Below are 57,671 nucleotides of genomic sequence, written 5' to 3' on the forward strand. Positions count from 1 at the left end.
TCGACCGAAGTCTAAGCTCCCTGCACATTTGGTTCGTTCATTCTTTGTTCAGTTTTCAAAGGTCAATCGCGCATCACGTATTACGTGATTGCTTATTTATAATACCACTTAACCAGCCCGGTGTCAACGCCTTTTCGAAATATTTTTTCGAGATACTTCAGACGTTTTTGAACTGCAGTAGCAACTCTTATATATTATCAAATCCAGGACCATCTGTCAACAAATATTTTCCATCAGGACAAAGGATTAATTTGACAACTTAAACAGTCTACCACCTGACGAACACTCTGTCAATACTAAATGGAATGTTTTTCAAAAAAATTTCCCCATCCTACGAACAAAAAGATTCAACAGACTAGTTGCGGATACTATAATCAGTTTGTTCGTAAAGGAGGAATTGTTTTGATCATCATCGTTTACATATCCATCTTTTATTTCGGAGCCATTTTCGGATCCTTCTTCACTGTACTCGGAACGCGTATCCCGATCAAAGAAAACTTCACCACCACACGCTCCCACTGCGTCCATTGCCAGCATACACTGCAGACAACAGATCTTTTTCCGATTGTTTCTTATGTATGTCACCGAGGCAAATGTGCTTACTGTGCAACAAAAATAGATCCGATGTACTTCGCTTCGGAAATCATTTCCGGTTTTGTGACATGCCTTCTCTATTATTTCTACGCAACAGACTTGTTGCAGTTACTCGCTCTCGCCTTTATGTTCTCGTTGCTGCTGGTCATATCGATTACCGATTATCTCTATCTGTTGATTCCTGATCGCTTTCAGCTCTTGTTGTTTTTCGGTGTCGTATTTCATCAAATGACTCTTCCTACTACGGATTGGCCAGCAGCCTTCATTAGTTTTTTTGTGATCTTTTCATTGCTGTTCTTCACCGGACTCGCTCTTCCTGATGGAATCGGGGGCGGCGACGTCAAACTGCTTTCGATCTTGAGCCTCGCTTTCGGGCTGGAACCAACCTTGTTCATCATCCTGTTGGCCAGCCTCTTCGCAGGCTTTTGTTTTTTGCACACCTACCTGACAAACGGTAGCTCCTTGCAGCGCAGATTACCGTTCGGGCCCTTTCTCGCCGCGTCTGCCGTTGTGGTGCACTTTGCGCAAATGGTTTTGGTGCTTTGACGCCTCTCTAATTCTGTTCGAGGATTTTATTTATGCACAGAAATAACCTGTCAAAACCATTTTGACGGGGAAAATCAGTTCAAATCACAGTCAGAAAAACCGCCGAAACCACCTTGGCGGGGAAAAATATCCGCGGACAGCATGATATTCCCCGCCAAACCCATTTTCGCAGGGAATCACGCCAACAAACCCATTTTCAAATCCCAATCCTAGGAAAAAAAACATACAAACGACAAAAAAACGCCCCGGAAAAGCAAATTGCTTTTCCGGAACGTTTGTTGTTTTTATCCTCTGTAATCAGATAGGTCAGAACCCATTTCGGCTGTATCAGTGATGCTATAGACGCTCTCACTTTCGGCTTCGACGGCTTTTGGCTCCATCTTACGGTAGCGGGCCATACCTGTACCAGCAGGGATGATCTTACCGATGATAACATTCTCTTTAAGACCCAACAAGGAGTCTTTCTTGCCGCGGATTGCAGCATCCGTCAGGACACGAGTCGTTTCTTGGAAGGAAGCAGCAGACAAGAAGCTGTTTGTTTCCAATGACGCTTTTGTGATTCCCAAAAGAACTGGACGGGCTGTTGCTGGAACTTCCCCAGCGTTGATGACAGCACGGTTGCGGTCTTCGAAATCTGAGATATCCATCAATGTACCTGGCAGGATATCTGTTGAACCCGGATCCATAACGCGAACTTTACGCAACATTTGACGAACCATAACTTCGATATGCTTGTCGCCGATTTCTACCCCTTGCATACGGTATACTTTCTGAACTTCGCGCAGCAAGTACGTCTCAACAGACAATACATCGCGGACGCGCAACAAGCTCTTAGGCTCGATGGACCCTTCAGTCAACGGATCCCCACGGTGAACGATGTCGCCTTCAGCCACTTTCGTACGTGCAGTGTAAGGAATGGTATACGTTCTTGTATCCGTGATCCCTTTGACTGTTACTTCTTTAGAACGATCGGACGCACTCTCATCAATGGAGACAACTTCCCCGGTAACTTCTGTGATGACAGCTTGCCCTTTCGGATTACGCGCTTCAAAGATTTCTTGGATACGCGGCAAACCTTGTGTGATATCGTCTCCGGCAACCCCACCCGTATGGAATGTACGCATGGTCAATTGAGTACCCGGTTCACCGATGGATTGGGCAGCGATCGTACCGACTGCTTCACCGACCTCAACATTTGAACCAGTAGCCAAGTTACGGCCGTAGCAACGTTTGCAGACGCCGTGTCTTGTGTTACATGTGAACACGGAACGGATCGTCACTTCTTCGATACCAGCATCAATGATTTCCTTGGCCATATCTTCTGTGATCAATTGGTTATGAACTGCAAGAACTTTGCCGTTTTCAGGATGAACCACTGTTTTTTGAGCATAACGGCCAATCAGACGCTCTTCCAAGGCCTCAATGACTTCATTGCCTTCTTGGATCGAACGGACGATCAGACCACGATCGGTGCCGCAATCGTCTTCACGGATAATAACATCTTGCGCAACGTCAACCAAACGACGAGTCAGGTAACCTGAATCGGCTGTCTTCAAGGCTGTATCGGTCATCCCTTTACGAGCTCCATGGGTAGAGATAAACATTTCCAAAACGCTTAGTCCTTCACGGAAGTTCGAAGTGATCGGCAGTTCCATGATCTTACCATTTGGAGCGGCCATCAGACCACGCATACCGGCAAGTTGCGTAAAGTTGGAGATGTTACCACGGGCTCCGGAATCACTCATCATGAAGATCGGATTTTCTTGTCCCAATGTCTTCATCAGTTCGATCTGGATTTCATCTTTCGCCATGTTCCAAGTTGTGATGACGCTGTTGTATCTTTCATCATCGGTGATCAGACCACGACGGAATTGTTTTGTGATGTTATCGACTTTTTTGTGCGCTCTTTCCAGAATCTCTGCTTTGGATTCCAATACCAAGATATCGGCGATCCCTACAGTGATACCTGCACGAGTCGAGATTTTGTAACCCAGGTCCTTCATTTTGTCCAACATCTTCGAAGTTTCCGTTACTTGGAACTTCTTGAAGACGGCAGCAATGATATTTCCAAGGTATTTCTTCTTGAACGGTCCGACAATTTCTTGTTTCTTGATGAACGCCTGAACGTCTTCGCCGGCTTCAACAAAGTATTTATCCGGAGTCGCTACATCCAAGTTGAATTGCGTTGGTTCGTTCAAATACGGGAATTCATCCGGCATGATTTCGTTAAAGAAGATCTTACCGACTGTCGTCACCAACAGACGGCCTCTTTGCCATTCTGTCCATGGTTTCTTAGGCAACGAATTCGTGCTGATCGCTACTCTGGTATGCAGATGGACAAATCCACCTTCATAAGCCAGACCCGCTTCTTCAGCGTTGGAGAAGATCATTCCTTCGCCGACTTTATTGATTTCTTCCAGCGTCAGGTAATAGTTACCCAAGACCATATCCTGGGATGGGGTTACGACTGGTTTACCATCTTTTGGATTCAAGATGTTCTGTGCAGCCAGCATCAATAGACGCGCTTCTGCTTGTGCTTCTTCGCCCAGCGGTACGTGGACGGCCATTTGGTCACCATCGAAATCGGCGTTATAGGCTTCACATACCAACGGATGCAGACGGATTGCTTTACCTTCGACAAGTACCGGTTCAAATGCTTGGATACCCAAACGGTGAAGCGTCGGTGCGCGGTTCAGCAATACCGGATGTTCTCTGATGACATCTTCCAATACATCCCAGACATCATCGTCCATACGGTCGATTTTGCGTTTTGCATTTTTGATGTTGCTTGCGATATCACGGGCAACCAATTCTTTCATCAAGAACGGTTTGAACAACTCGATCGCCATTTCTTTCGGCAAGCCACATTGGTACATTTTCAGGAAAGGTCCAACTACGATTACGGAACGTCCGGAGTAGTCAACACGTTTACCCAGCAAGTTTTGACGGAAACGCCCTTGTTTCCCTTTCAACATGTGCGAAAGTGATTTCAATGGACGGTTACCTGGTCCTGTTACAGGACGGCCGCGACGACCGTTATCGATCAAAGCATCGACAGCTTCCTGCAGCATGCGTTTTTCATTCTGAACGATGATGTTCGGTGCGTTCAGATCCAACAAGCGTTTCAGACGGTTGTTACGGTTGATGACACGACGGTAAAGGTCGTTCAAGTCACTTGTTGCGAAACGGCCGCCTTCCAATTGAACCATCGGACGCAAATCTGGAGGGATAACCGGGATTACATCCATGATCATCCAGCTAGGTTTGTTCCCTGAAGAACGGAAAGCATCCAAGATATCCAAACGACGGATTGCACGCGTACGTTTTTGTCCAGTCGCGGATTTCAAGTCTTCTTTTAATTGTTCACATTCAGTATCGACATCGACGCGATCAAGCAATTGCTTGATTGCTTCCGCACCCATGGCCGCATGGAAACCATTTCCGAATTGCGCCCGTTTGTCACGGTATTCTCTTTCTGTCAGCAACTGTTTCGATTCCAAGACAGTATCACCTGGTTCGATGACAACGTAGGAAGCGAAGTAAATGATTTCTTCCAATGCACGCGGGCTCATATCCAATACAAGTCCCATACGGCTAGGAATCCCTTTGAAGTACCATACATGGGTTACAGGAGCAGCCAATTCGATATGGCCCATTCTTTCACGACGGACCTTAGCGCGGGTTACTTCAACGCCACAGCGATCGCAAACGATGCCTTTGTAACGGATACCATTGTATTTACCACATGAACATTTCCAGTCCTTTTGCGGTCCAAAAATTCGCTCACAGAACAAACCTTCTTTTTCAGGTTTCAGTGTTCTGTAGTTGATTGTTTCTGGTTTTTTAACTTCCCCGTAAGACCAGCTACGGATCTTATCAGGAGAAGCCAAAGAGATTTGCATACTTTCAAATTTATTAACGTCTATCAAGGGGCCAACCTCCCTTTATTCTTTGAGCTGCCCAAAATGCTCTATCTGCGTTTCTCGTGAGGCAATGCGCTTTGATCAAACATGCGCCCGAACGCTTCAGCAGCGTCCGGGAACACGGATTAGTCTCTCTTCATTGCTTCAGATTGTTTATTTAATCTTTCCATATTCACAACATCGTCTTCTTCATCCATGTCGCGCAATTCGATTTCTTCTTCTGCTTCATCAAGCACTTTCATATCCAATCCGAGTGCTTGCAATTCTTTCACCAATACGCGGAATGATTCAGGTACACCTGGACGAGGAATTGTTTCGCCTTTGACGATCGCTTCGTATGTTTTCACACGACCGACAACATCATCTGATTTGTATGTCAAGATTTCTTGCAATGTATAGGCAGCACCATAAGCTTCCAGTGCCCAAACTTCCATCTCTCCGAAACGTTGTCCACCGAACTGAGCTTTACCACCCAATGGTTGTTGCGTAACTAAAGAGTATGGTCCAGTTGAACGAGCATGCAATTTATCATCAACCATGTGGGAAAGTTTCAGATAGTACATGACGCCGACGGATACACGGTTATCGAACGGTTGACCTGTACGGCCATCATAAAGGATGGTTTTGGCATCGTTCGCCATACCGGCTTCAGCCACAGTACCCCAAACGTCATCTTCATCCGCACCATCGAATACTGGAGATGCGACGTAGATGCCTAATGAACGGGCAGCCATACCTAAGTGAAGTTCCAATACTTGTCCGATGTTCATACGCGATGGTACCCCTAGAGGGTTCAACATGATGTCAACAGGCGTGCCGTCTGGCATGTATGGCATATCTTCTTCAGGCATGATACGGGATACAACCCCTTTGTTACCATGACGTCCAGCCATCTTATCCCCTTCGTTGATTTTACGTTTTTGAACGATGTAGACACGCACCAACAAATTCACGCCAGGTGACAATTCATCCCCTGCTTCACGGGTAAAGATCTTCACATCGTGGACGATACCGCCGCCGCCGTGAGGAACACGTAGCGATGTATCGCGCACTTCGCGGGCTTTTTCACCGAAGATGGCATGCAATAGACGTTCTTCCGCGGACAGTTCCGTCATCCCTTTAGGAGTGACTTTACCGACTAGGATATCCCCATCTTTGACTTCCGCACCGATGCGGATGATGCCGCGCTCGTCAAGATCTTTCAAAGCATCTTCGCCGACGTTAGGCAATTCGCGGGTGATTTCTTCAGGTCCAAGCTTCGTATCACGTGCTTCTGATTCGTATTCTTCGATATGGATAGAAGTGTACACATCATCACGGACAAGACGTTCGTTCATGATAACAGCATCCTCGTAGTTGTAACCTTCCCAAGTCATGAAGGCAACCAAAACGTTCTGTCCAAGAGCCATTTCGCCTTTTTCCATAGATGGGCCATCCGCTAATGTCTCGCCGACATCGACACGGTCACCCAAAGCTACGATTGGACGTTGGTTATAGCAAGTTCCTGAGTTGGAACGTTGGAACTTGATGATTTCGTATTTATCCAAAGCGCCATTGTCGCGACGGACACGGATTTCTTTGGCATCCACGTATTCAACCACACCATCATTTTGGCACAACAGGGCTGCGCCTGAGTCATGGGCGGCTTTGTATTCCATCCCGGTACCGACGAACGGTGCTTGCGGGTTGATCAGCGGAACAGCTTGACGTTGCATGTTGGCACCCATCAAAGCACGGTTGGAGTCATCGTTTTCCAAGAACGGGATGCAGGCTGTCGCGACAGCAACTACTTGTTTTGGAGAAACGTCCATGTAATCGACGCGTTCGATCGGAACTTCCAAGTTGTCATGGATATAACGGGCCATGACGATATTGTTGGCGAAGCTTCCGTCTTCCAATAGGACCGAGTTGGCTTGCGCTACGGTGAAGTTATCTTCTTCGTCAGCAGTCAAGTAGTCGATGATATTGGTAACCTTATGCGTGTTCCAGTCAACACGGCGGTAAGGTGTTTCAATGAAGCCATATTTGTTGATTTTCGCATAACTGGACAAGCTGTTGATCAGTCCGATATTCGGGCCCTCAGGCGTTTCGATCGGACACATACGGCCATAGTGGGAATAGTGAACGTCTCGGACTTCATATCCGGCACGGTCCCGCGTCAAACCACCGGGTCCTAAGGCAGAAAGACGACGTTTGTGCGTCAATTCGCCCAACGGATTCGTTTGGTCCATGAACTGCGACAATTGGGATGAACCAAAGAATTCTTTGATTGCAGCCACTACCGGGCGGATGTTGATCAATTGTTGCGGTGTTACGGTAGAAACATCCTGGATGGACATTCTTTCGCGCACGACACGCTCCATCCGTGACAAACCGATACGGAATTGGTTCTGCAACAACTCTCCGACCGAACGGATACGTCTGTTACCCAAGTGGTCGATGTCATCCGTTGTTCCCAGTCCTTCAGAAAGATTGAAGAAGTAGTTCATGGAAGCAAAGATATCGGCAGTCGTCAGATGTTTGATATCGTCAGCAATTTCGGAATTTCCGATGATGTTGATGACTTTCTCAGGGTCTTTCTTAGAGTAGACTTTCACTACCTGCATAACGACCGGATCAGTCACAACACCATCATCAGTAGGGTACAACGTCACTTGGTTCAAGCCGTTATCCAAATAAGGCGCTAAGCGTTCCATTACGCCGCGATCCAATTCGGTTCCTTTTTCCGCGATGATTTCACCTGTCTCAGGATCGACCAATGTTTCAGCCAATGTCTGGTTGTACAAGCGTGTTTTGACATTCAATTTTTTATTTACTTTATAGCGTCCAACCGGAGCCATATCATATCTTCTTGGGTCGAAGAAACGGGCATTCAGCAAGTTACGCGAGCTGTCGGCCGTTTTCGGTTCGCCTGGACGAAGTCTCTCGTAGACGTCTTTCAACGCTTCTTCTGTTCTGGAGTCTGATGCATTCTTATGTACATCTTTTTCCATAGTCAGGCGTAAGCTTTCGTTGTCGCCGAAGATCTCAAGAATCTGATCATCCGAACCGAAGCCCAATGCGCGGACCAAAACGGTCAACGGGATTTTTCTGGTGCGGTCGATACGGACGTAAGAGATATCTTTCGCATCCGTTTCATACTCCAACCATGCGCCACGGTTAGGAATCAACGTGTTGCCGAAGCTTTCTTTCCCGTTTTTGTCCATCTTGTTATGGAAATAAACGCCTGGAGAACGAACCAATTGTGAGACGATAACACGTTCCGCTCCGTTGATGATGAAGGTACCCATATCTGTCATTAATGGGAAATCACCAAAGAAAACTTCCTGGTCTTTGATTTCGCCTGTTTCTTTATTGATCAAGCGTAGTTTTACATAAATCGGCGCCGAGTAGTTGGCATCATGTGCACGTGCTTCTGAAACAGTATATTTTGGAGCATGGAATTCATAATCGACAAATTCCAATGCTAAGTTCCCTGTGTGATCTTCAATCGGCGTGATGTCCTTGAACATCTCTTTGATCCCGGTTTCCAGGAACCATTTGTAAGAATCCGTTTGAATCTCAATCAGGTTAGGAAGCTCTAACACTTCACTGATACGCGAATAACTTCTGCGGGTACGTTGTTTCCCGAATTTTTCATTATGCCCTAACAACTTCTTCACCCCTACTTAAATTTAGACCTTTAGCGACAACACACTCTTATGTTGCATTTTCGCAACAAGTGTTACGTTTTTGTTACATATACAATCCGCAACGTTTTTTTGGCAAAAAAAAACCAAAAGAAGGTTGCAATTTCTGAGAAAATTACTCTTTCTTTTGTTTTCTGCCTTGAAAAGCGCGTCTGGACAATATTTCAGTCGCGTTTTCTGAATTATCTTATGCGTCTATATTACCTTACTATTCTACACACATGATTTTCATTTGTCAACAGTCTTTCGCTCGCATCCGATCCGGGACACGTGCTAGGCTTTGACCGATTGGATGATCCAATAGCCTTTGTCGCGGGCAATGACTGCGACATTCCCGAAGACATCCAACATCTTTTGCTCAGCACTCGGCGCGCCTTGCTTCTTTTGGATGACTACAGTCAGCGTGCCGCCCGGCAAGAGATGCACGTGCGCTTCCGACAGGATGCGATGAACGACCTGTTTACCGGCGCGGATCGGCGGATTACTGACGATAGCCGCGAATTGCCTTTCTTCTGGCACTTGGTCGTAGGTATTCGACTCGTAGACTTTCACATTGCGGATGTTGTTGGCTTCCGCATTTCTGCGCGCTAAAGACATAGCCCGCTCGTTTACGTCCACCATCTCCACCAATCTTGCAGGATAGGCATAGGCTAGCGCCAGCCCCATCGGACCGTAGCCGCAGCCGACATCCAAGATATCCCCGGCAACCTCCTCATTCAAGCGGAACGTTTCGATCAGCAAGCGCGAACCGAAGTCGACCGTTTTTTTGGAGAAGACACCGCTGTCCGAGATGAAACGAAACTCACGGCCCCTCAAAGGGAAAGTCCAGGAAGCTTCCTTGCTTTCGGTCTCAGGATTCTTTGTGTAGTAATGATTTGACATATTTCCAACTCCTTCTGACGGAAGTCCGACACTGCAGGGAAAATACAAGAAAAGCCAGGATAATTGCTTATCCTGGCCAGTCTATTTACACAATCTAGAATTGTGTTTCTGTAGAAATAATCTTTTGAAAAAAGATTATTTAACTGTTACAGAAGCGCCAACTTCTTCTAATTGAGCTTTCAATGCTTCAGCATCTTCTTTAGATACAGCTTCTTTGATAACGCCAGGAGCGCCGTCAACTAGAGCTTTAGCTTCTTTCAAGCCTAGGCCTGTAGCTTCACGTACAACTTTGATTACTTTGATTTTAGAATCTCCAGCTGAAGTTAATTCAACGTTGAATTCAGTTTGCTCTTCTTCTGCTGCTGCTACTGCGCCTGCTGCTGCTACTGGAGCTGCAGCTGTTACGCCGAATTCTTCTTCGATAGCTTTTACTAAGTCGTTTAATTCTAGAACTGTTGCTACTTTGATGTCAGCAATGATTGCTTCGATGTTTAATGACATTTTGTGTTCCTCCGTTTTTGGTTTAAGTTTTTTTGTGCCTCCATTAAAGAGGCTTGTGTTTTGGTTCATCTAGCAGAACTGCAAATTATGCAGCTTCGCCGTCTTTCTCGGATACAGCTTTAATAGCCAACGCAAAGTTGCGGACTGGAGCTTGTAGTACTGAAAGTAACATAGAAAGCATACCTTCGCGGTTTGGTAGTTTTGCCAAAGCTTCGATTTCTTCTTTAGAAGAAACGTTACCCTCAACGATACCACCTTTGATTTCTAGTTTATCAGCAGTTTTTGCAAATTCGGCCATGATTTTGGCTGGAGCTACAACATCTTCAGAACTGAATGCAACAGCAGTAGGTCCTTTGAAGATGCTTTCCATGCCTTCCAAACCTGCAGCGACAGCAGCACGTACCATTAGAGAGTTTTTGATAACTTTCATTTCTACGCCAGCTTCACGCAATTGTTTTCTTAATTCAGTCACCTGTTCAACAGTAAGACCTAAATAATCAACAACGACTACAGATGCGGATTCTTGGATTTTTGTTGTCAGTTCTTCAACCAACAGTTGTTTTTGTGCAATAGCAGCTTCACTCATCTTATATTTCACCCCCTGGATTTTATGATAGAATTTCTTGTAAAAACAAAAAACTCTATGTCACCTAGACATAGAGGATCCATAAATATCTCATTGGATTCTTCCTCGGCAGGTATATTAAGGCTCGCACCCCCTGCTGTCTTCGGTAAGCATATATTAACCTCAACGACTATACCAAAGATAGTCGCTGAGGTCAAGGTTTTTTTATAAAGAGCTTGCGTCCACTTTAACGCCAGGTCCAAATGTAGTTGTTACACTTACATTTTTAACGTATTGGCCTTTAGCAGTTGCTGGTTTAGCTTTCAAGATTACATCGTGGATTGTACGGAAGTTTTCCATCAATTTAGCATCGTCGAATGATACTTTACCGATAGGAACGTGGATGTTACCAGCTTTGTCAGCACGGTATGTAACTTTACCAGCTTTGATTTCGTCAATAGCTTTTGTTACGTCCATTGTTACAGTACCTGTTTTAGGGTTTGGCATCAAGCCTTTAGGTCCCAATACACGACCCAAACGTCCAACTTCACCCATCATGTCAGGAGTTGCAACGACAACATCAAATTCAAACCATCCGCCTTGGATTTTTTGAACCATATCTGCGTCGCCTACGTAGTCTGCCCCAGCAGCTTCCGCTTCTTTAGCTTTTTCGCCTTTAGCGAACACTAAAACGCGTTGTGTTTTACCAGTTCCGTTTGGAAGCACGACTGCTCCACGGATTTGTTGGTCATTTTTACGAGTGTCGATTCCTAAACGGTAAGCGACCTCAACAGTTGCGTCGAATTTTGCAAAATCGACTTCTTTCGCTAATGCTACTGCTTCTTCTACTGAATATGCTTTAGTAGAATCTACTTTTTTCGCAGCATCTTGGAATTTTTTACTTTTCTTAGCCATTGAATTTTCCTCCTAGATTGTGGTTTTAACGGTTTTACCTCCCACTTGTGGCCCAGAACGTCTTGCGAGCTTTCGGAAGACCACATGAGAAGCTGCCTTTTGAATTAGTCTTGAACTGTAATACCCATTGAACGGGCAGTACCTTCGACCATACGCATAGCAGCTTCTACGTCTGCTGCATTCAAGTCTACCATTTTTGTTTCAGCGATTTCTTTAACTTGGTCACGTGTTACGGTACCAACTTTTTTCTTGTTTGGTTCGCCTGAACCTGATTCGATACCTGCAGCTTTTTTCAGCAATACTGGAGCTGGAGGAGTTTTTGTAATGAAGGTGAATGAACGATCTTCATATACAGAAATGACGACGGGAATGATCATACCTGCTTGGTCAGCAGTACGTGCATTGAATTCTTTACAGAATCCCATGATGTTTACTTGCGCTTGACCCAAAGCTGGACCTACCGGTGGAGCAGGAGATGCTTTACCTGCAGGAATTTGTAACTTAACTAATTTAACAACTTTTTTAGCCACGAGACATACCTCCTTGATTGTTCGTGATGTGGTTTAATGGGGTTAAGATTTCCCCTCCCACTCAATCCATACGCCTGAACGTACCGATATATTGTATCAGTACATCCAGATTAATGCAATAGTTTTTTTAGCTTTTCTTAGCCTTTGTCTACTTGGTCGTAATCGAGCTCGGCAATTGTTTCGCGGCCGAACATTTCGATCATGACTTTCAGCTTGCCTTTTTCGCTGTCCACTTCTTCAACGAACCCTGACAAGCCGTTGAATGCGCCATCGGTGATGGTGACAGGCTCGCCTTTTTCGAAGTTCACATCATGCGTACGCGTGCTCATGCCCATACGCTTCAGGATTACTTCGATTTCTTCATTCAATAACGCGGACGGCTTGCTTCCCGCTCCGTGCGATCCGACGAAACCGGTAACGCCCGGTGTATTACGGACTACGAACCACGCTTCATCAGACATGATCATTTCAACCAACACATAACCAGGGAACGTTTTTTGAGTAGTCGCCTTCTCTTTGCCGTCCTTCACTTCCACTTGCTCTTCTTCAGGGATGACAACGCGGAAGATATGGTCTTCCATATTCATGCTTTGCGCACGCGATTCGATATTCAGTTTTACTTTGTTCTCATAACCTGAATAAGTGTGCAACACATACCATTGTTTTTCGTTTTCGATCGTTTCCATTTCTGCATCTTCTTTCTTGGTGGATTTTTATTTGACTTCATTTCTTTGTAAACAAAAAAACCTTCCTGTGTTGAAAGGTTCCTTCTGTACGGCGTTAACATTATAGCATCACGAAGACCGTATGGCTACAAATCTTCTTTTTAATTTAAGATTAAATCCATTGCCTCTGTGATCCCAAAATCTACTACGGCAAAAAATAATGCGAATAGAATTGTGGTAACGACTACCGTATTTGTATATTTTGCTAATTCCTTACCAGTCGGCCAAGTCACTTGCTTCATTTCATCCGCTACGCTCTTCAGAAATTTCATGCTTATCCTCCTACTATATGTTGCCAGTTTCGTCTTTATTTCGTTTCTTTATGCAAGGTATGCTTCCCGCAGTACCGGCAAAATTTCTTGACTTCCAAACGTTCTGTACGACCTTTTTCAGTAGGTGTGATGGTATAGTTCCTTGATCCACATACGGTACAGGCTAATGCGGCTTTTCTGATAGCCATGTCGCTCACCTATTTTCTCTCTATTTGTGTACACAATACAAGCTAATATTAGAGCGCCTGTCCCAAATAGTCAACCCTTTTATTTTTGCAGATGCGCCCAAAAATACAAAAAGGCTTCCGGATCTGAGACCGGAAACCTTTTTGTTGCGCTATTCATTTCTGCATTACCTTATCCGTGTTGAATCTTACTTCTTATTGAACTGTAACGATTGCATCGCCAAGATCTACAGTGCCTTCTGCAACAACTTCAATGTTTTTGTAATTGAAAGTGTTTGTGATTACCATAGGAGTAGTTGTCTTGTAACCGGAAGCTTTGATGAAGTCGATATCGAAATCAACCAATTTGTCTCCGATTTCAACAAAATCCCCAGCCTTAACGTAGGTAGTGAAACCTTCACCCTTCAGATTGACAGTATCCAATCCGATGTGGATCAAAATTTCAACACCTTCGTCTGATTCAAGACCGATAGCATGCTTCGTGTCGAAAACCATTACGACTTTACCGTTGATCGGCGAAACAACCTCACCGACTGCAGGTTCGATTGCGACCCCTTTACCCAACGCTTCACTAGCGAAGGCAGCATCATCCACTTGAGTCAGTGGAATGGCGATACCAGCGATCGGAGAACGCAAAGTAGTGGCAACTGTCGCTTTTTCTTCAACAGCAGGTGCTGCTGTCTTTTCTACAGCTTTTTCTTCTGTTTTCTCAACAGCCTTCAGACCATAGTAGTCTTCTTTAGAAGGCAATTTCGCGGCACTGCCGCTTTCGATGAATTCTTCCAGGTTTGATTTGATGACAGAAACTTTCGGTCCGTAAACAACTTGAACGCCGTTTCCTTTATGGATGACGCCGGATGCTCCCGTGCCCTTCAATAATTCCGCATCAACCAAATCTCCGTTTGCAACGGTTGTACGCAGACGAGTCGCACAGCTGTCGACGTCCACGATGTTTGCCGCGCCACCCAGACCATAAATGATGGAAGCTGACATTTCATCCGTTTCGTTTTTCACGACTGACGCAACGTCTGCAGCGCCTTCTTGGGCTTTCGCATTCATGTCAGCACGTGTATACAATTTCACTTCAGTCGAATCATCTTCACGACCTGGAGTCTTGTAGTTGAACTTCTTGATCAAGAACGAGAACAGGAAGTAGTAGACTACGAAGTAAGCAAGACCGACGAACACGATCCAGATCCAGTTTGTTTTGGCATTCCCTTGCAGGATACCGTACAAGAACATATCGATGAATCCGCCTGAGAAAGTCATACCGACGCCTACGTTGAACATATGCATCAACATGTAAGCAGCACCGGCCAAAACAGAGTGGATGACATACAACGGTGTAGCAACAAACAAGAATGTGAATTCCAATGGCTCAGTGATACCAGTAAGCATGGAAGTCAAGGCAGCAGACAACAATAGTCCGCCGGCTTCTTTTCTTTTTTCTGGTTTAGCTGTGCGGTACATCGCTAAAGCAGCACCAGGCAAACCGAAGATCATCAACGGGAATTTACCTGACATGAAGCGGGTAGCTGCAACGCTGAAGACAGTTGTGTCAGGATCAGCCAATTGCGCGAAGAAGATGTTTTGTGCACCTTCGACCATTTTTCCGCCGACTTCCATCGTTCCGCCCACTGCTGTTTGCCAGAAAGGCAAGTAGAATACGTGGTGCAGACCGAAAGGAATCAACGCACGCTCCATGAAACCATAGAGCCATGTTCCAGCGTAACCGGAACCTTGTACCAAAGCACCGATTGCATTGATGCCTTCTTGCACTGGCGGCCAGATGTAAACCATCAGGATACCTACGAACAAGTAGACGATCGATGAGATGATCGGAACAAAACGAGTGCCTTCAAAGAATGAAAGAGCAGCTGGTAATTGAATTTTATAAAAGCGATTATGAAGTGCAGCAACACCCAAACCGACGATCATACCTCCAAAAACACCCATTTGCAATGACTCGATACCCAATACGTTTGAGATTGAACCTTCGATGAACTGATCTGCGCCGCCACGGGCTACGATCATAGCGCCGATTGATGAATGCATGATCAGGAAAGCGATGACAGCAGCCAAAGATGCAGTCGCTTTTTCAGCTTTCGCCATACCGATGGCACAGCCGACAGCGAAGATCAACGGCAAGTTGCCAAAGACAACAGATCCAGCCTGGTTCATTACGTTCAGAACATCATAAATGAATGTCCCTTGACCCATCAATTCTGTTAAACCATATGTTTCTAGTGTAGTAGCATTAGTAAATGACCCACCGATACCCAAAAAGAGTCCGGCTACTGGCAAAATGGCGATTGGCAACATAAATGAACGTCCAACACGCTGCAAAATACCAAAAAGTTTGTCCTTCATTTTTAATCCTCCAAATAGGGACAAGGAAAGTTCTTTCGCGGAACAGGCGAACCCGTTTCGATTGCAACTGACCTCGTTCTCTTTATTTAAGCGGACGGAAAATGCAGGGGATGAATATAGCGCTTTCTTGCTCAATAAATGAAGATTCCGAAAGATAAGACACTTCGAATCCATAGCCATTATAACGCAAACACGCTTTCATTAAAAGTAAGAAGTAACATTTTGGACACAATTTTAGAAACCATTCGGAATTCCGTTTTTATGAAAACGGTTTACCCTATCTTCATTTTTAACTCCAGCAACATCGTGCAAGAATTTCGCTGTTTTTTCACGATTCGGAAGCCGTAGCGCTCATAGAGGCGGCGCACCGGGTTGGGGCGGGCCACGCTCAAGGAGACAGCCTCCAAATCGGTCGCACGCAGATGACTCAGCATCCGATCCAGCAACGCAGTCCCGATGCCATGCCCACGCAAAGCCGGCAGCACCGCAAGCATGAGTTCCGGCACGTCTGCACGGACGAAGCCGTAGCCTTTCGGGGCAGCCGTCGCAAAACGGATCCACACCGCCCCGACTGCTTCGCCGTCGGAAAGCGCCACGAATGCTAAATCGCCTGCTCTGCCGAAGTCCGCATAGTAACGCCGGATTGCGGGTTCTTCCAAGATCTTCCGCGGCAAAAAGCCCCCGCCTTTGGGCGAATAGATCGCCTGATAAGTCATTTCCTTCAGGAAAAACTCATCCGCAGGGGCTCCATCTCTGATGGTGATCATTTCAGGATAAGCGACACAATCAACAGGATGATCTCCAAGCCGTGATAAAGGATCAGATTTTTGATCGCCAGATTGAAGGTAGTCGCTTTGTCCTGTTTGGCTTTGAAGCGTTGGATGTTGCGTTGGATGATCGGGAAGATCGCCCAGATGAACAGCATCCAGACCGGATAGATCCCGAACAGCACCGATGCTGTCGTCGCAGCGAAAGCCCCGTAGTACAACCAGGCATACAGGCGCACGGCAACCGGCTTGCCGATATAGAAAGTCAGCGTGTAGCGGTGATTGGAGATGTCCGTTTCATGATCGCAGATGTTGTTCGCCAGCATGATGTTGGCGATGCTGAACACAAGCGGAGCCGACTGGAGCAGGATGACCAACAGATTCGCGATGTTTCCCGACAATGTAAAGTTCGGCCATTGCAACAAGAGCGCCGCCAGCGTCCCGGCCGGCACATTCACGAACACGGCGATGAAGAAAATGCCGAAGCCCATCGTCAGCCCCGATGCCACTTCACCCAAAGGCATCCGCGAAATCGGAAACGGACCGAATGTATAGAGGATCCCGATCGCAAAGCAGAGCGCCCCGATCACCAACAGCAGCAGATTGGTCCGCGCCGTCAAAATCAACCCGAGCAGCGCCGCGAACGCAATCATCGAAACGATGATCTTCGCAGCCTGTTTGACGGAAATCCCCGCTTTCCCGAGGATGTTCTCCTCGTCGCGGTAAACCAGATTCTTCGCCTTCACAAAGTCCATCGTGTTGTTGATGGCCGTCGTCGCCATGTCAAAAACGACCATGGCGATGAAGAACAAAATCGTGTTCAACCCATTGATACTGCCGAAATGGTAGAGCGTAAATAAGGTCCCCAGCACAAACGGAAACAGACTGGCCAACTTCGTCTTGATTTCCACAAATTCCAAAAATACAGGTACATTCATCTCATTCACCCCTATTCATTTTCCCAAACGTAATCGTCGTTCGTCAGTTCAAAATTATCCGTCAAACCGTCCGAAACGTAGACTTTCTTGTCCTTTGTGACAAAAACGGCTTCGATATCGTCGCGTTCGTTGACATAGGCCAGACCCGCTTCCATCCCGAGACCGAAGACGAGCGTCGATAAGGCATCCCCATCGATCGACTTATCGGACAGGATCGAAACGCCGGCGATGTCGTTATCGAATGGATAGCCCGTTTCCGGATCCATCAGATGGTGATAGCTGACGCCGTCCACTTCGATGTAGCGTTCATAGATGCCCGAAGTCACGATCGAACGGTCTTTTTGTTTCGTCTTTCCGATCGTTTCCCCGCGTGCCGCCAACGGATCCTGGATGCCTACATTCCAGGACTCCCCTTCGCGCAAAGGCGAACCTCCCAGCACATAGACGTTGCCGCCAAGGTCGATGATGGCGGTCGTCACGCCTTCCTCCACCAAGAGTTCCTTCACTTCGTCGGTGATGTAGCCCTTGGCGATGGCGCCCAGGTCCAACCGCATACCCGCATCCGCCAACTGGACGGTCTGCGCTGCATCATCCAGCACGACGCGCTCGTAATCGACCAAAGTCAGCGCTGCATCGATTTCGCTTTGTTCCGGCTTTCTGGCGTCCTCGAAACCGATATGCCACAACTCCGTGATCGGTCCGATCGACAGGTCAAAATCACCATTGGATGCCTCGCTGTAGTCCCAAGCGCTCCGTACCAGCGGATAGATATCCTCCGACAGTTCCACAGCCGTCCCTGCCGCGGCATTGACTGCATCGATTTCCGATCCGGGTTCATTCACCGTGATTTTATCGGCCAGTTCGGCCACACGGTCGAAAGCTTCTTCCAAAACAGCCTCTTTGCCTTCGTCATAGATGCGCACCGTCACATAGGTCCCCATCAGAAATTCCGTTTTCTCATAAGGTTCTTTCCGTATCGCCGCTTCTTCCTGCACGTCCCCGTTGGCGCAGCCTCCAAAAAGGAGCGCCAGCGACAATGCGCTTGCCAGACCGGCCTTATTGATATATTTTTTCATCCGCTCACCCCGTATCTACATTTAAAAAGACAGGCAGGAACAAGAACGCTGTCCCTACCTGTCTATGGTAATCTTTTTTATTGCCGAATCCACCTAAAAAGGCGGAAATCCGGCTTATTCTTCTTCGACTACGTTATCGATTTCGATTGTAGTTGTGTCGCCAGCTTCAGCTGCTTCAACCAACATTGGAGCGTACTTTTTAAAAGTATCACTAGAACCTGTTGCACCAGTAACGACTTCTACTGCTTCCGGATCTTGTTTTTCAACTAACTGGTTGTTCAATGCAGGGAAGTAATCAGCAGGACCCACGCCAGCTTTTTCTACCATTCTAGCTTGGTAGTCTGCATCTTCGGATTTCTTCGCGCCGGCCTCGTTCACGTTCTCATATGCAGATTCAGTGATTTTTCCGTCCACTACAGTGATCGAGAACTCAGTTTTCCAGCCACGCGTATCGAAGTTCTTTTCAACCAATGTGTAAGTGCCGTCTTTTAATTCAGCTGCCGCTTCTGAAGTAGCTTCTGAAGTAGCTTCTGAAGAAGACTCCACTACAACTTCGGATGAAGCCGCTTCTGAGGATTCAGTCTCTGTGTCGGCTCCGCCGCAAGCTGCTAATACGAAAGTTGATGCCAGCAAAAGAGTTGCCGTAGATAACGTTTTCTTTAATTCCATAATCTATCCCACCCTGTTCTTTTATTATGATAGCGGTCAGATATGTGATGCCAATCACAAGCCCCCTATATCTATCCACTTACTTATCATACCATTTGTTACATCTTTAGCCAAATAAAATCCTTATATTTCACTAAAAAACCATTATTTTCTGATGTTTTGTCTCAAAATAAAATGCTATCAATCCACATAACGCGCTACGAAAGCTTTGCTACATATTGCGATAAAGCAATTGCTCAGTTAATTTCGTTAGCGTTTCCTTTACGGGATGGTCCGGCAACTTTTTGATCAACTTCAGCGCTTTTGTCGTGTACTTCCTGGCCAACGCCTGTGCAGCGCGATTGCCGCCATAGCGTTCCACCAAAGCATGAATCTCCGCGAGCTCCGCAGCTGTCACATCCGCCCCTTTGGCGATATAAGCAGCGAACGCTTTGCGATCGGCTTGCATCGCGTAAAGCACAGGCGCCGTGTAGATGCCATTACGGAAGTCGCTCAGAGCCGGCTTGCCCAAGGTCTTTTCGTCCTGGGTGTAGTCCAAGACATCATCCATGACCTGGAAGGCCATACCGATATTGTGGCCGATCCGATAGGCCAGCTGGGCCAGCTTGTCGTCCTCATCCGACCCGTAGGCCCCGGCATAGCAGCTCAACGCGAACAGCTGGGCCGTCTTGCCCTGGATCTGGCGCAAATAATCGCGCATGCGCATGTCCGGATTGTAGCGCATATCCATCTGATTGAGCTCGCCGATCAGGATGCTCTCCATCCCGTTCGTGTCGATCTTCAGCACAGCCGCATCGCCGGCATAATCGGACAGCAGCCGGAAACAGACCGTGAACAGGTAATCCCCCGAATAGACGGCAATCTGGTTGCCGAATGCCCGGTTCATCGTCTCTTGGCCTCGGCGGGTGCCGGCCTCATCGATGACGTCATCATGCATCAGTGTCGCAGTATGCAGCAGTTCCACCGCGGCCGCGATCGCCTGCGCCCGTTCCGCATCCCGTTCCGGGGAATAGTAGGAAAACAGCAGGCAGTAGGCCGGCCGCAGCATTTTCCCGCCCGAGAGCAGCCGCGATAGGATCGCTTCCCTGACCGCCTGGTTTTTGAGCGTTATGTTTTTTTCCAACAGCTCATTGGTGGCGACCAATTCCGCCTGTAACAGCGGATACTGGTCCCACATCGAATGAATTTTCATACAGAAACTCCTTTTGTTCTGCCCTTAAGTATTTGTCAGGAGATGATGTCGAGGGCCTCTTCATCATCAGCGGTCGTCCCTTGGGCTCCGCGTATTTCAACCAGCACGCGGTTCGGCAGGCACATGATCGTCTCCCCGATGCCATCCTTCGCGCCCATGCGCACACACAATTGGTCGTCGCAATCGGCGGAAGTAATCCGGATTCGGGATCCTTCCCGCACGATCACGTTCTCATGCCCGTGGTCGTCCTGATAGACATACGTCTCCGTTTCGCCGTCATCCTTCAGGACAAATTCCTTCACTATCTTGCCATCCACGCTGATGACGGCGATGTTATCCGCACTCTCCGCGTTGGCTTGATGATAGGAGAAGACCCCCAACGGCAGGAAGGAGGCCGCCATCAAAAAAAGGATGATAAGCAGATCGCCCCTGCGGATCATTTTCAGGTATTTTCTCATTTCCCGTCCCTCTCTTTCGAAAAGAAAAGGGCTAAGGCAAGTCTCCCTACCTTAACCCTGTTAGATCGTTATTATTGACCGATGCCCGGTCTATAGATTGATTTTGTCTTACCGTACCACCAGTTGTCAAGTTTCTTCTGGATCCACGGAATCACATAGTAGTCCAACCCGAAGGCTCTGCCTGATCCGTTCATCAAGGCGATGGCCACCGGAATGAACCACATGTTCACCCAGTAGAACATACCGGATAAGGAGAACGAAATCACCAATGCGATCGTTGCGGCATTCGCCAAGAAAGTGAACAAGCCCGCGATGATCGCCAAACCGATCAACAACTCGACGATCGTCATGAATTTCTGGAAGAACAAGGCCATTTCCGGATTCGGGATCATGACCTGCATGATGCTGTTGAACCACTCAGGCGCTTCTTTGAAGATCATCATCGGCTCTTCCCCGTAGGCATAGCTCAAACCGAATACCGGATGGCTGACAGCAGCAGCCGTGTCGGTTACCGCTTCGGATGCCCCGGTTGTCGCTTCCTTCAGCCAAGCGAACGGCAGGACGATTTCATCGCCGAACCAAGAAGTCGTGCCGTACAAGCCGTAGATCTTCTTGACCGCTTCCCATGTCCACATGCTGCCGTAGAAGACGCGCAACGGCAGTGCCCAAAGCACATTGCCCAAGCGGGACAAGTGACCACGGAAGATGTTGCGTTTTTCTTTGATATGGAAGAATTCATGATAAATGTATTGCACGAAATAATAACCTGAACCGATCGTCATAAAGTAGAACAAGTTCACCATATGCTTCACGAGCATCGCTATGAAGCCGCTCAAATGGATTTTGTCCATTAAGTAGGCAACGCCATAACGGGAACCGATCGAAATCATGAAACCTTGGTATGTGCCTTTGTGTTCGTGTTTCTCTGTTCCTTCGATAGAGGCGATGATGTTGGCGGCCGCTGTGTGTCCCGTTTGTTCGGCGGATTGCACGATTTGCGGTACTGGTGCGTTGTTTTTATCAGGCTCTTCGTAATAAACCAAGTCACCTGCCAAGTAGACGCCTTCGGAATCTTTCGCTTCCATGTATTTATTGGCTACCAAACGACCCGCTCTTGCTTGCTCAATACCATAAGCGGCTGCGTCCGTGTTGGCTTTTACGCCTGCTGTCCAGATCAGCGTGTGTGTCGGAATCACCGTTCCATCAGACAACTCGACGCTATCCTTCTTGACGTTTGCGACCCCGTTGCCTTTGATGATCTGGATGCCTTGCTTGCGCATGTATTTTTCTGCTTTTTGTTGTTCTTTTTCGGTTACGACACCCAGAATCTGCGGTGCGGCTTCAATCAGATAAAGACTGAATTCAGCCGGATCCAATTTGTTGGCTCTAGCCAATTGGTCTTTCCATTCCATCAAGTCACCGACAAGTTCCACACCAGTAAAACCAGCTCCGCTGACTACTGCAGTCAACATTGCTTTGCGTTTTTCATCGTTGTGTTCATTTGAAGCTGCTTCGACTGTATCCTGGATATGACGGCGAATTTTGTTCGCATCTTCCCATGACCACATCGTGAAGCCATTCTCATCGACACCGGGGACGTTGAACGTATTCGGCTCCCCGCCCATCGCCAGGATCAGGTAGTCGTAGTTGAAGCTGTGGCTGCTGGTCGTCACGACTTTCTTCTCACGGTCCACATGGGTCACTTCGTCCGTGATGATGTCCACGTTCCGATTACGGCTGAACAGTCGTTGCAGATCGTATTGGATTGCATCGGGCTGCACACGCCCCGCTGCCACCTCATGCAACTCGGTCATGTATGTCTGGTAGGAATGTTTGTCGATCAAGGTGATCAGGACATCCGGATTTTTCTTGAAATGTCGGGACAATTTCTTCGCGGCGGCCACACCGGCGAAACCTGCTCCCACAACCACAATATTCTTTTTACTCATTAGGTAGTCTCCTTTTTATCTATGTTCAGCGCATCACTGTGCCTAATCACTTATTTAAAATAACCACATTTATAAGTATAGTGTATTTGTGAATAATTGTCCATGCAAAACCTGGAAGTAGTATGAAAAAGTTCTTCTACGAGCATTTTTTCATCTTTTTCACTTTGTTTTCTTCCTCACGCGTCGGCTTAAAATCTTTCGCATTGGAGAGGTTCCCGCAATAAAACGCTAGTGTTTTTCTTCCCGATAGACCAGTGAAGCCTCATACCACGCTTTCGTCAATTTACTTTTAGCAGACTCCTCCAATTGGAATTGGCGGATCGTCGAGACATGCTCCAACAAGTAATTCGCCGCCACCCCGACCGCGATCCCCGAGAAGATGCCGGTCACGGAAAGGATCGGCAAGTAGAGCATCACACTGAACGATTGCGCAATCAGGCTCGCCATCGCCAACTGGCCGACATTATGCAGAATCCCCCCGGCCGCGCTGATGCCGATCATGCTGACCCGCTTCGGACCCAAAAGCCGGACCAAAAGCATCCCGCCATAACTCAAAAAGGCCCCCGCAAAACTGTAAAGGAAGGTCGATAACGTCCCGCCCAACAACGTCGAGATCAACAGCCGCATCCACACGACCTTCAGACTGTCCTTATAAGGCAGCGTAAAGATCGCCAACAAGGTGATGATGTTCGCCAACCCCAGCTTCGCACCCGGCGCAAACGCGAACGGAAACGGAATCGCCCGCTCCAGCATCGTGATGACCACGCCCTGCGCAGCCAATAATGAAATATAGATCAAACGTTTATTTTTATTCATAGCGTTATCCTTGCTTTTTTGTATTCGTATTCAAATTGTAGCACAATTGAGCCAAAGAAATGTAGGTCCAAAATATAAAAAATAGGTTACTTGCAATAGTAAATTCCAGTTTGTAAGACTAAATTCCGCACCGGAACCGATGAAAAGAGAAATGGACAAAAAATGGCTAACTTAAACTCGAAATTTTGACAGATAATTATTCTTGAGAAGCATTTTCTGGTATTATATTCTTATGACATTTTAATGGAGGAAAATCAAACATGTTGGAATTTAAACAAAATATACGGGGAAATGTGGCCCTTGGTGTAAACCCGCTTGGATGCAAGCAGGAAGTATTGAATGAAATCGACTATGTAAAAAACAAAGGAACTTTTGCAGGTCCGAAAAAAGTCTTGATCATTGGTGCTTCATCAAGCTACGGTTTAGCCACTCGGATCAGCCTGGCCTTCGGTGCGGGAGCAGATACAATCGGCGTTTCTTTTGAAAAAGGACCGAAAAATGAGCGGAATCTCGGCACAGCCGGTTGGTACAACAATATCGCTTTCCGTGAGGCTGCCGAAAAAGAAGGCCTGATCGCCAAAAACTTTGTGCAGGACGCCTTCAGCCACGAAAGCAAGCAAGAAGTCATCGAGTATATCAAGAACGAGTTCGGGGGCAAAGTGGACCTGGTCGTTTATAGCTTGGCAAGCGGCAGAAGGACAGATCCCGATACCGGAGAGACGTACACTTCCGCAATCAAAGCCCTTGGGGAGCCAGTGGTTGGCCCTAATATCAACATGCAAAATCAGGATTTCTATACGGAAACGTTGGAACCTGCAACAGAGGAAGAAATCGCCGGTACGCTTAAAGTTATGGGTGGCGAAGACTGGCAGCTATGGATGGAAGCGTTGAAAGAAGCAGATGTATTGGCTGACGGGGTTCTGACGACCAATTACTCTTATTTGGGAACAGAGCTGAACCGTCCTTACTACGGTGGCGGCACCCTTGGTCTAGCTAAAGCAGACTGTGATGAAAAGGCGAAGACTATCAATGCGTTGTTGGCTGACATCAACGGAAAAGCCCAGATTGTGGTGGCTACTGCCGTGACTACTAAAGCAAGCTCCGTGATTCCGTTCTTCCCTGTTTATTGCATCGGTCTTTACAAAGTCATGACGGAAAAAGGCACCCACGAAACACCGATCATGCACATCGACCGCATCTATCGCGACATGGTTTATGGTACTAAGGCTGAGTATGACGAAGCTGGCCGCCTGAGACCGGATAGCTGGGAACTTGACAGCGACACGCAAGCCGAAACGAAAGCCCTGATCGAAAAACTGAATGGAGAAAACTTCACTTCCGAAATCGCGGCTTATGACCTCCTTTACAAAGAGTTTTCAATTTTAAGTGGCTTCATGGTTGATAACTATGTAGAGCAAGAAGTTACGATCGAAGATTTGAAAGCATTGGAATATTAATTTTTTACGAACCCAGCAATAATTTAGGTCATTCGTAAGCCCGAAATATAAAAAAATAGCGCACCCACTGGTGCGGATCATGAATAGCCGAATACTATGCGATTTTTTCGCGAGTATCCAGCTATTTCTTTATTTATGAATATTGCAAATGATTTGCAATATTCAAGTTGAGATTAGGGTTATGACGGGGAAGTTATCTCGGTAACCCCACCTCATTTTTAGAAATCTTCTTTCGAACAAAAGAGTCAGCACACTCAAAAACACGACGACCATCACATTTTTTGCTATTTTTCTTTCCTATGAGGTTACTGAACAGAAAAAACTACGACTCCACAAAAAATTCAACATCAAAACCTAAATAGGCTTGTCCATGCTTACTTTTGGGTAGTATGAATACATCAGAAGTATACTTTACTATTAAATATCACCTCTATTTTACTTTATATTAAATCACCAACATTTTCGTGTAATTCAAGCCAAAAGCTAACCCGCCCTATAACAAAATTAAATTATTCCACCTACTCCTTTAAACTTATCTACAAACGCAGAGATTTTCTGAAAAACGCTCTGTTTTTTCTTTAAATATTTAGGATTAATCGGGCTCATTTTAGGAAGAATTTCATTTAGTTCCGTTCCATTTTGACTGGCATATTCTCTTTTTAAAGAAGCAAGGATGTATCTCTTTGCAGCGTCTACATTAAGTTCTTCAGCATTAATCAATTCTTTTGCTTCTCTCATTTGCTCAGTCTGAGCAAATGAGAAGAAGGCCTCAATAATGCTTGCTTTATCTGGAATCTTGTCTAAATCTGTTTGGTTGATAAAATCAACTACCAAGCTTTCTTTTGCACGATTCCCCACACTAGATCGAATTAAACGACGTACCTCTTTAACTAAAACTTCTTTATCTTTTACTTTTTTGTTTTTTTCGAAAATCAATTCAAGAATGTAATCCAAGTTTATCTCTTGTGATTTTAAAAGGTCTACTTCAAAGACAACATCATCCCAATCAATCGTGGAATATTCTTTTTCTTTACCCGCTTTTTCGCGTCGAAGCCAATCACGGATATCGTTATAAGTAGATCGATAATCTTGTATAATTCTTTCTTCAGGTATTTTAATCTCTTGCATGGCAGCGATATCTTCATCACTTAGATAATGATTAGCTTTGAACTCCTCCAAATCTTTTGGATTACTCATATCTACCAATTGCAATGCTTTTAAGCTAGAAAACTCATCGTAGTTTTGTAAGACGTTTTCGACACGAAGATATTCACCAAAGAGTTTGGCGAAGTCTTTTTTATCTTTTTCAGTGACAATGTCATCAACATTCGAGAAACAAGCTTCTAACTCCTTAACTACATCTACATATCCACGACGGGCTTCACCAGTAGCAATGTCAGTAAAACCTTCCATATATTCTTTATAACTTTTTTCAAGCACTACATTTTTGGTGTTATTGTCTCCGAAAAGAGTAATTGCATCAATAGTCGCTTGTTCTAAATTTCTGAAAGTAACAACATTTCCAAATGTTTTCGTAGAATCATAAATGCGGTTAGTTCTTGAAAAAGCTTGCATCAAACCATGGAAACGAAGGTTTTTATCGACAAATAGTGTATTCAGTGTTGGCGCGTCAAAACCTGTTAAAAACATCCCAACCACTATCAAGAGATCAATCTCTTGCTTTCTTACTCGATTTGCAAGGTCACGATAATAATTTTGAAACTCTTTACTATCTACCCCATAATTGGTTTTGAATATGGCATTATAATCTTTAATTGCCAAAGTTAAAAACTCTTTGGCACTGCTATCCATAGCAGAAGGTTCAAAGGTTTCATCAAGGATTTCACCTATAGCACTTTGCTCTTCATTGGCAGCAAAAGAAAAGATTGTCGCGATTTTCAAAGGTTTTTCGCTATCTTTTTGTAAGTCGCTTAATGATTCATAATAAAGTTTGGCTGCATCAACACTACTCACAGCAAACATAGCATTAAACCCTTTGCCATTAGCATGAGTACGATGCGTCTTTATTCTAAAATTGTTCAAGATATATTGTGATACCTCTTTAATTCGTTCAGGATGTAATAAAGCTTCTTTTGTTTCTGCCGCTGATAGCTTTTTTTCATCTTGTTCCATTTCAATAGACTTGAACTTTGGACGCACATCGTTATAATCTACTTTGAATTTTAAAACCTTTTCATCTCTAATTGCATCAGTAATAACATATGAATGTAATTCTCTGCCAAATACTGTAGCAGTCGTATCAGATCCTAAAGCGTTTTCAGGGAAAATAGGCGTGCCAGTAAATCCAAATTGATAATACTGTCTGAATTTTTCCGTAATATTCTTTTGAGCTTCACCAAACTGCGAACGGTGAGCCTCATCAAAAATAAATACGACTTGCTTATTATATATAGGTAAATCTGTTTCATTTTTGATCAGTTTGTTCAGCTTTTGAATAGTTGTGACAATGATTTTATTATCATCTTTGTCTATGTTACGCTTCAAACCAGCTGTATTTTCTGAACCATTAACACTATCAGGAGAAAAACGTTGATACTCTTTCATCGTCTGATAGTCTAGATCTTTTCTATCTACCACAAAAAATACTTTGTCGATAAACTCCAGCTCAGTAGCCAAACGTGCTGCTTTAAAACTAGTCAATGTTTTACCTGAACCTGTTGTATGCCAAATATATCCACCACTTTCGATGGATCTCCATTTTTTAGCTTGGTATGAACTTCTGATTTTCCACAAAATTCTTTCTGTTGCCGCTATTTGATATGGTCGCATGATAAGTAAAGTATTGCTCGAATCAAAAACAGAATAATGTAGTAACATATTCAATATTGTATTTTTCTGAAAAAATGTTGCTGTGAAATCCCTCAAGTCTTTGATCAGAGTATTGTCTGATTTTGCCCAATTCATAGTAAAATCAAAACTGTTTTTATCTCGTTTAGTCGTATTAGCAAAATAACGGCTATCAGTCCCATTAGAAATCACGAAAATCTGTAAATACTTAAATAGAGAGTTCTCAGAATTAAAGCTCTCTTTACTATATCTATGTACTTGATTAAATGCTTCTCGAATGGCGATACCACGCTTCTTCAATTCTACTTGAACCAATGGTAACCCATTGACCAATATCGTCACATCATATCGGTTAGCCTGAGTTCCTTTTAGTTCAAATTGCGAAATAACTTGCACTTTATTTTTTGCAACATTATTTTTATTTACTAGATAAATATTTTGAATATGCCCATCATCAAAGACAAAGTCATAAATATAATCATTATGAATTCTGCGCGTTTTATCTATGTGACTGTCGCTTGGTTTATCTAAAAACTGTTCACAAAATCTAATCCATTCAGCTTCTGTAAACTCCACATTGTTAAGGTCTTGAAGTTGCACACGAACATTAGCAAGCATTTTTTCAGGAGTATTTAAACTTGGTAGATGTTCATACCCTTGATTTACTAAATCTTGAATCAGTTCTCGTTCTAACTCGGCTTCTGTTTGATAACCAAATCCTTGTTGATCTATCTTGCTATATTTGTCTAAAACTATAAAATTATTTGATTCTGCAATGGGTTTGTAATCGCACATTAATTTCCCTCCAAACTAAAATTTCTTCATCTTATTTAAACTGATAAGTTTCATTAATTTTTTTCAATAAATAACCTAATACACGTTTATCATCATCTGATAATTCAGCGACTTCATCTCCTGAATGCTTTGAATGACTTGAGATATTAATAATTCTAGTTTCATAAGGTTTTGGACTACCATCTGTAATTCTAAATAAAAGTTCTCCCCAATTGTCATACCCTAAAAATGTTGATGTTTTCTCCAAAATATTTCTAAAAAAATTAAAATGATACTTTTTTAGCTGTCCTGTTTCAATAGCATTTTCAATTTCACTTTTTAAGAAAAGGTGATAAGAAAACGGTGCATCATTAGATTGAGTATTTAATTCATATTCACCAATTTCTATTTTTTTAAGAAAATATTTTTTGAATGTACCCTTCTTTAGCTCATTATGAAGCACATTATAGAATAAAGGGTTATGCGTAGTTACAATAAACTTCAAATCCGAATTACTCGATTTAATCAATTGAGCTAAATCTACTGCTAACTCAATCAAGTGATTATCATCTAATGAGCTTACAGGGTCATCTATAAATACATACTCCAGCTGATCAAACTGATTTGTTTCTCGATCATTTGGTTCAGCGACATTTAAAACATCAATAACTTGTTCAAGTAGAGAATAGAAAACACACCATATAAAGTTGCTTTCTTCTCCTTTTGAAATTTTAATGTTATTAGAACGCTCATCATTACCACGCTCGTACGAGAAAGATACTTCTGTAAAAGCTTCTACTGTGATATTTTTCCCATTCTTATTCTCATTAGTATATTCTTCATTAAAATATGGTGTTAGTTTTTCATCAGTATAGTGTTGAAAATTTGAAATAATATTTCTGTCTTGTCCTTGCTCTTCAAAAATCCATTTTGTAAATGAGTTAGCATGAATTTTAAGCTTTGGTTCAGCATCAAACTCTAAATCATTGTCCCAATAGAACAAATCTTCCGTAAAAGCATTGTAATAAAGGATTTTTTTACTAACTACTTCTGATTCCTCTAACTCCGTACCACTATCTATTGTAGGAGCTACTAACAATCTGAATTCTCGTGAAAGCCTTGTTTTTCCAGTTCCATTAAAAGCATAAATCAATTGAACTATTTTATTATTATCTTTTAACTGTTGTGCAATATCAGTTAATGAAGCACTCATATTAATCCTCTACCTCCTCTTTCGGAAAGTTAAGAAGCATATTACGATAATATTCATATTGTTTTTTACGCAATTCGATTTCACAAGGTAAACACTCAGTGATTGAGGATACCAAGGCGGCGAATTTATCAAGAATTGATACGATACGCTCTTGTTCGGAGAGTGGCGGGATAGGGATTATTATTTTTGATATATCGGTAGCTGAAACATCAATAACCTTTGTCCCTTTTGCATATTTTCTTTTCTGACATGCAAACATCTCTGTTTGTGTAAAATAAGCAAAGTACTTGCCTAAAATCTGATTTGATGGTTTGAAAATTGTTGCGTGTCCGCCAGTAACAGCTTGCACTTTACCAAGATAAACAACTGCTTTGCCAACATCTTCTAAATTTTCACTCGTATTTGTTATAACAACATCACCAGTATTTACTTTTTTTAATTTTTGAGCCGTTTCATATGAAACGAAAGATTTTGTTTCTGTCGTAAATGTACCATAATATGTGTAAATCTGGCCGTAATGAATTGCCGGAACTCCAATTTCTGTGAAATCTGATTTTAGTAAACCATTACCACGAACTAACTCGCCAACCTCACACAACGGCTTCCACTCAACTTCACCCTCTTCAAAAGTCAACATTTTATCACGATAATAAGTGTGTTGTTTTTTGCGAGCTGTAAGCTCTGCTGTAAGCTCTGCTGTTAGCTCTGCTGTAAGCTCTGTGAAAGTGTCTAAAATTCGGACGATTTCTTCTTGTACTTTAAGGGGCGGGATGGGGATTTGGAGTTTTTTAAATCTTGCTTTAGACACATTAAAACGAGTAACTCCACTTGCAGTTTTTGCAATTTCATCACGTATTAAACGACTACGAAACAGGTATTTTGAGAACTCGGGAATTATCTGAATATCCTCATTAAATCTAACCCCAAAAGAAAAGCTGTTCAAAAATACCGAACCATCAAACTTTGTAGTAACGGAAGAAGACATTCCTGCTTCGTCTGCTGTTTCTGATGATCCCGTAAATAATACATCGCCGTATTTTACTTTATGTTGATTTTCGGAAGTAGAAACTTTAACGGATTCAAGTTTTTCAAAATCAACATCAATGTTACTAAAAATGTTTTTATAAGAAATGTAATAAGCATTGCCATTTTCAAAGTCAATTTTGCTTTTACCTGTAAGTCCACCATAGATTTCTGAAATTTCCCCCAAAAGCTTCCATTCTATCTCAACCCCATCAAGTAATTTCTCCATAAAATTCAGCTTTATCATGATTCAATCACCTCAATAATCTCATCAATTTCGGCTCGAAGCTTATCTATCTTTTCAACGGTCGTTTTTATTTCTACCTTCAGTTCATTGATGTCAACGACTTCTCTTGTGTCTTTGGCTTCTACATAAGAACTTACAGATAGAATATAATCATTTCGAACAATTTCATCATAATCAACTGATGTTGCAATATGATCAATATCTTCTTTACTGTCAAACATTATCATAATTTTTTCAATATGTTTATCGGTAAGTACGTTATTATTAGTTTCTTTTTTATAGAACTCTTCACCACTTGCATCGATAAACTGAGTTTTATTATCGGTTTTGTGCTTAGAAAGAATTAAAATATTAACAGCAATTGAAGTCCCGTAAAAAAGGTTAGGTGCTAATGATATAACAGTTTCAACAAAGTTATTATCGATTAGGTACTTCCTAATTTTCTGTTCAGCACCACCGCGGTAAAAAATTCCAGGAAAACAAACAATAGCCGCACGACCTTTGCTTGAAAGATAACTAAGGGCATGAAGTACAAAGGCAAAATCCGCTTTAGACTTTGGAGCTAATACTCCTGCAGAGGCAAACCTTTCATCATTAATAAGTGTTGGGTCTTCACTTCCAATCCATTTCACTGAATAAGGTGGATTAGATACAATAGCATCAAAAGGTTTTTCATCACCAAAGTGAGGGTCTAAAAGAGTATTGCCCAATGCAATATTAAACTTATCATAGTTGATATTGTGTAAAAACATATTCATGCGAGCAAGGTTGTAAGTTGTATGGTTGATCTCTTGTCCATAAAAACCATCTTCGATAATATGCGCATCAAACTGTTTTTGTGCTTGTAAAAGTAGTGAACCCGAACCAGCTGCTGGATCATAAATTTTATTAATTGTTGTTTGCTTGTGTATTGCCAATTGTGCAATAAGTCTAGAGACAGACTGGGGTGTAAAAAACTCACCGCCAGATTTCCCCGCGTTAGCCGCATAATTAGAGATTAGAAACTCATAAGCATCACCAAAAAGATCAATATGATTTTCTTCAAATTTACCAAAATCAAGCCCTTCAACACCTTTAATTACAGAAGCTAATCGACTATTTTTATCTTTTACAGTATTCCCCAATCTATTGCTTGTAGTGTCAAAATCGCCGAATAATCCCTTAATATCTAGTTCAGATGGATAACCATTAGCCGAACTTTCAATTGTAGTAAATATTGCAGCTAAATCCGTATTCAAACTTTCATTCGTATTGGCAGTTTTCGCAATATTAAAAAACAACTGACTAGGATATATAAAATAACCTTTTGTTTTTATTGCATCCTCTTTAATTTCATTAGTTATAATATTATCGGAAAGTTGTGCATAATTGACACTGTCATCGCCACCTTCTATGTAATTAGAAAAGTTTTCACTAATAAAACGGTAAAAAAGAGTTCCTAAAACATATTGTTTAAAATCCCATCCATCTACAGATCCACGGACATCATTGGCTATTTTCCAGATTTGAGATTGTAATTTGGCTCGTTCTACTGCACTTGACATTTGTATTCCTCCAATTGTTATGTTGAGCACTCTCGGAACGTATCAAAGTCCGAGTTTTCTCTGCTTTTTGTTCTACTTTTTTCCATCCAAAAATTATTATAGATATACTTGCCACTTGTATATAATATTCTGGCTTAGCTAATAAAAAATACTTTTTGCAGTATTTTTTCCCTGACCACAGTACGTCAAATCTTTTTTGGACATCCACACTCAAATGTTTTTTCAACTTATAATAATAGTGAACTCGATCCGACTATTGGATCATAGAGAGACCTAACATCGGACATCTTGGCAGCAATTTGGGCCATTACTTCACTCACTTGATGTGGGGTACAGAATTCTCCATCCCTCTCCCCAGATTCCATCGCAAACTGACCGATTAAATATTCTTAGGCATCACCAAGCACATCGCCTTTTTGTAAAGTGACCATGTTCAAATCAGTGAACAATAGAATGAGTGATTTAATATTTTTGCTGCGTTCTTTCAAATTGCTTCCAAGAGCCGTATCCGTCAAATCCAGAGTTAATCTTGAAAATAACCCTTTGAAGTCGCTCGAATCACCCGCATCGGCAATTGTACGTTCAAAATTATTCAAACTTATACTGGCCAACTGTATCTTTGATTCAGGACTTATTTTTAGCATAATCAATAAGTATCTCATAATTTCTTAGATAACGCCAGCCGCATTTTATCTCAATGTATTGACGGCTGATAGTAAAAACAAAATAGACATTACCTATTATATCACTATATTTCGAGATGTCCTTACTTTCCCAAGACGAGAAAGACTCCTATTACGGTTTAACAGCATTATTTAAAGTTGAAATATTTCTAATTATTGGGCCCTTGCAAATTGGGAGAGTTGTTACTGTATGTAAACACAACTATTAATCCCACACTATCCATATAAAAAAAAGAGGCCGTCCCAAATAATTGGACAGTCCTCCTTTCGGATTATTACAAGCTATCATATGTAACCACTATATTCTCAACCGTAAACCCAAACTCTTTCATAATCCTGTCTCCGGGAGCCGAGGCGCCGAAGTGATCGATGCCGATGACTTTTCCAGCAAAGCCGACATAGCGTTCCCAGCCGAATGGTGAGCCGGCTTCGATCGCTACGCGTTTTGTCACGGCTTTCGGCAAGACCGCTTCCTGATATTCGGCAGTCTGCTGTTCAAACAAGTCGAAGGATGGGAGCGAAACGACACGGACATCCTGGCCTTGTTCCTTAAGGGCTTTTTGGACCTGAATCGCTAGCGACACTTCAGATCCGGTCGCAATCAGGATGCCTTCTGGAACGACTTTCTCCGAATCGGAAACGATGTAGCCGCCTTTGGAAACTTTTTCAAAGACGTCTGTCGTGGTCCCTTCCAGCACGGGCAGGTTTTGCCGGCTCAGCACAAGGATCGTCGGTCTGTCCGTTGTTTCCATCGCCAATTTCCAGGCGGCTGCCGTTTCGTTGCCGTCAGCCGGGCGGATCACTTGGACATTCGGGATGCAGCGCACGCTCGCTAGTTGCTCGATTGGTTCATGGGTCGAGCCGTCCTCACCGACAGCCACTGAATCGTGGGTCAGCACATAGGTCACTGGCGCTTTTTGGATAGCGGACAGACGAACAGCTGGACGTAGGTAATCCGTAAACACGAAGAATGTTCCGCCATAAACTTTGCTTCCGCCGTGCAGTTGGATTCCGTTCATGGCAGCCGCCATCGCAAATTCACGCACCCCGAACCAAATATTGCGGCCTTCACATTGGCCGGGTTCGAAGTCTTTCTCCGCAGTGACCATCGTGTTATTGGAAGACGAAAGGTCGGCTGAACCTCCCCAGAAAGCAGGGACGGTTTTGGAGATTGCCTGGATTATTTCTTTGCTGGAGACACGGCTTGCTTGGCTTGAGCCCACTGCATATTTCGGCAAGACTGTTTCCCAATTTTCCGGAATTCTGCCGGCAAAAGCATCTTCGAATTGCTTGGCCAACTCCGGATAAGCTTGTCTGTATGCGGCAAATTGCGCATGCCAGGCTGCTTCCGCTTGCGCACCCTTTTCCTGGATCGTTTCTTTGAAGCGGGCCGCAACATCCTCAGGAACGGTGAATTCCGGATAGTCCCAACCGTAGGCCTGTTTTGCGGCTTTGATTCCGTCTTCGCCTATTGGGGCGCCGTGCACGCTGGAAGTGCCGGCTTTCGGGGCGCCATAACCGATGACCGTCTTCACTTCGATGAGCGTCGGTTTTTCGGTTTCGGCTTTGGCTGCTTCGATTGCCGCACTGATGGCTTCCAGATCATTCCCGTCTTTTACGAGGATATGTTGCCAACCGTATGCTTCGAAGCGTTGTCCGACGTTCTCTGTGAAAGCTTTTGAAGTCGGGCCATCCAAGGATATGTCATTCGAATCATACAGAACGACTAGCTTGCCCAATTGCATGTGGCCGGCCATCGATGCTGCTTCTTGGGACACGCCTTCCATCAAGTCGCCATCACCACAGAGCGCGTAAGTGTAATGATCCATGATTTCAAAGTTCTCACGGTTGTAGACAGCGGCTAAATGCGCTTCTGCCATTGCCATCCCAACGGCCATCGCAATCCCTTGGCCCAGAGGACCTGTCGTCGCTTCCACCCCATCTGTATGGTGGACTTCCGGGTGGCCTGGCGTCAGGCTGCCCCATTGACGGAATTGCTTCAAGTCATCAATCGTCACTCGATATCCCGCCAGATGCAACAGACTATAGAGCAGCGCTGATCCATGCCCAGCCGATAACACAAACCGATCCCGGTCGACCCAGTTGCGGGATGTCGCCGGATTGATTTTCAAGTATTTTGTCCAAAGTGCATATGCCATCGGAGCGGCCCCCATCGGTAAGCCAGGATGCCCTGAGTTCGCATTTTGGACAGCCTCGATGCTTAGTGTGCGGATTGTATTTACTCCCAATTGGTCAATTTTATCAAACATTTTTTATCCTCCATTTAAAAACGGGGAAACAATTGTCTCCCCGTTTGTTTATTAAGCTAAGACTTTACCTGTCGTTTCTTCGTAGTCACTCACCATGGTGTTCCATGCTTTTTCGATATCCTCATCCAAACCGAACAGACCGCTTCTTCCGATAATGTAGATATCAGGATTTGCTTCGTCAATCCGTTTGAATGACTTTCTATTCGAAGATCCGTCCATCTCAACAATGTATTGATAGCCGTTTTGTTCGCGCAATTCCCTTAAAGCTACAATCTTATCCAAAGCACCTTCGATGAATCTTTGTCCGGCAAAACCAGGATCGACGGTCATGATTGTAACTTTATCGACTAAATCGATATATGGAAAAATAACATCGATTGGTGTCTCTGGATTGAGCACAACGCCAGCTTTCAATCCGGCATCATGGATTTGATCGATGAGTCGGAAAGCCAATCCATCCAAAACTTCCACATGCATACAGATCCATTCACATTGGATATCGATCAACTGCTGCACCCAGAAGGCCGGATTTGTGACCATCAGGTGTGCTGAAATCGGCAGTGCGCTGATTTTTCTGATTTCTTGGATGAACCAAGGGGAAAGTGTGATATTTGGAACATAATGGCCGTCCATGATATCAACATGATAGGAATCCGCATGCTCATTCAAAAAGGAAATTTGTTCTTTAAATTTGTCCAAATCCATCGTCATCAAAGATGGAGAAAATTCTACTTTTTTCATAACTACGACTTCCTTTTACTATTCGATTTTTAAAAGTGTTCCAACCACTCATATATTGAATTCCATCCAAGATAATCTCAACATGAGTGGCACTTATTTCCATTAGAAGACTTGGATATCTGCTAAATTAATTTCATCTTCTTCGACTTCTCTTTGCATATCCATCTCTTCTTGCGGAATATTTTTCTTGATTACAGCCAAGACCACTGCTGTCACAAGGATATTTGCTAGCAATGCGAGCGCGCCTGCCCATGGTCTGGACATTGTCGGTAACATCAATACACCACCAAACGGTACCGTTGCATCCGCTCCTAGTGCCATCGATATCGCGCCACCTACTGCACCGCCGATTGCGGTCGCAGTCACACCACGAACCAGGTCATTCATAACCAGCGGAATGACACCTTCAACAATATTTATGAAGCCCATCGGAACTGCCGATTTCAAGGTTTCGACTTCTATAGATGAATAAATATTTTTTCTGAACAGTTTTGCAACAAAGTAAGCCAAGCCAAAGCCGATTGGTGTTGCTGTATTTACCAATTGCAACGCTGTAATCGGACCATTCAGGCCTTCTGCCTGCATAGTCAAGACGAAAGCAAATACGGTCTTGTTGATTGGACCACCATAGTCAACACCGCTTAATACACCCACAACCGCCCCGAACACTAGCAATGAAGAAGAGCCCAAACCATTTAACAAATTCGTCAATAATGCTGTAAAAGCTGTAATCGGTACACCAATGATATATACCATGATCAAACCACCGATGATTGATGTAAAAAAAGGAATAATCAACGTCGGCATCAAGCCTTTAGCCCAGTTGGGGACTTTAATATGTTTTAAAGTAGCAGTCACAAGATAACCTGCTAAGTACCCACCTAATAGCCCACCAATGAATCCGGCACCGATTGCATTTGCGGTTAATCCAAGAATGAAACCGGGAGCAATCCCTGGTTTACCTGCGATCGAATAAGCAATCCCGGTTGAGATAACTACAGGCAGTAGACCTAAACCTGCTCCACCCATTGTTGCTAAAGCATCCCAGATGGAAAACTCACCTTGTACCAATGCAGCTTGATAAGACCCGCCGAACGCCATACCGATGGCGATCAAAAAGCCTGCACCACATACAATCGGTATCAAATATGAAATTGCTGTCAACAAATGGCCTTTAAGGTTTAATTTTTTAATTGCATCCATTTTACTTCCTCCTAATTTATATTTTTTAAGCTACGAATTCTTCGGCTTTTTCAATCAATTTAGTTGGCGATTTTACAGCTACTTGTGTGGGAACCTGGATGACACGTTTGCCTTCAAAACGTTCGCGTCCAGAAATTTTTACATCGATCGCCAAAATTACGATATCCGCATTTTTGATTTGTTCTTCGGTCAACGCATTTTCAATCCCAATTGTTCCTTGTGTTTCTACATGAATTTCATGACCAGCTTTCTTTGCAGCATTTTCCAACTTTTCCTGAGCAATATAAGTGTGTGCAATCCCTACTGTACAAGCGCAAACTCCAACGATTTTCATAATTTTTTCCCCCTGGATAATTTTTTATAGTTCAAATGCTTTCATTACTTCGTCAGCATTTTTTGACAACAATAAATTCTTTATGACTTCATCATTCCCTAATTTGCGAGCAAACAATGACAATAATTTCAAATGCTCTTTTGCTCCTGCTGTGTCATTCCCTACTGCAAAAAGAATAATGCCTTTCACACCTTTCCCATCCAAAGTTTCCCATGGAATTTCATTTTCCAGGACACCGATTGCCACTCCAACTTCCTTAACAAAGGCACTTTTCCCGTGCGGAATCGCGATATAATTTCCAATTCCGGTCATCCCTTCTTCTTCACGGGTGTAAATATCTCGAATGAAGCCCTCGATGTCTGTAATATAACCGGCATCAAGTAAAAGTGTTGTTAGCTGGTTCAGCACATCTCCTTTACTTTCGGCCGCCATATTTGTTTTTACGATCCTGGGATCTATAATAGTGGTGATTTCCATAATTTCTTCCTCCTTGGTGTTCCTTTTAGAGACTCTCTAAAACGATGTCAATTTTCCGTTTTTCAGCTTGTTTCAATAATTCTATAGTCTCTTCATATGCTAAAGACTTAATGATTCTCTTTACATCCTGTAAGATTTCTGGCTCTTCCTCTTTTTTGATCAACATGAAGAGGATGGTGTTGGCAGAATAATCATCTTTCCAATTCAAAACCGGATATTTCAATCTAGTCAATATCATACTCGTCTCGTTCACATTACTGCTCTCAATATGCGGAACCGCAAAGTCTTCTTCAATTAACGTATTGCCCATCGATTCCCGCCATCGAAGTTCTTCTTGCAATACTTCAGCGGAGTCGATCTTCCCAGCTTTCAAAAGGTAACCGGATACATAATCAAACAACTCACTTTTTCCGTGCACTTCGTCCAGTTCCAACAAATCGATTTTGATATGCTTATTTCCCATCCTGCAACTCCCCCACCCGCGTCAATAATCTTTCTTGATCATCGATGGTCAACATCGCACTGATTACGATTGAAGGTACTTCGATTGAAGCATCCAGCTTTACAGTCGAAATGATCAGGTCGACATTCGGGAACTTTTCTAGAACGGAATGGATGTTCCGCGTAGAAATGACATCCAAAATCTCGATATCAGGAATTTTTTTACCTATTTTAACCTTGAGTAATTCTGAGGTGCCTATGCCTGTTGTGCACATGATCAATGATTTTACTTTGTTCGGGTTTTCTTCCAGAATTTGGGCAAAATAAAGGGTAATGAAGCCGACCTCATCTTCGTTAATTTTTGACAGATGGAATTTCTCGGAAACTGCATCGGCAACTTCCTCCACATCCAAAAAAATTCGGGCATACTCGAGCTTGATCTGTTCCAGCAAATTATTTTTTACGTGAATACCATGTTCCAGTCTATTGAGCAAAGGTTTGATATGGCGTGCCAAATTGGTGAATAATTTCTTGCTGGACAAACGGATGGCTGATTTTTCTTCTATTTGTTTGATGAAAAATTGTGTGATTTCCTGAACTGTATCCGCAAAAATTTCTTTTTCCTCTTCCTTCCCTTGCATTCTTGATGAAATCAAATACTGAAAGAGGAAGTACACCTCATGATCAGGAAGGGTTGTGTTCAAGTATCTCTCGATATTCTTCACGATTTTTACAGAGATTTCCTTTAAATTAAGGTCCGTATCCATCTTATTCAACTCAGCTTTTGAAATATTCACTCCATAATTGAAAGAACGCAGACCGGCTTTTCTGAACCTGCTGATCAAAATATAGATGTGCGAAAAAATGTTGATATTGTATGGGTGCGGTAACACGATATGAAGATTTTGTTCGATATCTCTGATTTGATTCAAAACAAACTCAGCATCATATTTATTGAACTTTTGATCTTGTTGGATTTCCAGTTGTCCTAAATCGATCATTTCAGTCGATTGGATCAAATCCTTGATTGCCCTTCTGATGTTTGATTCGTTTCCGGTCACTCGCAACGTTCTGTTCTTCCTGATCAGCTTGATAGCATACTTTTGCAAAATGTCTGCAATGATCCTTTCATCTGATGCCATCACATTCTCACTGATGTAGAACGGCTCATAAATTTCGCAGACGCCTTTTTCGCGCGGGGCGGAAAAGAGCAGCTCCTCCATTATTTTGTTCCTGCGTTCAATCGGTGTTATGCTGACAGGTTTGGAATCGGAAACCGGCATGTGACTTTGCCTATATTCTAATTTGAACCCTCTCCCCTTCTCGGATGAAATCAGAACACCATCTCTAGATTCTTCATTGATTTGTTTGATGAGTCTGTAAACACTTTTCGTAGAAATATCTAAAACTCCGGATAGCTCATCAGCTGTAACAAAATCTCTATGGTTTGAAAGAGTGTATAACAGTGCTTGTTTCCTTCTCTCCACTGGGCTCATAAGCTCCCTCCTTTCTACATTTTTATCTTACCACGCCAAAAAGAAAGCGTTTCACCGAAAAATGTCCGTTGCATTGGACATTTTTACATGACCAAGTATAGTGTGTTCACATTATATCTCATTGAGCAGACTGGATGGCTATTGATTTTATAATCAAAGTAACTAGTGAAAGAAAAAGAACTCCTGACTGTTTTGTCTGCACAAAAAAAAATGCCCTAAACCCAGAAATGAATCACACACTGGGTTTGAGGCAGTTTTTATTTATATTTTCTGTTCTAAGTCATCCGATTGATGGCAACCCGTTCCTGAATCACATACACATTCGTGCTGTACCTTCCGTTTGCCGCTGGATTCTTTCGGATTGTCAGATATCCTCTTTCAATCAAGTTTTTCTGATGCTTCCGGAATCGTTCCTCGCTCATGTTCAGATCCTTGCTGATTTCGCCGACCGTGGGGAAGCTTGTGTCCCCGGCCCCGATGCATGCGGCAAAGTACGCATAGATTGCCTTCGCCTCGACCGTCAGCTTCCGGTCACTCATCACACTTCTCGGAACAGTTCCATACCCCATCGAAAGTACATCAACTACCTGTGTTGTCTTGTCCATCATTCTCCCTGCTTTCCGTTTATTTGTTTCGACCGTACCGCTGACACCATGAAGGTGAATCGCTGTCTTGGTCTCTACTTACAAAGACGGTGAAGAGGTTGAATGTGTAACCCCTAAAAAATAATATCCATCAAAAGGGGCAGCTTTGGGTTTCATGTTAATAAAAGCTTGGTTTTGCGTAATCCGTACCTGGTTCGCCTAAGCCTAAACTCTCGCGATGGTAGTCAGCTTTGCCCGTCAGTAAATCCGTCACAAATTGGGATACCGCTTGTCGCGTTACTTGTGCTTCGGTGAATGGTTCCCCTTTGCGTGTAACATGAACAGCAGTATTCCCCGCTTGGTTGTACAGCCAGGTGATACGCAAAATCACATAGTCCAGGTCGCTGGCTTCAACGAGGTCAGCGGCTGTGCGTAATTTGGACTGCCAAATTTTGCCCATACCGGCACGATACCATTTCTGAAAATTACCAGTCACTTCTTCGTACAAATCAGGAACACTGGCGAGGATGAACCGCTTGACTCCGGCTTCCTCCATTATTTTAAGTAGCGACTTAATAATAGGATCCTCAGCAACAAAGTTGAGATAAACGGCATCGACATCGCTTAAGTTAGCTTTAATCGTCGCCGTATCCTCAAAAGTTCCATCGACTAATTTCACACGTGAATTGGCACTGGAAGCTAGCCGGGATGTCACATTGCGCCCATACAAAGTTAAATCAAAATCAGTTTGCTCCAATAAATTTGCCGTCACCATTCTGCCGATTTCGCCGGCAGCACCTAAAATCATGATACGCATTATTTTGTTCCTCCTCATATAATTACAGGTTGCTGTTCATTTAAACCTCACCTCGTCTTACTGTCGTTCTCAAATATGCAAATGAACGCTATTGACTTGCGTTCTCTCATTCTTTTACAGATTCTGGTCAAACAGCCAGCCCATTATTGCTTCATCTTCGGTGATCCTTTCAGGATCGGAACGACCAAGGCTGATCAGTCATTCATTTATTTCTGCCAACCAATCCAAAATTTCTTGTTGGCTGCTTTCGATGTTGTTTCGGGAAACCGATAAAGCATCCGTCACCACAGTCGCCTCAGGAATCTCGTCTTGGATGGTTCTTACCGTGTTAGCTAGGCCGCTTCCGCCATGAACGGTATAAGGAATGACGGTTTTGCCGGTAAAATCATGACTTTCCAGAAATTGCTGGACCATCGGCGGAAGTGTTCCCATCCAGATCGGATAGCCCAAATAGATCGTGTCGTAATTGTCAAAGTTTTCTACTAATTGAGCCAGTTCACGATCAGGGGCATCATCAGAGCTGACTTCATCGATGATTTGCCCTACATCATCGGGATATGCTTCCGCCGGCTCAATCAAAAAGGAATCTGCTTCGAGTTCTTCACTGATCCAGATCGATGCCTGCTCCACTAATCCAAGATATTCGCCATCATTTTGCAAAACGCTGGCACCAGTTACCACGTCCAAATCTGTCCCTACCGGATAAGAAAAGTACGCAACCAGTGTCCTTCCCGAGCCGCCATTTAAGGATGCTGTTGAATCACTGGCATTTCCGATTTCGCTTGTGGCATCCGCTTCATTTGTTGCTTGATTCGATCCATTGTCACTGTTGCAGGCTGCTAAAGCAAAGAGTGATGCTGTACCGATCAATAATCTAACGAATTTTTTCATCCTCTCACCTCTTCATGATTTCATTCCTATCCTTACATCCAAACATCTAGGATTCCTTTCACTGTACAGTATTGTGTGCACTCCATAGCAAGAAATATATATAAAATAAGGAAAAAACTTGCTATGGTCTTAACTCCACGGTTTACAATAGGTTTATCAATACAATCAAGAATGCATGCAAATCTTGATTCCTGATTACACTTATTAATGATAGGGGAGAATGATTATGACAACACACGCTATTCAAGGCATTTCCGCACAAATTTGGGCAGCCAAGCAAGCAAATGATATGACCGCAGTTGCAGGGTTCATCGCTGATAACGCACGCTTTGTTCATATGGGCATCACTTTCGACAAGGCTGGGGAACTGGAAGTGTTTAACGAGAAAATCTTCCTCTTCAAAGCGGTGGATGTTGCAGAAGAATACGTGGAGGACTACGGCAGCACCGCCATCATTTTCAAAAAAATGATCCTGACAGCTGTGATCGGGGGAAATGAAGTCCAGAATCCGTTTGTCCTCTCGGAAGTCTTCACAAAGACTGAAGCGGGCTGGAAATTGGCTGCCGAAACCTATACCCGAATAGCAAGTGATTTCGAAGCTTACAAAATGTGACGAGCTCGGATCGACAAGCGGTATTATGACTAATGGAGGCGATGATGATGAAGAGCGTGACGAAAATGAGTGTCGGTTTTCTGGCTGTGGTTCTATTGTTGGGCATGCTTTATTTCTGGCTGAGCGACCCGGGCCAAGAGAACCCCGCAAACAGTGAGGGTCAAGCGAGCAGGATCCAGTCAACGGACGTTCCGAGCGCTTACTTCGAAAGGCCGAGTGAAACCGGTCGAGTCGTTGAGGTTCAGTATGCCAGCCTGGATTACACACAGGATAACCCTCCCGAAATCACCAAGACTGCTTATGTTTATCTGCCGGCTGGCTATGATGAGGCCGATGCTGAAAAGCGGTACAATATCCTCTACCTCATGCATGGTTGGCGCATGACTGCGGGTGATTTCTTCAACTATTCCGATTTGGTCACCATCTTGGATAACATGCATGCAAATGGCGATATCGAGCCAACGATTGTGGTTACGCCAACCTTTGATGCTGAAAACCGGTCACAGGATTTCAGTCGTTCGGAAGATGAAATCCGTCATTTCCACCAGGATTTCAGGAACAATCTCGTTCCCTATATCGAGAGCAACTATCCTACCTATGCAGAGGGAATATCCGAAGAGGCTTTCCGGAATTCACGTGCGCACCGTGCTTTTGCGGGCTTTTCCGGCGGCTCGGTGACGACGTGGTCCCAGTTCATCCATAACCTTGATTACATCAGATACTTTGGTCCGATGAGTGGCGACAGCTGGGAAATCGAAGTATACGGCGGCCGCGATAATTCAGTCAGGACGGTGGATGTACTGGAAAACGCCGTTCGGGAAAGCAATCTCGAATCCGATGATTATTACATTTATGCAGCCACCGGTACCGAAGACTTCGCGAACGATCTGATTACGACGCAGGTTGAGGAGATGCGCACACGGCCAAGCTTTACTCCTGATAACTTGACCATGGCCATCAATGACGGCGGCGTTCATGACCTCGTGTCCGTTCAGGAATACCTTTACAATATGCTCCCACTTTTCTTTGGAAAATAGCAGCGTGTTTACTGGATAAGGAGGAAACCATGCGATATACAACTTTAAATAATAATGAGATTATCCCTAACCTTGGGACAGGGACTTATCGGATCAGTCCAACCGATGCCGAACGTTCCGTGGAACATGCCTTGAAAAGCGGGTATCAACTGGTTGATACGGCAAATGTTTACCTGAATGAAAAAGCTGTTGGTCGTGCTATCAAAAACTCAGGTGTCAATCGAAGTGAGATTTTCCTGACCTCCAAAATCTGGCCAACAGATTATAAATATGAAAAAGCCAAGCAAGCAATTGAGGATACCCTAAACCGTTTAGGCGTCGATTACCTTGACCTTATGCTTTTACACCAACCAGTTGGCGATTATCTAGGCGCTTGGAAAGCTATGGAAGAGGCTGTAAGCACTGGGAAAATTAAGGTCATTGGTCTTTCTAACTTTACAGGACCTGAATTGGATAAGGTTATCACTGAAGGAACCATCAAACCTGCTGTTGTGCAGGTGGAATGCCATCCTTATTTCCAACAAAAAGAGTTAAAAGCAAAACTCGCTAAGGACAATATTGCGCTTGAAGCTTGGTATCCACTTGGTTCAGCTGACAAAGACTTGCTTGCCGAACCAATCTTTACAGAATTAGCAAGTAAATACAATAAATCCGTTGTTCAAATCATCTTGCATTGGCATGTCCAAACAGGAAATATTGTCATTCCAGGTTCGAAAAATCCGGCTCACATAGACAGTAATCTGGATATTTTTGATTTTGAACTGACAGCCGCTGAATTGGCGCAAATCTCCCAACTCGATAAAGGCAAACGCTTCTTCAATTTGCCAAAATGGATGCACCGTCTGTTTTTGTTGGCACGCGTGAATTACGATAAGCAAGCCTAAGAAGTTTCCGAAAAATAAATCTTTTCTCTTGCTATGGATTCAACTCCACACTTTATAATAAAAGTATAAAACAAAGAAAGAGGGATACACATGGAATATACAACACTTAATAATGGAATCAAAATGCCTATGGTTGGTTTTGGCGTTTTCCAAATTCCAGACCCAGCAGTTTGTCAGGAAGTCGTCGAAGCAGCCATCAAGACAGGGTATCGCCTTATCGATACAGCGCAAGCCTACGGCAACGAAGAAGCAGTAGGCAAAGCCATCAAGGCGGCTGGCGTTCCCCGCGAGGAACTCTTCATCACAACAAAACTTTGGATCTCAGACATGAGTTACGAAGGCGCCAAAAAAGCTTTTGCTGAATCCCTTGCAAAACTTGATTTGGACTATGTTGACCTTTACCTCCTTCACCAACCTGTCGGGGATACTTTTGGCGCATGGCGTGCACTGGAAGAACTTTATGCGGAAGGCAAAATCAAAGCTATCGGTGTGTCCAATTTCAAGAACGACCAATTGGCTAACTTGTCCCTTTTCAACAAAGTAACGCCAGCTGTGAACCAAGTTGAGTTGCATGTTTTCCACCAAAAGCAGGCTGACCAAGACTACATGGCGTCTAAAGGTATCCAAATCGAGAGTTGGGGTGCTTTTGCTGAAGGCAAATTCGACGTCTTCACCAACCCGGTTTTGAAAGAGATCGCTGACAAATACGCCAAATCAACTGCGCAAGTCATGCTTAGATGGCAATTACAGCGTGGTGTCGTTTCGCTTTCCAAATCAGCAAATCCGGAACGCGTGCGCCAAAACTTCGACATCTTTGATTTCGAACTGACCGCTGATGATATGGCAAAAATTGCTGCAATCAACACAGATACAACCGTTTATGCTGACCACCACGATGCGCAAACAATTGAAAACTTAGCTGGTTATATCGGAAAATCATATTAATTTGGAATAAAGTCATCAACTTAGTGAAAAGGGGCGGGAGATCTCGCCTCTTTTTTTATTGCCTATCCCCTCGGCAACTCGTTCACAGTGCATCTGCCCGACAAGGCGGGAGCCTGAGCGTAAAAATATAAGGACAATTAACGAAAGAAGCCCGAAAGGGAAGCTGTGGCTGCAGCTGTCCTTTCGGGCTTCTTTATGTTCCTTATCATCTCGTCGAGATTTCCGACAGAGGTGATCTGTTGATGGCGGACAACAGTTTTTGCACTTTTACTGTTGGCTTTGGGGAGTGCAGCAGTCCAAAAGGAATTGTGTGGTTCCATGAAACAGGTATGACTTTTACCAATGGGTGAATATTGTCCCATTTTCCGATTGCTATCAGCAGATTATCTGAGGACGCGCATCGATTGAATATTTCTATGTCATAAAAGGAGAAGTCTTTTATCGTGATGCGCGGATGATGGCTCCACAGATCATCCCTAAGTTTGTCGACATAAATATTCCATCCTTTTCGGATAATCATCAGGTTTTCTCCATATAGATCGCTGATTTCAAGGCTATCCTTCTTGGCTAAAGGATGATAGATCGATAATGCGACACAAATGGGTTCTCTTGAGAGTTCCACTGTTGAGCATTTTCGACTTTGCAAAAAATTTTCATCAAACACACCAGCAACAATATCAATGTTTTCTCCCAAATTTCGTAAAATTTCACGAGCATTCTCCGGCGTGTTTTCAAAAGATACCAACTGAAATTTGAAGTTCGGCTCAGAAAGCCTGAGCATTGACCATATCTCCGCAATGGACTGGGAGGAGGTCATAACCGACGTTCCTATCCGTATGGTGCAGTCATTCCCGTCCTCAGCATTTTCGGCCCTGGATATGGAATCTTTGGCGTATTGAATAAGATAAAGGGAGTCTCTGTACATCGATTCCCCGGCAGCAGTCAATGTCATGCCTCTGGGCGTTCGGTTGAACAAGGTTAGTCCGATTTTGCTTTCCAGATGATTGATCTGTTTGCTTACTGCCGTTGGGGAAATGAACAATTTTTCGGATGCTTTTGAAAAGCTGCCTGTTTCCGCAACGACAAGAAAAGTATCAAGTTGTGGATTATACATACTAGTCCTTGCCTCCCTGCATTCAAATCTGTCCCTATTATGGTCAGGCTATATAGCCTTGATTATACCAATTTTGCTTATCGAAATACCAGAAAAGATAAAGACATGTGCACATTTATTGGATAAACGTGCGCATGTCCGTTGAAGACCTTCTGTCTGACCGCTAAAAAAGTACAGTAAGCAGTTCTTGGCCTTCCTTAACTTCTTTTTTGACCGTTTCTATAGTCTCCAGCAGCTCTTGACTATTTGTTATGATCACTGGCGTTTGCGTAGAATACCCCGCTTCTTCTATCGCAACTAGATCAAAATCAATAATAGGCTGCCCTTTAGCGACCTTGTCACCTTGTTTTACATGCGCGGTAAAGCCCTCTCCTTGTAACTGGACGGTATCGAGACCGATATGAATCAAAATTTCAACACCGCTGTCTGCGGTAATCCCAATTGCATGCAATGTAGGAAATAAAAGGGTTACTGTTCCATCTACAGGGGAAACCACTTTGCCGTCTGAAGGAATGATTCCTACCCCTTTCCCCAAAGCACCTTGTGAGAACGCGTTGTCTTCTAAGTCCTTTAATGGAATGATTTTTCCGTTCATTGGGGATCCAATAATTTCTTTCGACATTTTTATGGAGTCGGTCCGTTTGACTGTTCTGTCTGTCTCCAAACAATCATCTTTCCAGAAAAAGAATGTCAAAAGAAATGCAACAGCCAGGGAAACGAGAATGCAGATAAAAGAAGAATACATCCCGCTGGCATCTCCACTTGGGGATATGAAACTTACAACACCAAAGATCCCCAATCCACCAATGATATATTGTTGGCCACCCAAAAAATTAAACAGCGCTCCACCGATTCCGCCAGCGATGCAAGAAAATATAAACGGTTTTTTTGCCGGCAATGAGAAACCGTAAATGCCGGGCTCTGTAACACCAAATACACTTGAAACGATTGCCGGAACAGCCAGTGCTTTGCGATTTTTATCCTTCATTTTGAAGAACATTGCTGTCAGAACTGCTGTCTGTGCAAATGTTGTTCCAAATTGACCAACCAAAATCGTATCGTAGCCTAGTGTGGTGATATTGATCATGGCGATTGGAATGATTGCCCAGTGCAATCCAAATATGACCAGAATCTGCCAAGCAAAGCCTACGACCAACCCAGTAACGATCGGGGATAAGGCGTATAAAAATGAAAATCCTTGCGTCAGTAATTCCGTCAGCATGGAAACGATCGGGCCAATGATCAATAGCCCAACAGGGACACTAATTATCATCACGAACAGCGGTACGAAGAAATTTTGCAAGATCTCCGGAACCAGTCTTTTCGCCAGTTTTTGAATTTGTGCAGCAAAGGAAATGATCGCAATGATGGGAACGACGGTGGATGTATAGTTCGCCGCCACAAAAGGGATCCCCACAAAGGTCGTGAAATAATCCCCGGCTGCCGGGAGAGTTCCGATGGCCTCATTAGCAGCGGACAGGGCACTTGCTTGAATCGTTGGATAGCATAAGGCCGCACCCGTTATCATCCCGACTATAGGATTGACATTAAACTTTCTGGCAGCGGTATACCCAAGGATAACCGGAAGAAAGTAAAACACCGCATCTCCGATGGCGTTCAGCACTTCAAAAGTTCCGCTTGTGCTGTACGCAGTTCCCAACAGGAAGACGAGCAAGGCATTCAATCCCTTGATTATTCCGGATGCACACATGGGTCCCAGCATAGGCTGAAAACAGCCACTGATGATATCAATTAATTTATTGAAAATGCCTTGTGATGGACTCTCTTCCTCACTGATGGGAGAGTTTTCTTCGATTCCAGCTGTTCTATTTACTTCAGCAAAAACATCCGGAACATGGTTTCCTATGACTACCTGATACTGGCCCGCGCTGTGCATGACGGTTACTACGCCGTCCATGGCTTTTATCACTTCATCATTTGCTTTATTCTTATCCCTCAGCTGAAAACGCAGCCGTGTGATGCAATGCGTCAAGCTTACGATATTATCCGCTCCGCCGACATTTTTTACGATATCTTCTGCTAATTGTTCATATTTGCCCATTTTGTTGTCCTCCATCTTCATTAAAAATAATGAGAATAAAATCTGAAGGTTTGGCCAACTCAATGTCACCATCCAACAATAGCTTTGTGATCTGAAATTTGTTATTGAGATGCTTGGGTAAGAGACTCATATAATGCCAGATCGAAATCTTCTTTGGTTTCTGAATTTGTATCAAAGACCATTGTGTTATGTTCGTCATTTGAATAAGGTGCCCATTCAAGATCCTCAGTGGAAGGATCCCCGGTTTCCAGAAACGCCCCTAGAGCATTCGACATAGCTTCAGATACTTGGCGCGCATTCTCTTCATCACCTTTGATCATGTGGGGAACTTCATCCAGTGAATTGAACCAGTATGGAATATCTCCGGTATGGTACATCGTTACCCCACCAAAGTAAGGTTGCTGATAAGATACTGCATAATTGTAAACAGTCGCTCCCGCGTCGTTAAATGATTTCAACCAGCCGTTTTCTGGATTGATCAGCCCATATCTGGAAAAGCCGCCTTGAGGTATGGAATTGATGAACAGCACTTCCGCCAGCGGATGCTCCGGATAGGCCTCCTTATACAGATCAGCAATCCTTTCAGCATCTGAACCATAGCGCTCCGTCAGCATTTCCATAGCCTTAGCCTCATCAATATCCGGTAAATATGCATCTTGATTTTGTCCATAAATAAGAGGTTCAACATTTGTAAAGAATTCGGAATAGGTAGTGCCTATCATCCATTTGCGATTTGCGGCATATTCATTCATTTCGCCATTTTCATCGAACAGCGGATCTGCAAATGTTCCATCACCATAATGCGTGCTCCAGTTGCACCCTGCACTGGTGGCACTCTCCAAAAGTTCCTCATAACTCATATCTGTCAAGGTTGGGATGACTTCGCTGTCAGCCAATTGCAGATAGTCCACCAGTTGACGGGCATTGGCAACGCCTGCTTCTTTAGGCGTAGTAGCGTAATAGCCGCTCATAAAGACGACTTTATCAAATAAATCAACGGTGTCCGACATGCTTGCCAGCGTAGATACTTTTTCTGCCCCTCCTGATTGCCCAAGGATAGTGACATTATCCGGGTCTCCTCCGAATTCACTGATATTGTTCTTCACCCAACGTAATGCCTCGACACAATCTTGGATACCGACAATGCCAGAATCAGCATAATCTTCCCCGTAGGCGGACAAGTCCAGGAATCCGAGTGCATTCAACCGGTGATTTACTGAAACAAATACAGCATCCTCGGTTTCAGTAAAGTACTCACCGGTATAATACGATAGTTCACTGGAGGCTCCACTTACTAAGCCACCTCCATGAAAGAAAACAATCACCGGTTTGTTCCCCTCCAAACTATTGGACCATACATTCAAATACTGACAATTCTCATTTCCGACCATGTCAGCCGTGCCGTTCGAGGGTGTCATAAATTCATATGGATTTGGACTGGCAGTGCTGCTTAATGTTCTCTCTTGAGGAGCGACCTGGCCATATGAAAGCGCAAGATGAGTGCCTCCGTCATAGTTCTCAATAGGTTCAGGTGATTTGAATCTTTCGGCAGTTGCATACGGAATGCCTTTGAAGCTATAAACATTATCCTCCTTGTAACCGATGAGTTTTCCAGCAGTCAGATCAACTGTTTCCATACTGATTGCTTGAGAGTCCGCTTTCTCGGTAGTTGCACCATTAGTGGCTGCCCCCTCTTCAGCACTGCAGCCTCCCAACAACAGCACCGCCATCGCTCCTAACGAAATCATCCATGCATTTTTTCTTTTCATCTCCATTACCTCCATTTTTCATACTTACGAGCCTGAAATCTAAAGGTTTGGCCAACTCAATGTCACCATCCAGTTGAAGCTATTGTCACCAGTTTAGGAACCTCCTTTTTGATCGATTAAAATATCTTCTATATATAAGCTTGATATTTTTAATATTTAGACATTTTGTTGATAACCCTTTCAATATGGATCGTCAAATATAACTCTTCCTCATTTGAAAGGATGTACGCATATTTCTCAAATATGAACTTGGATATAGCCTTGACGCAACTGTACGCATTCTCATATCTTTTTTTTACAACATTCAAAAGATCATCATCTTTCTCATCTTCATAGCTTGTCCCACTCAACAAACGCTGGGCGAAAAATTTGAGATGCGTGATGAAGCGATAGTAGTACACATTGTCTTCGTCAAATTCTATATGGAATTTATATTTGACGATGCTGGTAACTTCTTGCATAACTTTGGTGATCTGGTACATATTTTTAACACTGTTTTCATCTATTTCTGCATTCACCAAATGTAGCGCGATAAAGCCGGCTTCATCATCGGGCAGATGTAACCCAAAACGTTCCTCAATCATATCCAAAGCTGTCAAGCCAATGGCAAATTCATCGGGATAGAATCTTCTGATGTCCCAGAGTAGGGTGTTGCTGATAACAATCCCATTGAGAAAGCGTTCGATGGCTGTATAAATGTGATCAACCAGAGAGATGTACAATGTCTCGTTCAGCTTTTTCCCCAGTTGTGTTTTTGCATAAGAAATTATTTGTTCTGCGATTTCAACGTGATCGATCGGAATATCGACGATCAGTTCTTGGAACTTATTAGCTGTGTCTTTATTGGACAGAGTGAATACTTTATCAATTATAGCTTCATCCACTTCTTCTCCATTTTTCTTATTGAAGGCCAGGCCTCTGCCCATGACAATTTTTTCGATGGCACCATCTTTTACAACAACGACATTATTATTTAGCTTCTTCTGTATTCTCATGATATCCCCCTTTCTACAGCAAAAAATTAAAACCCACATATCAAAACCGATTTCAAATGAAATCCGCTTTAATACGCAGGTTTAGCTTGCTGGATGCAATCACTATCCTCCAAATGATCCAAGGCTGTAAGCACTTGTAAATCACAACGATATCTATTTAATTGGCTTGCATACGCATTCATTGCAACGCTTTATTTGACTAGTCACAGTATATAAGCAAAGCAAAGAGAAGAGAAGAGAAGTCACTTTTTTTCAGCTAGTACACACCTGAAGGTTCATACTCTATAATCACTGACTGAGTATCCAAAAGAAAGGAGCACTTCTCAGCTTCTTGCCTTCCTTTTTCTGCCTCTCAACAACACCTCTGCATAATGCCCGATGCAGATGAACAACCCCATGATCGCAACATAGTCCAGAAAAAACAGCATCAGCGGCTCTTCAAAGTCAAAGTATACGAATTGGCTCTGCAATAGCATATAGGTCCCGATTTCCCGGAAAATAAAGGCGTAGACACCGTATGCAACGAATACTGCCGTCAGACTGCGAAGAAGCTTTGCAGAAACCGAAGATTCTTTCTTCTTGCGTCTGCGCATCATCCCGATCATTCTGTTCCAGTGAAAGCCGAGATGCACACTCATAAGAACAAACCCCCAAATAGGAGCACAACAGATGGATGGTTCTCGCCAGCTGTCTTCCGCCGTTGATGGGCAGAAAGGAAAAAACATGTCGGGAAAGCACAATGCCGCTGACCATGAGCCCGACCGTGCACAGAAGTATCGCTGAAACAATCGCTGTCTGTGCGAGCCTGTATGCATTGTACCTTCCCCGGAACAAACTTTTACTCCAATTGCTATTGAGGATATGGTGCCAAATGAACAAAATGAACATCCCTACCCCGATCCATTCATGAATAACTTGACCCACCAGCCCATAGCCCATCAAGAGCAGCAAGCCGATCGTCATAGCGCTATCGATTGTCATTTTTTTGATATTAATCGGCTTCATTGGACCGCCTCCTTCATTACACTTATTCTTTGGCGATCTGCGGAAAATGATAAATGTTGGCTATAGCCAACAATCAGTCTCTGCGGTTTGCGGATAGGCTAATATGCTAAGCCTTCAGCCCAGGAAATCACTTCCTCCTCGCTGTCTACCACATCATTTCGGGAAAGTACCAGGGCATCATCCCATATCAGAGCACCGGGCTGTATTTCGGAAATCGTTTCGATCGTATCGGATGAACCGCTGCCGCCATGGGTAATGAACGGAACGATCGTCTTTGAACCGAAGTCATACTCCTCCAAAAAGCTGTATACAGGCATCGGTAGATCTCCCCACCAATTCGGGAACCCCAACAGAATCACTTCATACTGATCGAAGTTTTCCAGATGGGAGGCAAGTTCCGGACGGGCATCATCATCCTGTTCGTCCGCCGCCTGATCCACCAGAGGATCATGATCGAGCGGATAGCTGGCGGTGGTTTCGATGCGGAAGAGCTCTCCGCCGATGGTCTGCTGGATCAAATCGGCAACATATTCCGTATTCCCCATCTTCTCGCCGTCATTCAGCACAACGCTGGCTCCCGCCACCGCATCCACACCTTGCGTATCTACATCTTCCGGTACGGAGAAATAAGCGATCAGTATGTCAGCTGAGCTGTCGATGGATGAAAGGCTTTCCCCGGAAGAATTGTCCGCGGAAGTGTTGGCTGTTGTATCTGTGTCTTCTCTACCGCAAGCGCTGAGATGGACGGCCAACAAAAGGGCCGCTGTGATTGCAAATAGTTTTTTCATTGATGTCACTCCTCCATGTGTTTTTCCCAAAAAGTTACAGCATCGTCGATCCATCCTTCTGCCGAAGTCCCGATCCCCAGTCCGAAACCATGCCCGAGATCAGGATACTTTTGGAATGCTGTATCGATGCCGAGTGCGCTTAAGTTGTCGATGCGCTGCTCCATAGTGCGCCAGCTGGCTATACCGTCGCTTTCCCCCACGCAGGCATAGGTGGGTGGGTCGTTCTGCGTATAATCCGTGTGGCCTGTATACTGCATCACAACGGTTCCGGGTCGGGGCAGATCGTCACCTCCGAAGGCTGCAGGACCATACGATCCCAGATAGGCTGCCATCCGCGCCCCTGCCGATCCTCCCCAAAGGGAGTAGCCGTCAGTGCTCACTCCCAATTCAGTTGCGTGGGTGAAGATGAAGGAAATCGCCCTCGCCAAATCCTCGCAGGCAACATCTGCTCCACCGGTGCGGTACTGCAAGGCAAATGCATTATAGCCTCTGCGGCTCAGTTCCAGTGCGTGCGGAAAACTCTCATGGATGGAGCCGACATAGGAAAAGCCTCCCCCTGCGCTGATGACCGCAAAAGGTGCATCCGCTTCTCCCCGGAAGAAAAACAGCCCCGTATTTTCTTTTGTCGGGTCAGCCGCCTTTTCTTCATCACTGTAAATCTCATAGAAGATGGTATCTCCGTCCCTTACCATCCTCAGCATCGAATGGATGACACCCAAAGTCGTATCCGTGTCGATATGGTTATGATAAGGCAACAAGGAGCCGATGGCGCTTAGCTGCATGCTGCTGTCCGGCATTCCGCGCTCTGTCGGAAAAAGAAAGCGGCCAAACTCGTCAAACTCGGGTAAGTTGATGATATCGACGACACGGGACTGTGCAGCTACAGTTGGTAGTTCGTCTTCTGCCTCAGCGGAACGCGTCGTGGTGCCAAAGCGCCCACTCCCCTGCGATGGGGTATCCTCCTGAGGATCCATGTTTGCAGAACAGCCCGAAAAGAAAATGATCATAAGTGAAAGAAGCATCAAAAGGTTATTTCTTCGCATGACCTGACCCCCGGTGATTTTTAATAACTTTCATTATAAAAAAATCAAGGCTTCAGAAGAAGTCTCGATTCGTTATGCAGCATGAACCCAAAGGTTACTGCTTGTTATCCTGTTCAAATGGCAGCGGCACTCAAGTTAGTTTTTAAGATTTCTCTCAATAAAAGGTGGGTTTAGGGAAGAGCTCTGTTCCGGGTTCATAGACCCCAAGGCTTTCCTTGTCATAAGATATTTTTCCGGTTAACAGATCTGCAATCAGCCTAGCCACGGCTTCACGGGTCACCTGAGCTCCTTTAAATGGAATGCCTTTCAAGCTCAACGCGTAGGCTTCATTCTTCGGTTGATTGTACAACCAAGTTAATCTCAGCAAAATGTAATCAAGATTGGATTCTTCAACAACTTTCGCTGAGTCTTTTTGTGCTTGCATGCGAGGACTAGTGCCGATCATTGCATGATTCCACTCGCCGAACTTGCCCACTACTTCATCATAAATCCCTAAAATGGATGCTCCTATGAAACGTTTGATTCCTACTTCTTGCATAGCTTCCACAATGATTTTTACAGCTTCTGTATTTCCCATATCATTCAGATAAACTGCATCGATATCTTTCATGGCAAGGATCAATTTTTCTTTTTCGAGAAAATCACCAGAAATAACATTCACACGATGGTCTTGTCTTGTAATGCGCTGTTCGCCATGGCGTGCATAAAGAACTAGATTTATATCTGTCTCTTCTAAAAGTAAATCGGTTAATTTTACAGCGATTTGACCTGCTGCTCCTAAAATTAGAATTTTCATAAAGAGTTTCCTTCTTTCTTTGGATTTTGCACTACTGATCCGCTACCCACTCAGCTAATTCATTCTGGGAGGAAACAACAGCTTCATCTTCCACGGTAAAGCTCTCTTCAATCATGCTGTTTGGCAATATTTCTTGCATCCGCTGAAGGGAATTCCCTTCTCCGTATCCCGCATTAGATGAAAATGGGTAAATGGTTTTCCCGTCGATCAACTCCCCGTTGGTTCCCAAAAAACTAATGATGGGGTTCGATAGCGTCATTGCCCATGTTTGATACCCCAGAAAAATCCTATCATATTGACTCAAATCAGGTATTTCCGTATTGATTTCGGGGAAGTTGCCGCTATCCCTTTCTGCATTTGCCCGTTCGACAGTTTCTTCATAATCTTCCGGATACGGTTCGGAAAGCGTCAGTTCCAAAACATCGGCATTCGTCTCGTTATAGATCATTTTGACCAAATTCTCCGTGTTTCCGCTTCTTGAGAAATAAATGATGATCGCATCAGCATCTTCCGTCAGTATGCGCATGGGTTCTTCCGTGCTGTTTGTATCCTGACCGTCTGACTGCGCGCCTCTCCCGTATTGTCCGGTGCCGATTATTTCAACCGCTGAGGATGAAGTAGACGGTTCTGTTGCGCTTTGAATTTCTTCAGAATTGTTCGCTTGATTCACGCTGTTTTCCTCCCCATTTCCAGTACATCCCGCCAGTAAAAATCCACTAGCCAAAGCAACGTAAAGTATTTTTTTCAATGCCACTCCTTCTTTCCTTATTGAACTTGCTTCGTTGGACGAATAATAATTTCATTCCAAGCGGCGTCAGCTGGTACATCAATCACTTGTTGAATCACTGAAGCCACACGCTCAACCGGAATCCCGAAATTTTCGTAAAATTCTTCATAATTTTTTCTCAAGTTGGCATCTGTCATTGAAGACAATAACTCCGTATTTATTGCACCGGGAGAAATAACCGAGACACGGATATTTGATCCGTCTTTAGCGACCTCTTCCCTCAAAGATTCACTGATTGCGCGAACTGCCCATTTGGTTGCTGAATATACTGCTCCTCCTGCATGCGCATAATGTCCAGCAACGGATGAAATGTTGATGATATGACCGGATTTTTTGGCATTCATGTACGGGAGGACTGCTCCAATCCCATAAAGCGTTCCTTTGAGATTAATATCTATCATGTTGTCCCAATCCGAAATACGTTTATTTTTTAATGGTGAATGGGCCATAATCCCTGCACTGTTGATCAAAATATCAACTTTCCCAAAATTCTCGATGGCTACTTTGATTAATTCTTCTACATCTGAATGGTTGCTGACATCTGTCACTCGATACAAGGCTTCGCCACCATTTGATTTGATTTCTTCCGCCAACTCTTTCAGACGTTCTTCTCGTCTGGCCGCTAAAACAACGATGAGACCATTTTCCGCTAATAATTTTGCTGTTGCTTCACCAATCCCGCTCGAAGCTCCTGTAATAACGGCTACTTTTTTTTCAGTCATAACCTCTTCCTCCTTTTCAATACGATTATAGTTTACACCTTGAAGTCGACTCCACAGCAAGCCAAAAATAAATTTAACAAAAACGCTTGACATGAGAACGTTCCCACAAAGTAGTATGCATGTAAGCGTTAACGCATGCTATTTTGCGAGAAAAGAGGGAATTAGAAATGGAAAAATTTATGTCATTTTTGGAAGAAAAAATGGTTCCGATTGCGGGTAAATTGGATCAAAACCGTTATCTGACGGCGATCAAGAATACTTTTATTGGAGCCATGCCTTTATTTATCATCGGTTCATTCTTTGTCCTGATTGCATATTTACCGATTCCAGGATTTGCTGATTTCATGTTGAACACCTTTGGAGAATCTTGGCAGCGTACAATTTCTCTGCCGAATGAAGTCACAATGAGTATGATGACAATTTATGTGGTCATAGGATTGTCCAGCAATTTATCAAAGAGTTATCATCTTGATAGTATGGGAGCTATTTTTGCAGCATTAGCCGCATTTTTAATGGCAACACCGGTAAACCTTTTTGCAGTAGAAG

52 protein-coding genes, 1 pseudogene and 1 other annotated feature (1 of these 54 running past the window's edge) are annotated in these 57,671 nt (G+C 43.9%); of the genes and pseudogenes, 7 read left to right on the plus strand and 46 right to left on the minus strand.

All coding sequences use genetic code 11. The features are described from left to right. Positions 1–402 precede the first annotated feature (402 nt). Positions 403–1,140: a prepilin peptidase gene (locus BM184_RS12475; protein ID WP_177208660.1), complete on the plus strand. Its 738-nt coding sequence runs from the start codon at positions 403–405 to the stop codon at positions 1,138–1,140. A gap of 284 nt (positions 1,141–1,424) precedes the next feature. Here BM184_RS12475 and rpoC read toward each other — a convergent pair whose 3' ends face one another. From rpoC to BM184_RS12570, 19 genes are all read right to left on the minus strand, one after another. Next, positions 1,425–5,069 carry a DNA-directed RNA polymerase subunit beta' gene (gene rpoC, locus BM184_RS12480; RefSeq protein WP_086942740.1) on the minus strand — a complete coding sequence of 1,215 codons (3,645 nt, stop codon included), beginning with the start codon at positions 5,067–5,069 and terminating at the stop codon, positions 1,425–1,427. Positions 5,070–5,188: 119 nt separating this feature from the next. After that, complete coding sequence (gene rpoB / locus BM184_RS12485; protein ID WP_177208661.1) at positions 5,189–8,716, minus strand: DNA-directed RNA polymerase subunit beta; 3,528 nt, start codon at positions 8,714–8,716, stop codon at positions 5,189–5,191. A 309-nt stretch (positions 8,717–9,025) separates the two neighbouring features. Further along, the gene (locus BM184_RS12490; RefSeq protein WP_086942742.1) at positions 9,026–9,634 is read right to left on the minus strand and encodes a class I SAM-dependent methyltransferase; all 609 of its coding nucleotides are present in this window, start codon (positions 9,632–9,634) and stop codon (positions 9,026–9,028) included. A gap of 135 nt (positions 9,635–9,769) precedes the next feature. Beyond that, the gene (rplL, locus tag BM184_RS12495) at positions 9,770–10,135 is read right to left on the minus strand and encodes a 50S ribosomal protein L7/L12 (RefSeq protein ID WP_068562455.1); all 366 of its coding nucleotides are present in this window, start codon (positions 10,133–10,135) and stop codon (positions 9,770–9,772) included. 85 nt (positions 10,136–10,220) lie between these two features. After that, complete coding sequence (rplJ, locus tag BM184_RS12500; protein WP_068562456.1) at positions 10,221–10,721, minus strand: 50S ribosomal protein L10; 501 nt, start codon at positions 10,719–10,721, stop codon at positions 10,221–10,223. 37 nt (positions 10,722–10,758) lie between these two features. Next, positions 10,759–10,885 (minus strand) — a sequence feature (ribosomal protein L10 leader region). Between the two features lie 40 nt (positions 10,886–10,925). Continuing rightward, positions 10,926–11,615, minus strand: coding sequence for a 50S ribosomal protein L1 (gene rplA / locus BM184_RS12505; RefSeq protein WP_086942743.1), 690 nt, complete (start codon positions 11,613–11,615; stop codon positions 10,926–10,928). A gap of 104 nt (positions 11,616–11,719) precedes the next feature. Continuing rightward, the gene (gene rplK / locus BM184_RS12510) at positions 11,720–12,145 is read right to left on the minus strand and encodes a 50S ribosomal protein L11 (protein WP_068562458.1); all 426 of its coding nucleotides are present in this window, start codon (positions 12,143–12,145) and stop codon (positions 11,720–11,722) included. Between the two features lie 137 nt (positions 12,146–12,282). Then, positions 12,283–12,831, minus strand: a complete 549-nt coding sequence (nusG, locus tag BM184_RS12515; RefSeq protein ID WP_068562459.1) for a transcription termination/antitermination protein NusG — start codon at positions 12,829–12,831, stop codon at positions 12,283–12,285. 140 nt (positions 12,832–12,971) lie between these two features. Further along, positions 12,972–13,142: a preprotein translocase subunit SecE gene (secE, locus tag BM184_RS12520; protein ID WP_068622777.1), complete on the minus strand. Its 171-nt coding sequence runs from the start codon at positions 13,140–13,142 to the stop codon at positions 12,972–12,974. A 35-nt stretch (positions 13,143–13,177) separates the two neighbouring features. Further along, positions 13,178–13,330, minus strand: a complete 153-nt coding sequence (gene rpmG, locus BM184_RS12525) for a 50S ribosomal protein L33 (RefSeq protein ID WP_072763840.1) — start codon at positions 13,328–13,330, stop codon at positions 13,178–13,180. Positions 13,331–13,522: 192 nt separating this feature from the next. After that, entirely contained in the window at positions 13,523–15,697 is a 2,175-nt protein-coding gene (locus BM184_RS12530) for a PTS transporter subunit IIABC (RefSeq protein ID WP_086942744.1), read from the minus strand. A 272-nt stretch (positions 15,698–15,969) separates the two neighbouring features. Then, positions 15,970–16,464, minus strand: coding sequence for a GNAT family N-acetyltransferase (locus BM184_RS12535; RefSeq protein ID WP_086942745.1), 495 nt, complete (start codon positions 16,462–16,464; stop codon positions 15,970–15,972). After that, entirely contained in the window at positions 16,461–17,402 is a 942-nt protein-coding gene (menA, locus tag BM184_RS12540; protein WP_086942746.1) for a 1,4-dihydroxy-2-naphthoate polyprenyltransferase, read from the minus strand. Before menA ends, BM184_RS12535 begins: the two co-directional genes overlap by 4 nt. Positions 17,403–17,413: 11 nt before the next feature. Then, complete coding sequence (locus BM184_RS12545; protein ID WP_375152985.1) at positions 17,414–18,466, minus strand: FAD:protein FMN transferase; 1,053 nt, start codon at positions 18,464–18,466, stop codon at positions 17,414–17,416. A 126-nt stretch (positions 18,467–18,592) separates the two neighbouring features. Beyond that, a complete protein-coding gene (locus tag BM184_RS12550) occupies positions 18,593–19,147 on the minus strand; it encodes an FMN-binding protein (RefSeq protein WP_086942748.1) in 555 nt (184 codons plus the stop codon). Between the two features lie 211 nt (positions 19,148–19,358). After that, the gene (locus tag BM184_RS12555; protein WP_086942749.1) at positions 19,359–20,339 is read right to left on the minus strand and encodes a polyprenyl synthetase family protein; all 981 of its coding nucleotides are present in this window, start codon (positions 20,337–20,339) and stop codon (positions 19,359–19,361) included. Positions 20,340–20,374: 35 nt separating this feature from the next. Then, positions 20,375–20,797 (minus strand): NusG domain II-containing protein, encoded by a 423-nt coding sequence (locus tag BM184_RS12560; RefSeq protein WP_086942750.1) that lies wholly within the window; start codon positions 20,795–20,797, stop codon positions 20,375–20,377. 71 nt (positions 20,798–20,868) lie between these two features. Further along, positions 20,869–22,746 (minus strand): NAD(P)/FAD-dependent oxidoreductase, encoded by a 1,878-nt coding sequence (locus BM184_RS12565; protein WP_086942751.1) that lies wholly within the window; start codon positions 22,744–22,746, stop codon positions 20,869–20,871. Between the two features lie 228 nt (positions 22,747–22,974). Then, a complete protein-coding gene (locus tag BM184_RS12570; protein ID WP_086942752.1) occupies positions 22,975–23,562 on the minus strand; it encodes a Gx transporter family protein in 588 nt (195 codons plus the stop codon). Between the two features lie 260 nt (positions 23,563–23,822). Between BM184_RS12570 and fabV the strand changes: the two genes are divergently transcribed. Further along, complete coding sequence (fabV, locus tag BM184_RS12575) at positions 23,823–25,019, plus strand: enoyl-ACP reductase FabV (RefSeq protein ID WP_086942753.1); 1,197 nt, start codon at positions 23,823–23,825, stop codon at positions 25,017–25,019. 504 nt (positions 25,020–25,523) lie between these two features. Here fabV and BM184_RS12580 read toward each other — a convergent pair. The 16 genes from BM184_RS12580 to BM184_RS12650 all read right to left on the minus strand — a co-directional run bounded on the left by BM184_RS12580 (position 25,524) and on the right by BM184_RS12650 (position 42,565). Next, positions 25,524–28,622: a type I restriction endonuclease subunit R gene (locus BM184_RS12580; protein ID WP_086942754.1), complete on the minus strand. Its 3,099-nt coding sequence runs from the start codon at positions 28,620–28,622 to the stop codon at positions 25,524–25,526. 31 nt (positions 28,623–28,653) lie between these two features. Beyond that, complete coding sequence (locus tag BM184_RS12585) at positions 28,654–29,814, minus strand: AAA family ATPase (RefSeq protein WP_086942755.1); 1,161 nt, start codon at positions 29,812–29,814, stop codon at positions 28,654–28,656. Between the two features lies 1 nt (position 29,815). Further along, positions 29,816–31,084 (minus strand): restriction endonuclease subunit S, encoded by a 1,269-nt coding sequence (locus BM184_RS12590; protein ID WP_218151044.1) that lies wholly within the window; start codon positions 31,082–31,084, stop codon positions 29,816–29,818. Continuing rightward, positions 31,081–32,628 (minus strand): type I restriction-modification system subunit M, encoded by a 1,548-nt coding sequence (locus tag BM184_RS12595; RefSeq protein WP_086942756.1) that lies wholly within the window; start codon positions 32,626–32,628, stop codon positions 31,081–31,083. The genes BM184_RS12590 and BM184_RS12595 overlap by 4 nt, the downstream gene beginning before the upstream one ends. Positions 32,629–32,855: 227 nt before the next feature. Then, entirely contained in the window at positions 32,856–32,993 is a 138-nt protein-coding gene (locus tag BM184_RS15595; RefSeq protein WP_086942757.1) for an N-6 DNA methylase, read from the minus strand. Between the two features lie 24 nt (positions 32,994–33,017). After that, complete coding sequence (locus BM184_RS15600; protein WP_245830683.1) at positions 33,018–33,278, minus strand: hypothetical protein; 261 nt, start codon at positions 33,276–33,278, stop codon at positions 33,018–33,020. A gap of 308 nt (positions 33,279–33,586) precedes the next feature. Then, on the minus strand, positions 33,587–35,581 hold the full coding sequence (gene tkt / locus BM184_RS12605; RefSeq protein WP_086942759.1) for a transketolase: 1,995 nt from the start codon (positions 35,579–35,581) through the stop codon (positions 33,587–33,589). 51 nt (positions 35,582–35,632) lie between these two features. Further along, positions 35,633–36,322 (minus strand): D-allulose 6-phosphate 3-epimerase, encoded by a 690-nt coding sequence (gene alsE / locus BM184_RS12610; RefSeq protein ID WP_086942760.1) that lies wholly within the window; start codon positions 36,320–36,322, stop codon positions 35,633–35,635. A 102-nt stretch (positions 36,323–36,424) separates the two neighbouring features. Next, complete coding sequence (locus tag BM184_RS12615) at positions 36,425–37,525, minus strand: PTS fructose transporter subunit IIC (RefSeq protein ID WP_086942761.1); 1,101 nt, start codon at positions 37,523–37,525, stop codon at positions 36,425–36,427. Positions 37,526–37,550: 25 nt separating this feature from the next. Beyond that, positions 37,551–37,859, minus strand: a complete 309-nt coding sequence (locus tag BM184_RS12620; RefSeq protein ID WP_086942762.1) for a PTS fructose transporter subunit IIB — start codon at positions 37,857–37,859, stop codon at positions 37,551–37,553. 24 nt (positions 37,860–37,883) lie between these two features. After that, positions 37,884–38,336, minus strand: coding sequence for a fructose PTS transporter subunit IIA (locus BM184_RS12625; protein ID WP_086942763.1), 453 nt, complete (start codon positions 38,334–38,336; stop codon positions 37,884–37,886). A gap of 25 nt (positions 38,337–38,361) precedes the next feature. Next, entirely contained in the window at positions 38,362–38,799 is a 438-nt protein-coding gene (locus BM184_RS12630) for a PTS sugar transporter subunit IIA (protein ID WP_086942764.1), read from the minus strand. Further along, positions 38,789–40,273 carry a BglG family transcription antiterminator gene (locus BM184_RS12635; RefSeq protein ID WP_086942765.1) on the minus strand — a complete coding sequence of 495 codons (1,485 nt, stop codon included), beginning with the start codon at positions 40,271–40,273 and terminating at the stop codon, positions 38,789–38,791. Before BM184_RS12635 ends, BM184_RS12630 begins: the two co-directional genes overlap by 11 nt. A 275-nt stretch (positions 40,274–40,548) precedes the next feature. After that, positions 40,549–40,878 carry a helix-turn-helix domain-containing protein gene (locus BM184_RS12640; protein WP_177208662.1) on the minus strand — a complete coding sequence of 110 codons (330 nt, stop codon included), beginning with the start codon at positions 40,876–40,878 and terminating at the stop codon, positions 40,549–40,551. Between the two features lie 157 nt (positions 40,879–41,035). Further along, a complete protein-coding gene (locus BM184_RS12645) occupies positions 41,036–41,674 on the minus strand; it encodes an NAD(P)H-binding protein (protein ID WP_086942767.1) in 639 nt (212 codons plus the stop codon). Between the two features lie 198 nt (positions 41,675–41,872). Beyond that, on the minus strand, positions 41,873–42,565 hold the full coding sequence (locus BM184_RS12650; protein WP_086942768.1) for a flavodoxin: 693 nt from the start codon (positions 42,563–42,565) through the stop codon (positions 41,873–41,875). A gap of 226 nt (positions 42,566–42,791) precedes the next feature. On the opposite strand from BM184_RS12650, the gene BM184_RS12655 reads away from it, so the two are divergent. From BM184_RS12655 to BM184_RS12670, 4 genes are all read left to right on the plus strand, one after another. Beyond that, positions 42,792–43,178, plus strand: a complete 387-nt coding sequence (locus tag BM184_RS12655; RefSeq protein ID WP_177208663.1) for a nuclear transport factor 2 family protein — start codon at positions 42,792–42,794, stop codon at positions 43,176–43,178. A gap of 41 nt (positions 43,179–43,219) precedes the next feature. Beyond that, entirely contained in the window at positions 43,220–44,215 is a 996-nt protein-coding gene (locus tag BM184_RS12660) for an alpha/beta hydrolase (protein WP_177208664.1), read from the plus strand. 29 nt (positions 44,216–44,244) lie between these two features. Next, positions 44,245–45,099, plus strand: a complete 855-nt coding sequence (locus BM184_RS12665) for an aldo/keto reductase (protein ID WP_086942771.1) — start codon at positions 44,245–44,247, stop codon at positions 45,097–45,099. A 90-nt stretch (positions 45,100–45,189) separates the two neighbouring features. Then, positions 45,190–46,044, plus strand: a complete 855-nt coding sequence (locus tag BM184_RS12670) for an aldo/keto reductase (RefSeq protein ID WP_086942772.1) — start codon at positions 45,190–45,192, stop codon at positions 46,042–46,044. 205 nt (positions 46,045–46,249) lie between these two features. Here the strand turns inward: BM184_RS12670 and BM184_RS12675 are convergent, their stop codons facing one another. The 11 genes and pseudogenes from BM184_RS12675 to BM184_RS12720 form a co-directional block, all read right to left on the minus strand. Beyond that, a complete protein-coding gene (locus BM184_RS12675; protein WP_086942773.1) occupies positions 46,250–47,158 on the minus strand; it encodes a LysR family transcriptional regulator in 909 nt (302 codons plus the stop codon). Between the two features lie 163 nt (positions 47,159–47,321). Continuing rightward, positions 47,322–49,220 carry a beta-glucoside-specific PTS transporter subunit IIABC gene (locus BM184_RS12680; protein WP_086942774.1) on the minus strand — a complete coding sequence of 633 codons (1,899 nt, stop codon included), beginning with the start codon at positions 49,218–49,220 and terminating at the stop codon, positions 47,322–47,324. Positions 49,221–49,321: 101 nt separating this feature from the next. Beyond that, positions 49,322–50,989: a carboxylesterase family protein gene (locus tag BM184_RS12685; protein WP_086942775.1), complete on the minus strand. Its 1,668-nt coding sequence runs from the start codon at positions 50,987–50,989 to the stop codon at positions 49,322–49,324. Positions 50,990–51,138: 149 nt separating this feature from the next. Then, positions 51,139–51,984, minus strand: coding sequence for a BglG family transcription antiterminator LicT (gene licT, locus BM184_RS12690; protein ID WP_086942776.1), 846 nt, complete (start codon positions 51,982–51,984; stop codon positions 51,139–51,141). Between the two features lie 323 nt (positions 51,985–52,307). Next, positions 52,308–52,622 carry a hypothetical protein gene (locus tag BM184_RS15605; RefSeq protein ID WP_245830685.1) on the minus strand — a complete coding sequence of 105 codons (315 nt, stop codon included), beginning with the start codon at positions 52,620–52,622 and terminating at the stop codon, positions 52,308–52,310. A 16-nt stretch (positions 52,623–52,638) separates the two neighbouring features. After that, a pseudogene (locus BM184_RS15735) lies at positions 52,639–52,989 on the minus strand (hypothetical protein); the annotation flags it as partial. Positions 52,990–53,087: 98 nt separating this feature from the next. Further along, positions 53,088–53,777: a flavodoxin gene (locus tag BM184_RS12700; RefSeq protein WP_086942777.1), complete on the minus strand. Its 690-nt coding sequence runs from the start codon at positions 53,775–53,777 to the stop codon at positions 53,088–53,090. Positions 53,778–53,782: 5 nt separating this feature from the next. Next, a complete protein-coding gene (locus tag BM184_RS12705; RefSeq protein WP_086942778.1) occupies positions 53,783–54,820 on the minus strand; it encodes an alpha/beta hydrolase in 1,038 nt (345 codons plus the stop codon). A gap of 154 nt (positions 54,821–54,974) precedes the next feature. Next, complete coding sequence (locus BM184_RS12710; protein ID WP_086942779.1) at positions 54,975–55,616, minus strand: NAD(P)H-binding protein; 642 nt, start codon at positions 55,614–55,616, stop codon at positions 54,975–54,977. 31 nt (positions 55,617–55,647) lie between these two features. Continuing rightward, positions 55,648–56,364, minus strand: a complete 717-nt coding sequence (locus BM184_RS12715) for a flavodoxin (protein WP_245830687.1) — start codon at positions 56,362–56,364, stop codon at positions 55,648–55,650. 17 nt (positions 56,365–56,381) lie between these two features. Further along, the gene (locus BM184_RS12720) at positions 56,382–57,125 is read right to left on the minus strand and encodes an SDR family oxidoreductase (RefSeq protein WP_086942780.1); all 744 of its coding nucleotides are present in this window, start codon (positions 57,123–57,125) and stop codon (positions 56,382–56,384) included. Between the two features lie 167 nt (positions 57,126–57,292). On the opposite strand from BM184_RS12720, the gene BM184_RS12725 reads away from it, so the two are divergent. Continuing rightward, positions 57,293–57,671: the 5' portion of a PTS sugar transporter subunit IIC gene (locus tag BM184_RS12725; RefSeq protein ID WP_086942781.1), read on the plus strand. 965 nt of this gene lie beyond the right edge of the window; 379 of the gene's 1,344 nt are visible here — the first part of the coding sequence; its start codon is at positions 57,293–57,295; its stop codon lies beyond the right edge, outside the window.

This window comes from Trichococcus pasteurii, assembly GCF_900112935.1.
Taxonomy (GTDB): domain Bacteria; phylum Bacillota; class Bacilli; order Lactobacillales; family Aerococcaceae; genus Trichococcus; species Trichococcus pasteurii.

Bases quoted from the DNA above. Each gene is read 5' to 3' on its own strand.
- BM184_RS12490 (WP_086942742.1), bottom strand. From the start codon at position 9,634: ATGTCAAATCATTACTACACAAAGAATCCTGAGACCGAAAGCAAGGAA.
- rplL (WP_068562455.1), bottom strand. From the start codon at position 10,135: ATGTCATTAAACATCGAAGCAATCATTGCTGACATCAAAGTAGCAACA.
- rplJ (WP_068562456.1), bottom strand. From the start codon at position 10,721: ATGAGTGAAGCTGCTATTGCACAAAAACAACTGTTGGTTGAAGAACTG.
- rplA (WP_086942743.1), bottom strand. From the start codon at position 11,615: ATGGCTAAGAAAAGTAAAAAATTCCAAGATGCTGCGAAAAAAGTAGAT.
- nusG (WP_068562459.1), bottom strand. From the start codon at position 12,831: ATGGAAACGATCGAAAACGAAAAACAATGGTATGTGTTGCACACTTAT.
- secE (WP_068622777.1), bottom strand. From the start codon at position 13,142: ATGAAATTTCTGAAGAGCGTAGCGGATGAAATGAAGCAAGTGACTTGG.
- rpmG (WP_072763840.1), bottom strand. From the start codon at position 13,330: ATGGCTATCAGAAAAGCCGCATTAGCCTGTACCGTATGTGGATCAAGG.
- BM184_RS12530 (WP_086942744.1), bottom strand. From the start codon at position 15,697: ATGAAGGACAAACTTTTTGGTATTTTGCAGCGTGTTGGACGTTCATTT.
- BM184_RS12535 (WP_086942745.1), bottom strand. From the start codon at position 16,464: ATGATCACCATCAGAGATGGAGCCCCTGCGGATGAGTTTTTCCTGAAG.
- menA (WP_086942746.1), bottom strand. From the start codon at position 17,402: ATGAATGTACCTGTATTTTTGGAATTTGTGGAAATCAAGACGAAGTTG.
- BM184_RS12550 (WP_086942748.1), bottom strand. From the start codon at position 19,147: ATGGAATTAAAGAAAACGTTATCTACGGCAACTCTTTTGCTGGCATCA.
- BM184_RS12555 (WP_086942749.1), bottom strand. From the start codon at position 20,339: ATGAAAATTCATTCGATGTGGGACCAGTATCCGCTGTTACAGGCGGAA.
- BM184_RS12560 (WP_086942750.1), bottom strand. From the start codon at position 20,797: ATGAGAAAATACCTGAAAATGATCCGCAGGGGCGATCTGCTTATCATC.
- BM184_RS12565 (WP_086942751.1), bottom strand. From the start codon at position 22,746: ATGAGTAAAAAGAATATTGTGGTTGTGGGAGCAGGTTTCGCCGGTGTG.
- BM184_RS12570 (WP_086942752.1), bottom strand. From the start codon at position 23,562: ATGAATAAAAATAAACGTTTGATCTATATTTCATTATTGGCTGCGCAG.
- fabV (WP_086942753.1), top strand. From the start codon at position 23,823: ATGTTGGAATTTAAACAAAATATACGGGGAAATGTGGCCCTTGGTGTA.
- BM184_RS12580 (WP_086942754.1), bottom strand. From the start codon at position 28,622: ATGTGCGATTACAAACCCATTGCAGAATCAAATAATTTTATAGTTTTA.
- BM184_RS12585 (WP_086942755.1), bottom strand. From the start codon at position 29,814: ATGAGTGCTTCATTAACTGATATTGCACAACAGTTAAAAGATAATAAT.
- BM184_RS12590 (WP_218151044.1), bottom strand. From the start codon at position 31,084: ATGATAAAGCTGAATTTTATGGAGAAATTACTTGATGGGGTTGAGATA.
- BM184_RS12595 (WP_086942756.1), bottom strand. From the start codon at position 32,628: ATGTCAAGTGCAGTAGAACGAGCCAAATTACAATCTCAAATCTGGAAA.
- BM184_RS15595 (WP_086942757.1), bottom strand. From the start codon at position 32,993: ATGGAATCTGGGGAGAGGGATGGAGAATTCTGTACCCCACATCAAGTG.
- tkt (WP_086942759.1), bottom strand. From the start codon at position 35,581: ATGTTTGATAAAATTGACCAATTGGGAGTAAATACAATCCGCACACTA.
- alsE (WP_086942760.1), bottom strand. From the start codon at position 36,322: ATGAAAAAAGTAGAATTTTCTCCATCTTTGATGACGATGGATTTGGAC.
- BM184_RS12615 (WP_086942761.1), bottom strand. From the start codon at position 37,525: ATGGATGCAATTAAAAAATTAAACCTTAAAGGCCATTTGTTGACAGCA.
- BM184_RS12620 (WP_086942762.1), bottom strand. From the start codon at position 37,859: ATGAAAATCGTTGGAGTTTGCGCTTGTACAGTAGGGATTGCACACACT.
- BM184_RS12625 (WP_086942763.1), bottom strand. From the start codon at position 38,336: ATGGAAATCACCACTATTATAGATCCCAGGATCGTAAAAACAAATATG.
- BM184_RS12630 (WP_086942764.1), bottom strand. From the start codon at position 38,799: ATGGGAAATAAGCATATCAAAATCGATTTGTTGGAACTGGACGAAGTG.
- BM184_RS12635 (WP_086942765.1), bottom strand. From the start codon at position 40,273: ATGAGCCCAGTGGAGAGAAGGAAACAAGCACTGTTATACACTCTTTCA.
- BM184_RS12640 (WP_177208662.1), bottom strand. From the start codon at position 40,878: ATGGACAAGACAACACAGGTAGTTGATGTACTTTCGATGGGGTATGGA.
- BM184_RS12645 (WP_086942767.1), bottom strand. From the start codon at position 41,674: ATGCGTATCATGATTTTAGGTGCTGCCGGCGAAATCGGCAGAATGGTG.
- BM184_RS12650 (WP_086942768.1), bottom strand. From the start codon at position 42,565: ATGAAAAAATTCGTTAGATTATTGATCGGTACAGCATCACTCTTTGCT.
- BM184_RS12655 (WP_177208663.1), top strand. From the start codon at position 42,792: ATGACAACACACGCTATTCAAGGCATTTCCGCACAAATTTGGGCAGCC.
- BM184_RS12660 (WP_177208664.1), top strand. From the start codon at position 43,220: ATGATGATGAAGAGCGTGACGAAAATGAGTGTCGGTTTTCTGGCTGTG.
- BM184_RS12665 (WP_086942771.1), top strand. From the start codon at position 44,245: ATGCGATATACAACTTTAAATAATAATGAGATTATCCCTAACCTTGGG.
- BM184_RS12670 (WP_086942772.1), top strand. From the start codon at position 45,190: ATGGAATATACAACACTTAATAATGGAATCAAAATGCCTATGGTTGGT.
- BM184_RS12675 (WP_086942773.1), bottom strand. From the start codon at position 47,158: ATGTATAATCCACAACTTGATACTTTTCTTGTCGTTGCGGAAACAGGC.
- BM184_RS12680 (WP_086942774.1), bottom strand. From the start codon at position 49,220: ATGGGCAAATATGAACAATTAGCAGAAGATATCGTAAAAAATGTCGGC.
- BM184_RS12685 (WP_086942775.1), bottom strand. From the start codon at position 50,989: ATGAAAAGAAAAAATGCATGGATGATTTCGTTAGGAGCGATGGCGGTG.
- licT (WP_086942776.1), bottom strand. From the start codon at position 51,984: ATGAGAATACAGAAGAAGCTAAATAATAATGTCGTTGTTGTAAAAGAT.
- BM184_RS15605 (WP_245830685.1), bottom strand. From the start codon at position 52,622: ATGAGTGTGCATCTCGGCTTTCACTGGAACAGAATGATCGGGATGATG.
- BM184_RS12700 (WP_086942777.1), bottom strand. From the start codon at position 53,777: ATGAAAAAACTATTTGCAATCACAGCGGCCCTTTTGTTGGCCGTCCAT.
- BM184_RS12705 (WP_086942778.1), bottom strand. From the start codon at position 54,820: ATGCGAAGAAATAACCTTTTGATGCTTCTTTCACTTATGATCATTTTC.
- BM184_RS12710 (WP_086942779.1), bottom strand. From the start codon at position 55,616: ATGAAAATTCTAATTTTAGGAGCAGCAGGTCAAATCGCTGTAAAATTA.
- BM184_RS12720 (WP_086942780.1), bottom strand. From the start codon at position 57,125: ATGACTGAAAAAAAAGTAGCCGTTATTACAGGAGCTTCGAGCGGGATT.